The 57671-nt window shown below is 32.6% G+C and carries 39 protein-coding genes, 1 pseudogene and 1 other annotated feature; of the genes and pseudogenes, 25 read left to right on the forward strand and 15 right to left on the reverse strand.

All coding sequences use genetic code 11. The features are described 5' to 3' along the window. From ACE1MS_RS22720 to ACE1MS_RS22795, 16 genes are all read left to right on the forward strand, one after another. Positions 1-1599, forward strand: a complete 1599-nt coding sequence (locus ACE1MS_RS22720) for an HD domain-containing protein (RefSeq protein ID WP_447403046.1) — start codon at positions 1-3, stop codon at positions 1597-1599. Between the two features lie 1366 nt (positions 1600-2965). After that, on the forward strand, positions 2966-3136 hold the full coding sequence (locus tag ACE1MS_RS22725) for a hypothetical protein (RefSeq protein ID WP_447403047.1): 171 nt from the start codon (positions 2966-2968) through the stop codon (positions 3134-3136). A gap of 456 nt (positions 3137-3592) precedes the next feature. Then, positions 3593-5362 (forward strand): DNA/RNA helicase domain-containing protein, encoded by a 1770-nt coding sequence (locus tag ACE1MS_RS22730; protein ID WP_447403048.1) that lies wholly within the window; start codon positions 3593-3595, stop codon positions 5360-5362. 166 nt (positions 5363-5528) lie between these two features. After that, a complete protein-coding gene (locus ACE1MS_RS22735; protein ID WP_447403049.1) occupies positions 5529-6281 on the forward strand; it encodes a DUF6602 domain-containing protein in 753 nt (250 codons plus the stop codon). Positions 6282-6905: 624 nt separating this feature from the next. Continuing rightward, entirely contained in the window at positions 6906-7232 is a 327-nt protein-coding gene (locus ACE1MS_RS22740; RefSeq protein WP_447403050.1) for a pyrophosphohydrolase domain-containing protein, read from the forward strand. A gap of 23 nt (positions 7233-7255) precedes the next feature. Further along, the gene (locus tag ACE1MS_RS22745; protein WP_447403051.1) at positions 7256-8308 is read left to right on the forward strand and encodes an HNH endonuclease domain-containing protein; all 1053 of its coding nucleotides are present in this window, start codon (positions 7256-7258) and stop codon (positions 8306-8308) included. 650 nt (positions 8309-8958) lie between these two features. Further along, on the forward strand, positions 8959-9144 hold the full coding sequence (locus ACE1MS_RS22750; protein ID WP_447403052.1) for a hypothetical protein: 186 nt from the start codon (positions 8959-8961) through the stop codon (positions 9142-9144). Then, positions 9114-10025, forward strand: a complete 912-nt coding sequence (locus tag ACE1MS_RS22755) for a GTP pyrophosphokinase (RefSeq protein ID WP_447403053.1) — start codon at positions 9114-9116, stop codon at positions 10023-10025. The genes ACE1MS_RS22750 and ACE1MS_RS22755 overlap by 31 nt, the downstream gene beginning before the upstream one ends. Positions 10026-10141: 116 nt before the next feature. Continuing rightward, positions 10142-10855 (forward strand): HNH endonuclease, encoded by a 714-nt coding sequence (locus ACE1MS_RS22760; RefSeq protein ID WP_447403054.1) that lies wholly within the window; start codon positions 10142-10144, stop codon positions 10853-10855. 799 nt (positions 10856-11654) lie between these two features. Continuing rightward, complete coding sequence (locus tag ACE1MS_RS22765; RefSeq protein ID WP_447403055.1) at positions 11655-15527, forward strand: nSTAND3 domain-containing NTPase; 3873 nt, start codon at positions 11655-11657, stop codon at positions 15525-15527. Between the two features lie 364 nt (positions 15528-15891). After that, the gene (locus ACE1MS_RS22770) at positions 15892-16620 is read left to right on the forward strand and encodes a Fic family protein (RefSeq protein WP_447403056.1); all 729 of its coding nucleotides are present in this window, start codon (positions 15892-15894) and stop codon (positions 16618-16620) included. Positions 16621-16732: 112 nt separating this feature from the next. After that, the gene (locus ACE1MS_RS22775; protein ID WP_447403057.1) at positions 16733-17149 is read left to right on the forward strand and encodes a hypothetical protein; all 417 of its coding nucleotides are present in this window, start codon (positions 16733-16735) and stop codon (positions 17147-17149) included. A gap of 655 nt (positions 17150-17804) precedes the next feature. Continuing rightward, positions 17805-18788, forward strand: a complete 984-nt coding sequence (locus tag ACE1MS_RS22780) for a helix-turn-helix domain-containing protein (RefSeq protein WP_447403058.1) — start codon at positions 17805-17807, stop codon at positions 18786-18788. 324 nt (positions 18789-19112) lie between these two features. Further along, entirely contained in the window at positions 19113-23966 is a 4854-nt protein-coding gene (locus tag ACE1MS_RS22785; RefSeq protein ID WP_447403059.1) for a DNRLRE domain-containing protein, read from the forward strand. A gap of 8 nt (positions 23967-23974) precedes the next feature. After that, positions 23975-24382: a hypothetical protein gene (locus tag ACE1MS_RS22790; RefSeq protein ID WP_447403060.1), complete on the forward strand. Its 408-nt coding sequence runs from the start codon at positions 23975-23977 to the stop codon at positions 24380-24382. Between the two features lie 345 nt (positions 24383-24727). Further along, positions 24728-25042 carry a hypothetical protein gene (locus ACE1MS_RS22795; RefSeq protein WP_447403061.1) on the forward strand — a complete coding sequence of 105 codons (315 nt, stop codon included), beginning with the start codon at positions 24728-24730 and terminating at the stop codon, positions 25040-25042. Between the two features lie 207 nt (positions 25043-25249). On the opposite strand, the gene ACE1MS_RS22800 is transcribed toward ACE1MS_RS22795, so the two are convergent. Continuing rightward, a complete protein-coding gene (locus ACE1MS_RS22800; RefSeq protein WP_447403062.1) occupies positions 25250-25582 on the reverse strand; it encodes a tyrosine-type recombinase/integrase in 333 nt (110 codons plus the stop codon). Between the two features lie 548 nt (positions 25583-26130). Between ACE1MS_RS22800 and ACE1MS_RS22805 the strand changes: the two genes are divergently transcribed. The 3 genes from ACE1MS_RS22805 (at position 26131) to ACE1MS_RS22815 (ending at position 27807) form a co-directional block, all read left to right on the forward strand. Then, entirely contained in the window at positions 26131-26568 is a 438-nt protein-coding gene (locus ACE1MS_RS22805) for a hypothetical protein (protein ID WP_447403063.1), read from the forward strand. Positions 26569-26658: 90 nt separating this feature from the next. Continuing rightward, entirely contained in the window at positions 26659-27174 is a 516-nt protein-coding gene (locus ACE1MS_RS22810; protein WP_447403064.1) for a matrixin family metalloprotease, read from the forward strand. Positions 27175-27225: 51 nt separating this feature from the next. After that, the gene (locus tag ACE1MS_RS22815; protein ID WP_447403065.1) at positions 27226-27807 is read left to right on the forward strand and encodes a hypothetical protein; all 582 of its coding nucleotides are present in this window, start codon (positions 27226-27228) and stop codon (positions 27805-27807) included. A 94-nt stretch (positions 27808-27901) separates the two neighbouring features. Here the strand turns inward: ACE1MS_RS22815 and xerS are convergent, their stop codons facing one another. From xerS to ACE1MS_RS22840, 5 genes are all read right to left on the reverse strand, one after another. Continuing rightward, positions 27902-29032: a tyrosine recombinase XerS gene (xerS, locus tag ACE1MS_RS22820; protein ID WP_447403066.1), complete on the reverse strand. Its 1131-nt coding sequence runs from the start codon at positions 29030-29032 to the stop codon at positions 27902-27904. Positions 29033-29122: 90 nt separating this feature from the next. Then, positions 29123-29389: a sequence feature (23S ribosomal RNA rRNA prediction is too short), on the forward strand. 674 nt (positions 29390-30063) lie between these two features. Further along, on the reverse strand, positions 30064-30633 hold the full coding sequence (locus ACE1MS_RS22825) for a hypothetical protein (protein WP_447403067.1): 570 nt from the start codon (positions 30631-30633) through the stop codon (positions 30064-30066). Then, positions 30623-31450: a DUF4365 domain-containing protein gene (locus ACE1MS_RS22830; protein ID WP_447403068.1), complete on the reverse strand. Its 828-nt coding sequence runs from the start codon at positions 31448-31450 to the stop codon at positions 30623-30625. Before ACE1MS_RS22830 ends, ACE1MS_RS22825 begins: the two co-directional genes overlap by 11 nt. A gap of 204 nt (positions 31451-31654) precedes the next feature. Beyond that, on the reverse strand, positions 31655-32590 hold the full coding sequence (locus ACE1MS_RS22835; protein ID WP_090002856.1) for a hypothetical protein: 936 nt from the start codon (positions 32588-32590) through the stop codon (positions 31655-31657). Positions 32591-32934: 344 nt separating this feature from the next. After that, entirely contained in the window at positions 32935-34305 is a 1371-nt protein-coding gene (locus ACE1MS_RS22840) for an MrcB family domain-containing protein (RefSeq protein WP_447403069.1), read from the reverse strand. Positions 34306-34885: 580 nt separating this feature from the next. Between ACE1MS_RS22840 and ACE1MS_RS22845 the strand changes: the two genes are divergently transcribed. The 3 genes from ACE1MS_RS22845 (at position 34886) to ACE1MS_RS22855 (ending at position 36230) form a co-directional block, all read left to right on the forward strand. Next, positions 34886-35716 (forward strand): type II toxin-antitoxin system SpoIISA family toxin, encoded by an 831-nt coding sequence (locus ACE1MS_RS22845; RefSeq protein WP_447403070.1) that lies wholly within the window; start codon positions 34886-34888, stop codon positions 35714-35716. Between the two features lie 52 nt (positions 35717-35768). Continuing rightward, complete coding sequence (locus ACE1MS_RS22850; protein ID WP_274997065.1) at positions 35769-35966, forward strand: hypothetical protein; 198 nt, start codon at positions 35769-35771, stop codon at positions 35964-35966. Positions 35967-36044: 78 nt separating this feature from the next. Further along, positions 36045-36230, forward strand: a complete 186-nt coding sequence (locus ACE1MS_RS22855; RefSeq protein ID WP_447403071.1) for a hypothetical protein — start codon at positions 36045-36047, stop codon at positions 36228-36230. A gap of 101 nt (positions 36231-36331) precedes the next feature. Here the strand turns inward: ACE1MS_RS22855 and ACE1MS_RS22860 are convergent, their stop codons facing one another. Further along, complete coding sequence (locus ACE1MS_RS22860) at positions 36332-43564, reverse strand: S-layer homology domain-containing protein (protein ID WP_447403072.1); 7233 nt, start codon at positions 43562-43564, stop codon at positions 36332-36334. 232 nt (positions 43565-43796) lie between these two features. Then, a complete protein-coding gene (locus ACE1MS_RS22865; RefSeq protein WP_447403073.1) occupies positions 43797-47690 on the reverse strand; it encodes a leucine-rich repeat protein in 3894 nt (1297 codons plus the stop codon). A 602-nt stretch (positions 47691-48292) separates the two neighbouring features. On the opposite strand from ACE1MS_RS22865, the gene ACE1MS_RS22870 reads away from it, so the two are divergent. Then, positions 48293-49033 carry a hypothetical protein gene (locus ACE1MS_RS22870; RefSeq protein ID WP_447403074.1) on the forward strand — a complete coding sequence of 247 codons (741 nt, stop codon included), beginning with the start codon at positions 48293-48295 and terminating at the stop codon, positions 49031-49033. A 51-nt stretch (positions 49034-49084) separates the two neighbouring features. On the opposite strand, the gene ACE1MS_RS22875 is transcribed toward ACE1MS_RS22870, so the two are convergent. The 3 genes from ACE1MS_RS22875 to ACE1MS_RS22885 form a co-directional block, all read right to left on the reverse strand. Continuing rightward, positions 49085-49213 (reverse strand): hypothetical protein, encoded by a 129-nt coding sequence (locus ACE1MS_RS22875; RefSeq protein WP_447403075.1) that lies wholly within the window; start codon positions 49211-49213, stop codon positions 49085-49087. A gap of 77 nt (positions 49214-49290) precedes the next feature. Further along, positions 49291-49668 carry a hypothetical protein gene (locus ACE1MS_RS22880; protein WP_447403076.1) on the reverse strand — a complete coding sequence of 126 codons (378 nt, stop codon included), beginning with the start codon at positions 49666-49668 and terminating at the stop codon, positions 49291-49293. After that, positions 49661-50083, reverse strand: a complete 423-nt coding sequence (locus ACE1MS_RS22885) for a hypothetical protein (protein WP_447403077.1) — start codon at positions 50081-50083, stop codon at positions 49661-49663. Before ACE1MS_RS22885 ends, ACE1MS_RS22880 begins: the two co-directional genes overlap by 8 nt. Positions 50084-51006: 923 nt before the next feature. Here ACE1MS_RS22885 and ACE1MS_RS22890 point away from each other — a divergent pair. Continuing rightward, a pseudogene (locus ACE1MS_RS22890) lies at positions 51007-52238 on the forward strand (IS110 family transposase). 441 nt (positions 52239-52679) lie between these two features. Here the strand turns inward: ACE1MS_RS22890 and ACE1MS_RS22895 are convergent. The 4 genes from ACE1MS_RS22895 to ACE1MS_RS22910 form a co-directional block, all read right to left on the reverse strand. Beyond that, positions 52680-53090 (reverse strand): hypothetical protein, encoded by a 411-nt coding sequence (locus ACE1MS_RS22895; protein ID WP_447403078.1) that lies wholly within the window; start codon positions 53088-53090, stop codon positions 52680-52682. 233 nt (positions 53091-53323) lie between these two features. Then, positions 53324-53839, reverse strand: a complete 516-nt coding sequence (locus ACE1MS_RS22900; RefSeq protein ID WP_447403079.1) for a hypothetical protein — start codon at positions 53837-53839, stop codon at positions 53324-53326. 301 nt (positions 53840-54140) lie between these two features. Next, a complete protein-coding gene (locus ACE1MS_RS22905; RefSeq protein WP_447403080.1) occupies positions 54141-54638 on the reverse strand; it encodes a GrpB family protein in 498 nt (165 codons plus the stop codon). A gap of 207 nt (positions 54639-54845) precedes the next feature. Next, on the reverse strand, positions 54846-55568 hold the full coding sequence (locus ACE1MS_RS22910; protein WP_447403081.1) for a DUF4085 family protein: 723 nt from the start codon (positions 55566-55568) through the stop codon (positions 54846-54848). Between the two features lie 341 nt (positions 55569-55909). Here ACE1MS_RS22910 and ACE1MS_RS22915 point away from each other — a divergent pair, with 341 nt between their 5' ends. After that, positions 55910-57148 (forward strand): TolB family protein, encoded by a 1239-nt coding sequence (locus ACE1MS_RS22915; protein WP_447403082.1) that lies wholly within the window; start codon positions 55910-55912, stop codon positions 57146-57148. Positions 57149-57671 lie beyond the last annotated feature (523 nt).

Genomic DNA, 57671 nt, shown 5'->3' on the forward strand with positions numbered 1-57671 from the left:
ATGTATTATTTTAGTGATTTGGAATTAGTTAGGTCTATAAATGACCCTATTCACGGGACTATAAAACTAAATGATTTAGAAATGGATATTATACAGCATCCATTATTTAAAAGATTGCACAATTTAAGACAGAATTCTTTCTTATACAAAGTATTTCCTTCTGCAAAGCATACGCGTTTTGAACACTCAATCGGTGTAATGCATTGTGCTCATAAATTATTAAGTGCTGTTATAGAAAACGGAACTACTGCAAACCAAGGTGAGGATATAGCGACAAAAGGACAATTTGAAGAACATAAAAATGTTGGAGTAGGGGTAGCGTTAGCAGAACATTTGAAAACCGAACAAAAAATAAGAATTTTCACTCATCTGAGAATCGCCGCTTTATTACATGATATTGGACATGGGCCATTGTCACACCTATTTGACTCATACGCTCCAAGCATTGAAGAATTTGAGAAAATTTTAGAATCAGACAGAATGTTAAAGAGCGATAATGAATATAGAAAGCAATTTAGTAAAATGTTAATTAGGTATAAAGAAAAAATGTTTGATAAGGGAGTTACTGATATAAGAATTGAACATGAACATGTTTCATCGTACTTTACTTATAAAATTTTAAAAGAATTGGAATTTGGTATAGAAGATATCTACAGCATCTTAACTATTCTCAAACCTGAGTTAGAACTTAATAATATTAAAGTAAATATATTTGAAAATGAATATAACATCTCGAAATTACTAACTGATATTGTAGCAAGTGCACCTATTGATTGTGATAGAATGGATTATTTAAAAAGAGATAGTTTTTTCGCAGGAGTTCCTTATGGTAACTATAGTGAGGACAGAATACTAAAAACGGTTTTATCTTATGCACATAATAATGAAATAAGAATGGGTTTAAAGATTAGTGGATTACATGCAATAGAAGGCTTTTTACTTTCAAGATATCAAATGTTCGTTCAAGTTTATGGACATAAAACTAATGAAGCATGCAATGCGATGTTGGATTATATTGGTAAGGGAGATAAATTGTCATTTCAGGCTTGGTCTGACAAGGAATTAAATTCGGAGGATTTTATTTCACTATATAAAGAACTTTCAGATGATAGTTTTTTATCCACTTTAAGTGAAAAATTAAAAAGTAATGATTTAAAAGGTAAAGATAAGACTATTCTGAATTTGAAAAATCGAGATTTATGGAAGAGAGTATATGAAGTTGAAGAGTATGTCCCTAGTAAGGATTATCAAACAAATGTAAAAACTACATTTAAACAATGCTTTGATGAGATGCAAGAACTTTATAATAATGATGTTCAGATTTATACTGGAGATCGTTTTCCACTAAAAGATATTGCATCAGTAGGAGCAAAGCTCCTTTCAAAAAACGAGCATTCTTACTATACTGTTTCTAATAAAGAATTAAAGAATAGTTCTCAAATTATTAAATCATTAAATCAAGGTTTACGTATCCACCGAATTTATGCATTGGATAAAAAAATTGTCAGTGATTGTAAGGAATATGCTGGAACGAACATTCATGCTTTAATTATGGATGCAGAAGTAGCTGATGCGGATGCTAAAGTGGAAAATTCATAAAATTTCAAAACAATTGGGCATGATTAGGATTCGTGCAGAGTTTACAAAGGTACTTACACATTTAAATGGAATTAAATTCTAATCATAATTGTTATAGGAAATGTATTAAACGCTAAATGTAATTTTAGAAAAGTTGGGAGTACCACTTTCGCATAGCGAAGGTGGTTTTTTGTTCCCATAAGCTTTCAAGAAAATTCTCTAAACAAAGGTAGATTTGTTCCCAAATAGTTTACCTTATTCGTGATGAATATTTATACTATATTTTAATGACTTGGGGTATTGATCGGATTCGATTAGGCTTCTGGAAAATGAAGCTCTTAAAGAATAAATGGCGAAAGTATTTAAAATTATATAGTAACGAATACTTTGAAAGTTAAATAATTACATAAGGTACGAATTATAAATATGGAATATTTTCCATATTTATACGCATCATAATTTAAGGGGGAGTATGTGTGTGGAAAAAAGTAAAAGAGATTTATTATAAACTTTTTATAATTTCTTTAGCAATATTCTTGTTTCTCTTTATGATATTCACGATATTCACAATAATATATAGAAGTATTAATGGTAATCTCGATTCAATTACTTGGATATCTATTGTAGCTGTTGCTTTATCAATCCCTGGTATAATGAATACGTTCGCCGATGAATTTAATCCAAAAAAGAAAACTTACAAATTATCTTGTCATTGTCCAAAATGTAAACATTTAATTCAAATGGATATGAAAGAAGAATAATACATAATTTAAGCATCTCAAAGGGAGATGCTTTTAGTTTGCGTCAAATTTTCTTAAATCTCCATTCTATACCATTTAAAGGTTGATGTGAGCTGTTCAAAGGCGAGTTCAGACTTACAAATTTCCCATTAGGTTTTGAACGTTCGTTTTACATTTGAAGCACTTTGTTGATCAAATAGTAATTGTTAATGATTAGTTTACTAATAGGGAGAAATTAGTGGAGAACTCTTTCTTTGCGAACCGTCAGTTTCTATAATTTGTTATATTTTAACGAAATAACAATATTTTTGTCTTATCACTAAATAATAGGTATAATATACTATCAGAGAATATATTTTATTAAGGTGGTAGATTTAATTGAAGTTTCTTTTCTCTATTGGTGCTGAATATAGCAGAAAAGATATAAAAAAATAATAGGTCATCCCGAACAAGATAGGGGGAATATGGGGTACAGGATATGCCCCTTTTAATGATTGTTACTTTATTTTTGCAAATATAGGGACAGCAGGTCGCACAGGTAATATTTACCCAAATCTATTGGTAAATAAAAATTTATATTGGTTTAGTAAAGGGACTGACTCTCTCCATACCCAACCATAAAAGCAATGAAGAGTGGTCAAAACAAAGTGTATATTATCACAAGAGAAAATAGTAATAATGTAAGTTTCGTATTTCAAGGACTTGGTTATGTAAGAGAATTTGATGATTCCAAACCTGCACATAAGGTATGGGGGTTAATTGATAATTTGGCGATTGTTTCTGACAAATATAAAGCTGACAAAGAAAAAATTCGTTGAAGGTACAAAAAAGAACACTTACTACTACTCGTTATGAAAGAAATCACAAAGCAAGATAAGCCTGTTTAAATCACTTTGGTTATAATTGCATGGTATGTAACTTCAATTTTGAGCGATTCTTCGGTGAAATTGGGAAAAAATTTATACAAGTTCATCATGAAATAGAAATTAGTACAATAGGAGAAGAATATGAAATAAATCCAATAACGGACTTGAAGCCGTTTTGTTCAAATTGCCCTGCAAAGCTACATAAACGCAAGCCAGCTTATTCAATTGATGAGTTGAGAGAAATTGCAGTTTTTTCAGTGTGGGAAAGAGTTTTATAATATTCCCTTGTTTTAAGTAACTTACAATTTAATACTTGTAGTCAAAGTTTCGATTGATTTATTTATAAAGGAATTAGTGTAATAATGATAAAAAAAGTAAATTTATGTATGATTTATGGAGGTTGGAAAATTGAAAAATAAAAGATATGTAAAAGATAAATTTTCAGCATATGATTTTTCGATTGAAGATTTGAAAGACAAAAATGTTGATGAAGATTTTATGGATGAAGTAGCAAACAAAACATGTGTATACATACAATATACAAATGATTTAAGGAAGTTTTATGTTGGTGAATCAAACAGATATATAACAAATGGTAGTAGAGGAAGGTTTATAGAGCATCTTGTTGAGGGTGCAACTGTATCAGGAAATATAGTACATAATGAATTTGACAGGGTGCTAATCATTATTAGCAAATATTTAAAAGGTAATGGTGATATTTTAGAAACAAAGTTACTGAAATATATGGATACAGAATTCCTGTTGATAAAAGACAAAGTGTTGGTTAACAGTAGAAAAAATCAAGAACATGCAGAAGAGATCTCTAATGAAATTGAGTCAGAATTATTCCCTGAACTTTGGGCTTTTATAAAAGAATTAAAATTTGTAAAAAGCGATTTAAAAAATGTAGAAAGAAATCCAATCAAGTACTACTCACCGTTTGGGAAAGTTTTAGATGACGTACAATCTGTCGCTATTTCTAGAATTGTTGAAACTGGGCTTTCAGAAGAAAATGATAGAAAAATTTTAATTCAAGGAGAGCCAGGCACAGGAAAAACTTTTATCGCTGCTTCTGCCATTTTTGAATTAATTAGATTGGGAAGAAAAGTAGCATTAATAGTAAACCAAACTTCAATGGTTAAGATTTATAATGATTTATTTAGACTTGTCACAAAATCAAATAAACCTTTCGTTGGATCATTGGCTACATTTAAAAATGCTCTTGTAAGAAAAGATTTTTCAATTAGTGATTTCTCATTATTAATTGTTGATGAAGCTCACCGATTAAAGCAACCTCAGGGGAAACACAATTATTTACCAAGTACCTATACATTAGATAGAAATAATATGGAACTAACAGAAATTGATATTATTGAGGGCTATGGTAAGAATCTTGTTTTTTTGTATGATGAATTTCAAGTAATTCGAGATAGCGATATTGACATAGAAAAATTTAAAGCAAGAGTAAACACTTCAACTGGATATGAAAAATTAATTCTTGATGTACAATATCGAATTAAATCAACATCAAGTATTGAATCGAGTAATTATACAAGCGGTATAAGAGACATTCTACAATTAGAGACAATTGAGTACGATAATCAAATATTTAATAATGGATATAAATTTAAAATTGTCGACACTTTAGAAAATCTAGTAGAAGAAGTAAAGGCTAAAACAAACGCAAGTTACAATAATGCTAGAATCTTAAGTGGCTTTTATAAAGAATGGATATCTAACGATGATTTAACTAATTATGAATGGAAAGCCTCTGAATACGGTGTTAATTTAAGGTGGAATACTCCAAATGATAAACTAGGTAGGAAAAATTGGTTGAAATACACTTCTGATAAGGGATTAGAATTTACTGAAGTGGGATGTATCCATGTAACTCAAGGGATGGATTTAGATTATGCAGGGGTCATTATTGGGAACGATTTGGATGTTACGGAAGATGAAGAGGGTAATGTAGTTTTAATTGGGAATTCAGATGATTACCATGATACAAATGGGATTCCTATTAAAGGAACTGATGATGGAAGTAGATTAACCGAATATATTAAGAAAGTATACTATATTTTATTAACAAGAGGCATTCATGGTACTTTTGTATATATTGAAAATCCTAAAGTAAAGAATTATTTTAAACAATTAATCGAGAAAAAAACTTTAGTCTAATACTGTATAAAAATCTTATTTAACAAACGAATTATCTATAAATTAACCATTATTACTTATTTATGGGATAATCCGTATGCTAGTAACTATTACTAGGTATCTGCCTACTTAATACTTATACAATGATAACATGACTGGTAAATAACTTGAGAATGAGGAATGCACTGTGGAACCCAATTCTTTAGAATATCAAAAAACAATTGCTCTTGAATTCAATGCTACAAAAAATAGAATAAGATATTTAATAGGCTCAGCTCATTGGGGCGAAGACGGTAGACATAAGGAAGTAATTTTAATGAATTTCTTAAAAAGATTTCTCCCAAATAATATTAAGGTAGGAACTGGTTTTATAAAAGAAGGAGCTAATATATCTAATCAAATTGATATAATTATCTATCACCCATCATTACCATTATATTACAAAGAAAATGATTTTATTATTGTACAACCTAAAAGTGTATTAGGAATAATTGAGGTAAAATCAAATCCTGATAAAAATAGACTTGCAAAAGCTATCTTTAAAGCAAGTCAGGTAGGAAATCTCATCAAAGATAATTTAATTTTTAACGGTTTATTTATATTTGGTGAGGTTAACAATAGTCAAAATTATTCACCAAAATTATTAAGAAGACCTCGAAATGGTGAATTTAAGAACGCGTTATTCGATGCATTATCAAAAAAAAATGGTATAAATCATATTGTCTCAATTGATGGTGCCTTTATAAAAAAGTGGAATGAAGATGCAAAGTTTAGTTGCTACGCTATTAAGGATCTAGCAGCAAGTTATTTTTTCTCTAATTTACTAGATACTATAAACAAAAGAACTAAATTATTAGGTATCCCAGAGTGTATGAATAACCATCTTTATCCTATACCAGAGGGTAAAGAAAATTATATAAAATGGGACGTAGAAAAATAACTGTTAATTAGCCTCATCCAGGTAAGTGTAATTTTCCCCAACGCTAATTTTAGTTATATGGCATTGAGTTTTTTACAATAAGGATAAAATCCCTTATAAATATGGATAACAATAGATTCTCCAATGTTAGGTTCTACTGCGCCTTCTTCATTTTTGAAAATCATAGAGTTAAATTGAGTGTCATAATCCTTGATAAATAAGGGTCCTGACACTTTTTTAATTTCAAAGAGTATCCTATACTCAATATAACTCCTCCTATAAAAATTTGTATATAAGATATACGAGTCATTTAGCAGATGGTTTAAATTTGATGCAATGAATATAATTATATCCATTTAATGGTATAATTTAAGAATTTTATGATTTAACTTTATTTTTTTTAATTAGCTACTAGAACATAGCAAATAGTAAATAATTAATATTTATCAATTTCTTAGTTGAAAATTGGATTAATTAAGAGAGACAACAAATTTGACCATCTAAAAGCGTAGGGTACTTGCTACGAGAGTGTTAGTAGGTATTTATCTCTCGTTTGTGGGTAATTATAGTTTTATAACAAGAGTAGTTTTCGAGTATAATAGAAGAAGTTTGGTTTTAATTTACATGTTAAAGGAGCTAAAGATTATGCCTGTGTATAATAAATTAGTAAGAGATAAGATTTTAGAGATTATCGAAGCAGATGGGTTAGCTTACAACGCTCGAATATTGGATTCTAGTGAACTATTAAAAGAAGTTAAGGCGAAGATGATTGAAGAAGCTAAAGAGTTTCATGCTGCAGATACTGTTCATGAGAGCATTGAAGAATTAGCAGATATATTAGAGTTAGTACATACAGCACTTAGTACATTAGGTGTAAGTTCTGAAGAACTAGAAGCGATTCGTGAGCAGAAGAAGGCTAAACGTGGTGGATTTGAAAAGGCGATTTATTTAATTGATGTAGAGGATAAGTAACCTATTTCCAATGGAGTGTTTAGATGAATAATTACTTAGAAAATGACAATACCTTGGAATCGAATTTTCGCTCGATTTACTTGTTTGGAAGAAACGTTGCAACTTATAAATTTGCGTTCGCTAAAACAATATTAAAGATAGGTGAACAAAATAAAAGTTTTGTGAGCTTAGAAGAATTATCCCCTATATTTGCAAAGTATATGTTGGAGCATATTAGGAATGGGAAACGACAAATAACAAGTCATTCATCTAAGTTTATTAGTGCATTAGATTTATTTCATCAAAACCAAATTACGTGGGAGCAGTTACTTGAGGTTACTGAAAAAGTAGGATTTAACAATGTTATAGATGCCTTTCATAACATTCCTAATGGTGAGCTTGATAAAAGATTTTATGAGAAGTCCATACGAGGAAAGACTTTAGGAATTACATTGACCGATAGCATCTATTTGTTGAATGAAAGCTCCCAAAAAGAAAATATATTCAGTGAAATTGAAGGTAGATGGAACTTAGTTGAAAACGCATGGACTGAACGAAATCCCAAACTAGAAGTTCAGTTTGATACAGACCTTGAGCAGTTTTTCTTTATAAAGCCTATGACACCACAGCAGTTCATGTTGTCACATGAAAGAATTAATCTAACTTCTGCTAGAAAGCCATTAAACGGGTATCAAAAGGGCAAATGCTTCTATTGCTATAGACCAATTTCAATTGAAAGTAACCAATTGAAGACTTGTGACATAGATCATTTCGTGCCACTTTCAAAACAGTTCAACAGTACACATGATTTAGACCTAAATGGTGTTTGGAATCTAGTTCTAAGCTGTCAGGATTGTAATAGAGGAGAAACTAATGGGAAGTTTGGGAGACTACCTGAAGACCACCTTTTACAACGGTTGTATAAACGTAATGAGTATCTAATCGAAAGCAATCACCCGTTAAAAGAAACAATAATTATGCGAACAGGGAAAAACTTGCAGCAAAGAGCAAACTTTTTAAATACGATTTATGGATTTGCGAAGTCCCTAAGTAGAGCTAGGTGGCAACCTAAACTTGAGTACGATATTGGATTTTAAGTATGTAATTTTTTGTATGGTGAGTGGATTAACAATAGGGGGCATGGTTTCCGATATTTAGGTAGTGAGTTTTCCTATATAAAGATGACCTCTGACAGCCACACGAATTGAAGTTGCTAACGAAACGATTCCATTTGATAATCAATTGATATACATCTTCCAAGCTCTTTACATCTACCAAATATTAAAGCTAGTGTTATAGAAGCTTCTAGGACGTTCAACCTTCTTTAGTTTACTTCTACTAACCGTTATGCCGCACTAGTAGTAAAATACATGTTGAGCCCGTTTAAAACACGGCTTACTTGTTCAACTGTGTAACTTATACTCATTTATCCTCTTTTTTAACGTGTGCAATGATTCCATCGTAGTTAAACCTTATTACTCCTCCGACAGTATAGCTAGGTAGCTTGCCGTTCTTAGCCCATTTTTATGCTATGAACTATGATACTCCGAATAATTCACCGACTTGTCTTGCGCTCCTAAACATGAACAATTTGCCTCCTTTATTCTTACTATAGTAATTATAAGATATAGCAAGGATTGAATAAACATAGCAATGAAACACGGGCTAGGGTAATAAAATACTTTTGTTCCCTTCATTACCTATATGTTAAAATGTGTTTATATACCTATTTTTTGGAGGGTTATTTGTGACTATATTAACAAAAAACAATTTATATGAAGAATTAGAAAAGTGGTACACAACAGAAAGACCACTGTATGAAAACTTAGCAAATAAAGTAAGGCTTTTAATTGAAGATATTCTGGAATTGAGTATCATTCAATTACTTCAAGAGCTAAAGATGTGGAAAGTGTGGTTAATAAAGCAAAATTGAAAAAGTATAAAAATCCTCAATCAGATATACAGGATTTTGCGGGTATAAGAGTTATAACATTTGTCAAATCGGATGTTATTAAAGCATGTGAGTTAATAAAGCCACAATTTGAAATTGATGAAGTAAATAGCGCTGATAAAGGGGAAGAATTAGGAGAGGATAGAGTAGGATACCGTTCGGTTCATTATGTAGCGACGTTTAAAGACGATAGATTAAGTTTACCTGAATATAAGAAGTTTGCAGGGCTAAACTTTGAAATTCAAATTCGGACTATTTTAGAACATGCATGGGCAGACATTTCTCATGATAGAACGTATAAGTTTAATAATAATTTAACAAATGTTAATGATATTAGAAGGAGGTTCGCGTTAGCTGCAGCTAGTCTAGAAATGGTAGATAGAGAATTTGACAGATTAGCTAACGAAATTGAACAGTTGTCAATTCAAGTAGCTGATGGGAATTTGAATTATGCTATAGACGGTACATCACTTTTTGCATATTTAGAAAGTAAATTTGGTGAAAAAGCTGTGTCTAGAGTGGTAAGTCCGGAAAGCATGGAAATGGTCTTAGAAGAGTTATCTATTATGAATGTAATTACTTTAACAGAGTTAGATAAAATTATAAATGAACTAGTAGGTGAAGATGTAAATAAATTGATTTCAGAAGAAATTGTAACTTATGTTGGTTTAGTTCGAAATATATTGATATTAAAATATAAAGAAGAATATTTTAAAAATGCATGGAGACATAATTGGATAGGAATTACAGATGAGGAATTGGAATTTTTCGGTAAATTTGGATTGGATTATTTTACTGTTGCTACTAAATTTGGTTTACAAATGGAGGAAGAGGAATACGATTTTGAAGAGTATAGAAATTAATATGAATTTTTATATATCAAAATATAATGGATTATAAAAGGTTTTTGAACCAAATTCGTAAATATCTAAGAGCCTTTTAATAAAGTTCTACATAAAAAAGATAGTGAGGAAATTTTATGCATTACATTGATAGTAAGGATAAGTATTTTACGAAAAAGCTCTTAATAGAGGCAAATAATGCTGCTATTAGGGAAGATAGAAACCGTCAGCTAAACGAAGAATATTTAAAATGTTTAGCTGATGATAAAGTTTATCCAATTGTCCTCTCTTTAGATGAACATAATAGGGGGGAAATTAGAGTGCAAATTTTGTTCGATGAGAAAGGTACAAGGGGATTTTTAGATTTAACAAAAGATAGATATAATCGCTTACCAACCGCGATTGTTAAAAAAGATGGAACAGTCGAACTTGAGTCAGAAGAATCAATTAATTCAAAAAGGTTATATCCCGAAGGTAGGGAATACTCAGAAAAAGTGAGTAAAAAAATGATCAGAGAAAGTAATTTTAGAACTAAGATACTTTCTGCATATAATAACCAATGTGCCATGTGTGAGGAGGATGATATCTCAATTTTAGTGGCTGCTCATATAAATCCTGCACATTTATGTTCGGATGATACAGTAAATAATGGTATTTGTCTTTGTAAAAATCATGACAAATTATATGAGGATGGGAGTATTTGTGTTAAACCTAATGGTGAGATATTTATTCAAGACGGAAAAACTAAATTAGAAAAAGATAAAATTCGTTTACCTAATAATAAAAGTTACCACCCATCTCCTGAGTGGTTGAACAAAAGGTTAGAATTGTCAATGAAACTAGGTGACTAAGAGCCACTTAGGGTTCAAATACTTCGAATGTTCTATTTTTATTCTGCCTGTATTGTTCACTACGCTCACCGAGCTCGAGGTTCGCTAGTTTATTATCTTTAATTTTTATTCTATTTTATTGGAACTATTAAGGAGCGGGCCCGCGTACGTATGAGCACGAAAAAACTGACGCAAAGTTCTTGTTGTTCGTCTGGTAAAGGAAGAAAAGTTTCTATCAGCATACGTAACCCATTACGTTGGGAGTACCTCGGTAAATTCCTCTTCTGTAGCTCCTAGTGCAAGTAATAACTCCGAAGTTAGGTAAACCCTATTCTCTATCTACGAATAGCGAAGCGGCAAGTTCAAAAAGCCTTTGTTTACTTACCCCGATGCTTTCCCCGCGACTTACTTATGGTATCTCTATCTCCTATTGGGTTTTGTCTTACAATCTACTGATCAAAAACTAACTCCTGGGTGTAAAGATACATAGAAACCTTTAATGATGAACTAAAGAAGCGTTAGAATTTATCAATAAGGCCATAAATAAAAGAGTTATGATTTTAAAAGCTAATCTACTCCGAAAGTTTAAACAAATGGAGGAATCTAGGAGTTTGTTGAGGACCTGCATAATACTAACCCTGAAAATTTGGAATACAAAAAATTAAAAGATTCTTTTATGAAAATCTTAAGGGATTCTTTATTGCTGAATAGGGTGATAGGCCTAACGGCTACTTATAATTATCATCAAGGCTATTAACAAAATCTTACCGACAAAGATTAGGGCATGAAGTTCTTTTTATAAATGTAAGAGGTGAATAGGATGTCTATTGAATTAATTGGTCCACAAGGGTATGAATATCAATATATAGTGACGGCGTTAGTCGGATTATCAAAGCTTAATGTAGTAGATGATTTGAGCCTTGTAATTGAAAAATCAGGCGGCGAGGATGCTGAGTTAACGCTTGTAGAGAATGGCGAACGAAGAGTAGTAGAGATACAGGTGAAGAGTACGAGCGTGGACTTGGGGTTACAGGGATTTACGGAATGGCTGGCACACTTTGAGGATCATAAGGCACAACCGAATTTGCTTTCAAGAGTAGAAAATGACCACGACCGCTATGCGTTGTTTGTCACAAGAGCGAGATGTACAGATGATATGAGGAATTTTTGTACGGATAAGCAAATATCGAAGCATGAACTCTCCCCTTTAGCTTCCAATAAAGTAAAGGATATGGTTGGATATTTACAAGGCTTGTATACCGGGAGATTGTCTCCCTTAAAGGGACGTAGGAAATTATATTGCGAGCAGCAGTCTCAGCATTTTAATGCCAATAAAACTGCATTAAGAGAAGTTATGGAACGTGTTATTGTTTGGGAGCAGCTTCAACTGGGAGAGTTGGAAAATCTTATTTATAGCATTTTAAATAAGGACTTTCTTATTCCACAAAGTAATACATATACCGTTTTACTTTATATCTTAGATGCGATAAAGAAATCGCGGGATAAACGGGGTGATGTGATTCCCCTGATTAGGGAGATTTTAAAGAAAAATGCAGCTAATAGAATTTTTCTAAATCCGGTCAACGTTTTCAGAGAGGAGACGACTCGATTAATAGAACAGCTAAAACAGGATAATGTTCTGTTACTGACAGGTGTTTCGTATTGCGGTAAGACACATACCGCTGAGTATATTGCGACCTATTTTCAAGATATGGGTTTTTACTGTAAACAGGAAAAAGACATTAGTGAAGCATACCGCTTTTTAATTAATGAAGAAAACGAGGACAGACTTTGTATTTTGGAGGATCCGTTTGGACATTTGAACTTTAAGCAGAATACACCCGATAAAATGGAAATGATCAGTAAAGTCATTAGTAAACTGAGAACAAACAGGAAGTTGATAGTTACCTCCCGAAAGGATTTACTGAAGCAGAATTATGGATTACCTGAGTTGAATAATTGGAAAATAGACAAATTTCAATGGAATGACCTATCTGTAGAAGATAAGAGTTTAATGTTTAAGGTTTGGGAGGAGTACTCGAAGCATAAAGCTCTACCTAAGGATATTATCCAAGTACTGAAATCAGGTATAGAACGGAGTACTTATGATCAGCTATTGCAGCCAGGTCAATTACGATATCTAGCCTATAAAGAGTTAGACGAACTGAAAGGAAAGAGCTTTGAGGAACTATATAGTTTGGCAAATGAGGATGCCAGAAATATTAGTGCATTTTTTAGTCAGCAAAGTACAGATTTTCTGAAAGTAATTTTGGTGTTAGGGTGTGGAGCTACAACCATTTCCCCAATTTTTTTAGATGTAATCAGGTACATACTCTCGAAGCCTCAGGGAAGATTAAGCATCAGAGAGGGCGGGTGGGATAGTGACTTTGATAGGGAACATTCATTTCCTGTCTACCCTGAATTAAGAGAGCTCACAGATGGGGAGTCCGAAGCGTTAGATCTTTTAGAAACAAGGGGATTTATTCAATTTGATTCTAACCATTATAGGTTTACACATCCTACATATTTAGAAGCAGTTAAACAGACAATCAAGTTTATGCATACGGGTATAAAGCAAAGAATCATGATTGAATTACTTGATCAAGGTATGTTCTGTTTGCATCCGAAAACAGCCTTTTTATTTACCAGAAATATTGAGTCTATTTACATAATGTTTGAGCATAATACTCACATTCAACAGCAGTTAGTTGACCTAGCCTATTCAGCTGGGACTAAGAGTATTTTTCCTGCGGTTCGTGATATCGCGATTACCTTTTTAATTAAAATTATTGAGCAATTAGATCATGAAAAGCAAAGGGATATCATCGATGTAATTCAACAACATACTCCAGGAATTATGCAGTTGAAATGGGAGGTGGATATTCCTTGGTTGGGTGGCCAAATCGGCTATAACATGAGCGATTATTGGAAAGCTGAAATGGATAATTTTGTAGATGTGACTGTATTAAGCACTTATTTAGATAAGGTAACTAAGGGAAAGTCATTATCAATAAGGGAAGCTTGGTTACTAGTAAACAACTTTTATTATAATTTTTCTGATTCCGATAATATTCGAATCTTACGCTATTTATTGACATTTGACGAAGCTTTTATCAGAGAAAAGGCAGCTTATCTTTTACTAAAAGTGTATGGAGGTTACTACCCAGAGGTCATTCCAACTGTCTTTTTGGATAATCATCCGAGTGTTATGTTTGCGGCTATTAAGGGTAGCTTCCATTTATGGTATAAGGTTGATTTTACAACAAAAGCAATCCTCCTACGCTATTTAAAACAGGCGTTGGAAAATAAATTTGTAGCTGCGGTTGCTCATGATTTTATGATTCACTTTAGTGAGTATTTAAAGTATAAAGAAGAAGGCTGGAAGGAATTAAAATCGGAACAAAAGGCAGAGTTGTGGAATCTGTGGGCGTACCTATTTCCATCATTCTTCAAAAGTATCCCTGAGAAGATGATTCAAATTCATGAGGCTCGTTTCTTTGATACTATCACTAAAGCAACATACTTTATTTGTCCGGAGCAAATTATTATTTTAGTTGAATCTTGGTTAGGTTGGGTCGATAGAAGATTAACGTTCTCTTTACCGGATGAGTTTGGCATGGCACTGGGGGAAATTTTAATTAAAGGAACGAAGTCTAATCCAGCAATCCGTGAACGACTTTCTTTACAATTACTTTCTCATCCAGATACAAACTTTTTGTTTGTTATTATAAACGACTTTATAAACGGATGGCATGACTTAACAGCGGTAGAACAAAATGAAGTACTGAAGCTAATACAATCGGAAGATAAAGTGGATGCAAGATGGTTGAAGGCACTGGCATTAACTAGAACAGATGTACCAGAAGAAATAGTAGGCGTTATTTTAGGAACTAACAATAAGTCTACATTTAAACAGGGACCGGACGATATTGTTCGGAACATGCCTGAAGAACTACTTACAGATTGCCTCCATGTCTATTCTGGATATCCACAACCTCTTTGGTGGTTAGGAACGCATCATGCTTATGATACTCAATGGGATGAGGTGATTCTGACACTGTTAGATCAAGAGAATCATAGGTCCTTTGAATTAGCATTAAGACTGTTTATTGGTAATGTAACTAGCCTCCATTTTTTTAAGAGAGATGAAGCATCTGTGCTTTCGCTCTGGAAGAGGCTTTGCCAAAGCTCAAATAACCAAACGAAAGTTAGTGCATTTAGATATCTGTTAAAAAATTCTTTACAAAAGGTTGGAGTGTACAGTAAGGATTTGTGGAGTATCTTCTTTTCAGAACTAAATAGTGATGAACAAAAGTTTTATTTAAATCAAATTGTTGAAGTGGTAGAAGGTTTGTCTTATAACGAAAAGCTGACCTATATTTTTCCCGAAACCATTGTTAATAAGGTACTTGAATATTTACCAATTGATCATATATCCTGGTTCATATTGTCTAACAGCGTAATGCCAGGTAATGAAAAGCTCGAATTTTTTGAGAAGATGTTGCAAACAGAAATCACGTCGCCGAGATTATTTGAAACCTATACGTATATTCGTAATTATTTTATAAATAATTTGGGATTATTGGAAGATTTAATAATTATCATGAAAGATAGTTTGAGAAAAAAAGCAGCTGCTCAAAAACTACAATTTGAAGATGAATTTGAGTTGGATGATTGGAATTCGGTGAGGTAGAGTATATCTTTTTAAGATGGTAAGATTCTTATAGAAAAAATTTTGGGTATTATAGAGAATTGGAAGGATTAATAATTGTTAGCTTAGTGGCACATGAGTGATTTGGAGGTTACTATAGACTTTTATAAAAACCTAAGTTGCACAATCATGTTTCTTGTTGCCACTATACACTCCACATATATGGTATATGGCAAAGTCTTCACCTAAAATTGTAGATGCTACTTCTAGTTTGGTCTTTACAGCTGAACAATTCATAGCAATTTAATAAGAGCTACCAGCAAATCATTTAAATAGTTACAGTGTAATTTTTTTATTGAATCGGTATAATCATAAATAAGATAAAAAGTTGGAAGGAGGAAGAATTGTGTTAGATCAAATCAATGAAAAAAAAGCACGTTTAGATAGGCTTCGACCACTTCCTAAATATACATTGAAAAGCTTACGGGAAAAGTTATTACTAGAATGGACGTATAATTCTAATGCAATTGAAGGCAATACACTAACAATTAACGAAACAAAAGTTGTTCTTGAGGGAATTACAGTCGGCGGAAAAACAATGCGAGAACATTTAGAAGTAATTAATCACCGTGATGCTATATCGTATGTAGAAGAAATTGTTCAAAAAAAAGAATCTTTATCTGAATGGCAAATCAAAAATCTTCATCGTCTTGTGTTGAAGGGGATAGATGACGAGTATGCGGGTGTTTACCGTGATCAACAAGTGTTTATTTCAGGTGCAAAGCATACACCCCCAGCTCCCCTCCTTATTCGTGAAAAGATGGACCAGCTAATGGGTTGGTATAATACCGAGGGGATTAAATTAAATCCTGTTGTCAGAGGTGCTATGCTACATGCGATTTTCGTTGGCATTCATCCATTTATCGACGGTAATGGCCGTACATCAAGATTATTATTGAACCTCGAGTTGATGAAAGATGGTTATCCACCAGTAGTTATTAAAGTGGAAAATCGTCTAGCTTATTATGAAGCGTTGGATAAAGCACACACGACGCTAGATTACAATGACTTTATTCAATTGGTGGTAGCAGAAGTAAATGATTCGTTAGATCTTTATTTAAGTGCGATGAATTAATAAAAATTTACTTGTAGCATTTATTGCACCAGGCATTATGGAAAATTGATGCAGAAAAAATGCAATTTAAATCTAAGGTGTACTAAGAATGTTGAAAAGGATGAATGCCAGGATGCCAAAAGTTTATCTTGTGAATACAAATAAAACTCATAATGCCCAAAATGAGAATGAGATGATAAATGAAAAAAAAGTAGCTGCTTACTATTCACCATGGAAATATTTTATCGATGAGATTGAAGCGGGTGATATTATTTATTTATATAGTAATAGCAGAGGAATAATAGCACGAGGTATAGCAACAGGTATAGTTGAAATATGTGATGTTTCTAATAGCATTAACGAAGAGCACTATATGAAACTTGAACGTTTTGAATTACTTAAAAGCCCGTTATCATCTTCAAAGATAACAGAGATTGCACAGTCAATTACTGATGAAAAGTATACAATTAAATGGAATCAGACCATGATTCATATACCATATTTTATTGGATTAAAGGTATGGCAATATATCACCAAAAACTGCTTCTGAAAAATTTCCATCTATCTATAGATTAGTTCCTAGAGTAATGTTCACACATTATATTATTAACATTATGGTGACTTATTCCAAATGCAAAAATGAAGCTCTATTCTATACTACAAACAAATGGAATAGATGGATTCTTTTAATATTTTGGCTCTTGTTCTAGTAAATTTCTCAGCTTTAAAATTGGGCTTTTATCGTTACACTAGTTTAATTGTAATGTGATAAATTTAAAGTCGTTTAATAATCCAATCTTTATGCCACAACTACGCTACTTGCCAGAATAATTACTCTTTTAACAGTCGATGGACATAGAAGATCAACGCAGCATACAATTGTATGCTGCGTTTTGGGTTAAGTATATGACTAAACAAAAACCTTAGTTTAATACTGTAGTGACGGTTGTTTTCCATATTTCATCGTTAACATTTTCATACTACTTACTTTCATAAGTACCTATTGTGATGTTATTTCAAAACACCTGTTAAAATAAGAAAAGAAGTCAGAAAAAATCAGCTTTCACTATGAAGATATCTGAAAAGTTAATGGTATTGTTCGAGATATAGATGGTACATTTATAACCAGAAAGCTAAATACACAAGGCTAATATAATAGCAAATAAGGGTAAATAAATAGTTCGATCTGAAAGGAAAGATATGTGATGCACAACAATGAGCAAAAATCAGAAGAGAGTCTAACTATAAAGGAGATATCCGAGTCTCTAAACGTTGCTGAAATTACTGTTTATAAATACATTGAAAAAGAACTTCTAGAAGAGATTGAACAACCTAATTTAAAATATGCAATTAATGGCCAACGATTATTTACTACTCAAAGTGTTTTAAATTTAAAGAAGCGGATGACGGATACTAAGAATCATATTAGTCTAAATGCGTACGCAAAAGAGAAGAAAGTAAGTCCTGAGTTATTAAAGAGAATTATTGCAAATAACGGCATAGTAATACCTAAAGGTTCTCATGGACTACGACAAACTTATTTAATTTCACCTGAAATAAGAGAAACTTTAGATCGACTTATATTGGAGAATAATTTTGCTCACTTCCGGACTAAAAAGAACTATTATAATAGCCACCATAACATAGCTTTATTACAATCGTTTCTTATTGATGATGGAAGAACCTATCGTGTTATGACAAATGGCCAAAGATGGGGATTCTATACAGAAACGGGCTTTACCGATTTTGAAAGCTTCACAAATGCGAAACCACTTTATGATATCCATAAACCCACTGTCAAATCCTCTTCGTATGTAAACTTTTCAATCCCTAAAAATGAGAAGAATGCATACCCCTATGTAGATGCTATATATAAAACGTTTGGTATTGAGAATGCTCAGATAATTTTAACGGAAGAGTATATAAATGTACGCATAAAAATGAATAGTTGGACAGTGGCTGATGATAGCGAACATATCCAAAGATTATCAGAATTAAATAATTTTACTATTAACGGTGAGATACGGCTTATTAATCAGGAGCTACACGTAATTTGCTTTGACAAACGTGTTGTAGTTGTTCTAGAAAAAGAATATCATCATCAACTATCTGAGTTAGCGAAAAAACTGAACATAACCGATAGTAGGCTCGCACAAAAGATCATTGAGGAATATATAGATAAGCATTAGAAAAAAGTATTTATTTTGAACAAAAACCTAGTGTATCTAAAATTTAGTCTTATATTGGAACAACCCTTCATCTACACTCAGTCTATTTCGTGTGAATGAAGGGATTTTTAGTTAGAAGCGAACCACACATGATATTTAATGTAAATCTTTTGACGGTATAGGATTTATGGTTTAATCATTTTTATGCATATACATATAGTCCTTTATATATATTAATTCCCATAATGTACTACCTAAAACGGTTAGTTTAGCACCATCTTAATAGTGATTGTCTGTCTATAATAGATAATGTTTCAAAAATCACAATTATTAGGAGGAAACTAATTGCTAAAGAAAATTTTCATTCAATTGATTGTTTTGGCAATGTTCATTGCCTTTATTCCTTTTGGGAATTTTGCAAGTGTGGCTGCCAAAGAATCTCCCAAAACAAATACGAAAGGAAACGAAAAAACTGAAGTAGTAGGAGAACGTACGCAAACTTCTAAAACGTTTAACAATTCTGATGGTACTTATACAACTGAAATATATGAAGCACCTATTCATTTTAAAGATAATAAAGGTAACTGGAAAGATATTGATAACGATCTACAAAAAAAGAAAAATAATGGCAAAGGACAATTTGAAAATAAAGCCAATAACTTTGCTGTGACATTTGATGAAAAACTTGAAGAGGAAACGAACAACGTACAAGTAGCGGATAACCAATACAACCTTAATATTGGATTAAAAGAAATTGAACAAAAAGGTGAAATAATTCCTGCTAAAGAGGTTATCGGGGTTGCTACAGATAATCAAATTGAGTACCAAAATGTTTTTGATAATATTTCCACTACATATTCTGTTGGAGAAAACTTTGTAAAAGAAGATATTATAATTAACAAAAAGCCCGAAAAAGGGTTACCACAAACCTTCTCATATCAACTATCCCTTGAAAATTTAACATATGAACAAATTAATAATCAAATACATTTAAAGGACGCCAAATCAGGTGAGTTGATTTATGTTATAGAAGCACCGTTTATGTATGATGCTTATAAATCTGTAGGCTTTCAATCTATTGACGGTACAAATTCTATACCAGAGGAAGCAAAATCTTATAATATCACGTTAAAAACACGAAAAGAAAACAATACTTTATGGATTGATTTAACACCAGATACAGCTTGGCTACAGGATACTAAAAGACAATACCCTATTGTCATTGACCCAACAATTGTACGTATCCAAGGAAACTCTAAAATGGTTGATACAACAATACGTAAAAAATTCCCAACCCAAACTGGAGGAAATGATACAGAGTTAGGTACAGGTACAGCCACAGACGGGAATATTGTTAGAACTTTATTGAAGTTTGATGTAACGCCTATTCCAGAAAAAAGCATTATTATGTCTGCGGATGTAAGTCTTTATCTATCTTCAACTAATGATCCAACTCCTATTAATTTAAGTATGCATGCTATGAAACGTTCATGGGATGAAAATACAGCAACATGGAATAACTATTCAACAGCAGGGGGTTGGACAACAGTAGGGGGAGATTATAATACCACGCCTCTTTCAACTGTTACAGGAGTCTCTTCAGTACCGAGTAATGTAGAAGAAGGTATTAAACGATGGTCTATTCCAACGAGTATGGTGAGTGGATGGCTATATAATCCAGAATCAAATCTTGGTTTATTATTAAAAAGCACTTCAGAAAGTACAATGATTTACAAAAAATTCATCAGTAGTGAAAGCACAACAAACCCACTCGCCTATAAACCAAAACTTGTCGTTACTTATAAAACACCTAACCGTTTAGGGTTGGAAGACTATTGGGATTATGCCACACATGATATTTCAAATGGAACGAACTATGTAAATTTAGGCACTAATAATAATGTTATTCAATACACAGATTTTAGCTTATTCAACTATGGAGGATTTGGTTTAGATTTTACTAGAACTTATAATAGTAAAGATTTTGAAAAATCTGCATTTGGCTATGGTTGGAGTTTTACAGGTTCAGAGAAATTATTTTATAATGATAAATATTTTAATGTTGAATATAAAGATGCAGATGGTACGGTCCATGTTTACTCATGGGATGGAGATAAGTATATTGCACCAGCAGGTAATTATGATAGTTTAGTTATGGTGGATAAGTACACTTTTAAACTGACTAGCAAAACTGGTATCACAACAACATTTAAAGTTAGAGAAAGCACTAGTGATACAGATATTGAAGTAGCATATATTACAGAGCAAAAAGATTTAAATAGCAATACAATCACTTATAATTATGATACATCAAATCAGCTTACTTCTATCAGTACTAATCTAGGCACAAAATTACTGTTAACTTATACTGATGGGCTTATTACAAATGCAAAATATAATAAACAAGATATAACGTATACGTATACTGATGGTTATTTAACACGAGTACTGGTTAAGAAAGATGACACTACAACAACACCTACTTCGTTCTACTACACAACTAATGGACAGTTAACAAAAATCATTGATAGTAAACAGAAGATTATGCTTTATGGATATAATAGTGAATTGGATTTAGCATCTGTAACAGAACCTTCATTAGACGGTCAAGTAGATTCAATCACCAACTACTCTTTAGATCGAACAAACAATATAGTATCTGTTACTAGCCCAGAAGGTATAGTTACACGCTATGGTTTAAATAACAACTTTAGCGTAACAAAAATATTTGAACCTTCAGGGGATACAACAACCTATAAACTAGATGAGAAAAGCTATAATGTTCTTTCACAAAATGTAATCTACTCAGATGGATCTACTTATACTAAAAATTTTAAGTATGATACAAAAGGAAATTTATTAAGCACTAATGATTCAAAAACTGTAACAGAATCCTATACGTATGATGAATATAGTAATGTTTTAACGCAAACAGATTCCAATCAGCAAACATCTACAAACACATATGAGCATGGAAATCTAAAGTCCTCTACAACACCTAAAGGGGACACAACTTCCTATACGTATAATGGTCATGGGGATTTGACACAAGTAAAATATCCTGATGGGAAAATTGAAACGTATAGTACAAGCTATGACAATAATCAAAAAACAATAAATTATCAAGACATTGAATTAGGTATCACAACTGAAACTGTAACTGATTTTAGTGGTAATATTCTCTCTTATGAAGACGGAAAAAAAGGGAAAACTCATTATCGCTACAATTTTAAAAATGAATTAGTAGAGGTAGAAGATGCTGCAAATAAAATAACGACTTATACTTATGATGCCAACAGTAATTTAACATCAGTGACAAATGCTGATGGTAAAAAACAAATGACTCTAAGCTATAATGCACAAAATGCCATAGAAAAAGAAACAAATGCCGAGGGAAAAGTAACAACTTATAATTATAATGCTGATGGCGCATTAAACGAGGTTATTAAAGCAACAGGTGAAAAAATCGCCTATACAACGTCAACTGACACCAATACACAGATTGTGAAAGTAAATGGGGTTAATCAGTTTTCAACACAAGTAGATGGTTTATCCACTACTGTCACAAATCATACTCTAAACAATCAAAAAGTTACGTATACACACTCAGAAAATGAACTATTACAAAGAGTAGACATTAACGCACCTGTAAATCGCTCGATTATGTATACTTATAAAAATGAAAAAGACTTAGCAAAAATTCAATATGGCCCAAATACAATTGAGTATGCTTCAGATGAAAATGGTCAAACTACCGAAGTCACGCTTGATGGACAATTATCAGCGAACTTCATATGGAACAAAAACAACTTATTGGAGAGCACAACTTTTGGAAATGCTGCAATTATTTTAAATAAGTACAAGGCGAATCAGTTACAAACTGAAACTTTAAAAACAAATAGTGAAACAACTTGGCGTACAAATTCATATGAATATGATAAAAATCAGCAAATTACTAAAGTGACGAATAATGATGGAACAGTCACTTATATGTACGACCCTTTAAATCAGCTAATTAAAGAACAATACAGTAATGGTTTATCCATATCATACACATATGATTCAGTAGGGAACCGTACTTCTAAAACTATTTTGCAAAACGGTATTTCAACTACAACCAGCTATAGTTATAATAATGCGAATCAAATGAAGACTGCTGGTGATAAGACTTATAATGTAAGTGACAACGGAAATGTAGAAAACGATGGTGTATTCCAATATGTTTGGAATGCCTTTGATCAATTAACAGAAATCAAGTCTCTAACAGGTGCAACAATTGCATCTTATCGTTATGATGAAAACGGACGTCGTGTATTTAGTAAAGATAGTAATGGTGAAACGTATTATCGTTATAATGGTCTGACAAATCAAGTCTTGTTTGAAGAAGATGCAAGTGGAGTTATTACCAAATCCTATACCTATGACGATAATGGTTCCCCTTTAACAATGACATATATGGGCTTAACTTATTACTACTTAACGAATTATCGAGGAGATGTATTAGCATTAACAGATAAAAAGGGTGACATTGTTGCAGAATACACGTATGATGCATGGGGAAATATTATGAGCCAAAAAGGTAATATGGCAAGTATTAATCCCTATCGTTATGCAAGTTATCGATATGATGAAGATACTAAACAATACTATTTAATGGCCCGCTACTATAATCCAAATACGGGTGTGTTCTTATCATTAGATCCGATTCGTGGAGATACTATAGATCCTTTAACACTGAATGGTTATGCTTATGCAAACAATAATCCTGTGATGAATATAGATCCAAATGGTGAATGGGCTCAAATTTTAATAGGAGGAGCCATTGGGGCCATTTTAGAAGTTATAAGTTATTATGCATCTCTAATTGCAAAATACGGGAAGAAGAAATATAGATCTCATGTTAATAAATGGACTCTAGTGGGGAAATTAGGGAAAGGCTTTGCACTAGGCGCAATTGGGATTGGTCTTCCTAACCATCTAATGAAGGCTGCAAATGTTACATCTAAAATTACTTCTGCATTTTTTGCAGGTCACTTTGCAGGAATAACTTATATGCTGGCAAACATACGGAATCTAAAAAAATTAAGTGTGAGGGGGTTCACAGAAAATCAAATTTTATCACTTTTTAGAGCTGAGGCTAGCGCCGTTTGGTATATGGTGAGTAGTGAAGTAACTAGATTATATAGAAAGTATAGATGAGGTATATAATGGATGAACTTTTAAATGTAGTAATATTTTCAATTATAGGCGCGATTGTCTCATTAAGTATAGTAGTTCTATTTTTAAAAAAGAAAAAAAATCATAAAGATTTTAAAGCAGTGGTTTTTACTTTTAGTCTTTTTTTATTGATTTGTTTATATCTAAGTGTCACAGGTTTGATAGATATAATAAATATAAAAAACGGCAATGTTCAATCAAGTGGAATGTGTAAAATAGTAGAATTCAATAACGTGGGAGGGAGATTTGGAAGTGAATCTTTTTTTCAAATTATAGTTAACGATATTACAGTAGAGGCAGATCACGAGGAGTTTTCTTATCTAAAAGAAGGCAATTATGAATGTACAATTCAATATGGGGAAAATACACTTAAATTAATAAATATAGAGTTCAAATAGTGTTCTAGTCTTCTTCATAAATAACCTCTCCTGATTTAATTTTCAACAAGCAGGGTTTTAAATATCCCTGTTTGTTTTTTATGGTCTAACATACATTACAAAGGATGAAAACCTTGAATTTAACAGTATAGTAATGAAAGACGTGATGACAGTAGCAAACGCTATTAAAAACACCTGGGTATCGACCTACAGAAATTTGGTCTATAAGCAACATTCATAGATATAGGCCCAGAATCAAAGGCAATATCTTAAGTAAGAATTCTATTCTCACATAGCAGATATAGGAATTATTATTGGATATTATACTATTGTTAGATATTTTAACAGATATGGGTGAAGTAGAGCGTGGAAATAAAAAAGCAGGAAAAGACATTAACACATCTATTTTTCGGTAGCTACACAATTGGATTTGTATTGGGGGGAGTTGCCTTTATTCTTTCTGAAAGAAATAGAGATTTTCAATTTACGTTTTCAAAAGAATACATTTTATGTTTTTTCATCTTTCTTCCAATTATATACTGGGTGTATCGTTACTCAGGAATAGTGTTAAATGATCAAAGTTTGAAAGTTAAATTATTATACTTTGTTTTATGGATATTAGGTATGTTTTTTGGCATAGTATTTTTTGAAATAATTTTAAATAATTTAGTAATAGGATGAGAAATAAAAGAAATTAAATAACTCCATATATTGATTTTCACAACAAGCAGGGTACCCTTGCTTGTTTTTTTAGACGAAAATTTAGTATACATTATATACAGTGTGAGAAATAGTAAGTTAAAGTTTTAAAACTGTATGACGATTAAACTTTACGATTATTACAAAAAGCCCAGCCACTGATAGTTCAGAGGTTTGGGCTCTTGTACTTTATCTTCTTTTATCCATCTCATTTAGCACCTTTTCACCATCTTTAGAAGACATGTTCGTGTACAATGAAGTTGTTTTAATATCTGAGTAACCTAATTGATCCCTTAATAAAATTATGTCTCCACCGCTCCGGATAAAATCTACTGCGAATGAATGTCTAAGTTTGTGGGGACTTTTCCCGTTTCTAAAGAAAGCAGATGTATATTTATTTACGATGTTTTGAATGGCTCTTCTAGATAAGGGTCTTACAACACCATAAACGCTAACAAAACAGAAAAGGGAGTTTTTAGCTCCTAGGTAACTAGAATCTCTAACTTCCATCTGCCTTTCCAAATTTTTCTCTTAACGGAAGAAAGTTAGTTTAGTTATTTTTGAAGAAGGAATTTAATTTTCCAATACTCCCTATTTTGATGGACATTAAAAGTTCAATAGAATCTTATTATAAGGGGAGGAAAAGAGACAAGTAAAAACCACTCATACGGAAACAAGTGGCGGGTACCTCATCGTATTTTGTTTCCACGTAGTTAATTAAAAATACTAATATAAAGTAATTTACATTCCACATAGTTAAGACCTTATAAATATAACATAAATATCGACTGTTCGATCCACAATGTATGTGAATTCCTTTTATCCGCATTAATTGTAATTTTTTCTATATATTATCAAAAATACAATTACCTTCTCTTATCCTTCTCGCATACCTGTACCTAAAATTAACAAGTTAAATTACCAAATCACAAACTTTATCTCTTTCAATCGGCTCCTGGCTTCTTTATATGTATTTAAATTACAAAAAAATAATTATATGGTAAAATAAGTTGATAAACGGAATAACAAGACTTTTTCTTAATTTTAGAATACTAGTTTGGAGGGTTTATATGAAAGGCATAAAGATAAGTATAATTACTTTATTTATTTTGGTATTTGTGTTGATTATCATGTTACTTAATGCTGGTCCCCCTAAGCCAATTGTATTGTCAGCAAATAATAAGATAACAATAGTACAAGGTTCTTATTGTTGGAAAAAAATAATTGGCACTGAATGTGTTGATAAAATTTCACCACCAGAAATTCTTGATAATAATAAAATTGTCCCTTTTTCAGTATCCCCTCAAAGTAAAATAAAAATCAATTTTAAGAAACAACCTGAAAAAGTAGAAGTTGAGAAATGGATGAATAACGGTGAAAGCGAAAAAGTAATAGTGGAAGATAATAGTATTTCTGTACCGAACGAAAAAGGCAAGTATTTATATATTATCTCTGGAAGATGGGATAAAGGGAGTTCTTCTTATATCTTTAGCGTAAAAGTAAAATAATTACAAATTAACCTTTATATTGTATTTTATTATGTTTATAATATATGTGTGTGAGTTCCGTAAGTGTATAAATAAAGGGGAGTTGGTAAAATGAAGTGGAAATTTAAAGGCTTTTTAATTATGCTATTACTTTGTGTAGTATCTCTACCAATTACAGCTGATGCTTATCAATTACTAGGATTTAAAAAGAAAGATAATTTAGATTTGTATTACAACATTAGTCAAGAGCTAATTGATATGGGTTATAAGCAAGATATTCTAAGAGGATTTACTGCGTGGCATTCAACTAATAAAGTTAAGTTTACTAAAGAGGTCTCGGTTAGTGGAAATGTTAATGTTGATTATGTAAATAGTAATTATGGTGATGCATATGCTACTCATCGTAATGGTTCCTCTACTTTATCAAACATAACAATGTATAAATCATGGAAAGGATTAGATCAAACTCGTAGAAGGGAAACTGCAGTTCATGAAGTAGGGCATGCTTTAGGTCTTGATCACACTCAAACAAAGAATAATTCCATATCCGTTATGAGGACAAAGGATTTTAATGATAAAGACTGGCCTTTACAAGACGACATTGATGGTATAAAAGCTTTGTATTAATTACATACGGCTATTACTCACACAAAAATTGTCGACAAAGGGGCAGGTAGTATGATAAATAGAAAGTTTCAAGTGTTTAGCTTTTTTTTAGTGTGTCTTTGTTTAATATTCTTTATAACCATTAAAGATAATAAAAAAATAGAGACTATTAATTTTGAAGGTAAAACTCTAGGTTTTGATAATTTAGAAGAGATGGAAGAAGCATCACCTGTAATTGTTCTTGGTACAAAAACAAAAGAAAATGATACTGAAGTTTTTAGATCAGACATTAATAACGATGTAATTGGTGGATATACAAAATCAAGTTTTTTAATTTCAGAAGTTTATAAAAATAACGATAACAAAGAAGATATAAAAACAAATTCTCAAATTACTGTGTCAGAAATGGCTTTTTATGATAAAGAAACAAATGCTATGTATACTGTGAATGATTATGAGAACATGGAGTTTGATAAAGAATATTTACTGTTTTTGGTTCCAGTAGATGATGGTATGTATGCCCCTAGAGGTGTAACTACTGGTAAAGTGCCAATGTTTGGATCTAACTCCTCTCTTAATTCTTTAAATGCTGTAGATAGTGATAATTCCGATCTAGCCATTATGAAAGATGCACAGCTTAAGTATAAAAAATAATAAAATTTCGTGGTCTACTAAAATGTAGCGTATTTATATCATTTAAAATAAGCAGCCTATGAGTAGGCTGCTTTTATATTTCTTATAAATAAAATTATCTTCTCTTATCCATTTCATTCAAAACTTTTTCGCCATCTCTTGACGACATATTAGTATACAATGAAGTCGTCTTTATATCTGAGTGACCTAATTGATCTCGTAATAAAATTATATCTCCACCGCTACGGATATAATCTACAGCAAACGAGTGTCTTAATTTATGGGGACTTTTACTACTTTTAAAGAAAGCCGAAGTATATTTATTAACGATGTTTTGAATTGCTCTTCTGGAAAGGGGCCTTACTACGCCACCGTACACACTCACGAAAAGGAAGGGGGATTGCTTAGCTCCAGGATACTTAGATTCTCTAATGTTCATATACCGTTCTAAGTCCTCAATGGCGCTTTCTAGAACTGAAACGGAATCAGGCTTATTACCTTTTCGTACAACATCTATGTACCGACTGTGCAAATGTATATTGTTCATCTCAATACTGGCAATTTCTCCAACGCGCATACCGGTACCTAAAATTAACGAGTTAATTGTCAAATCACGAATCTTATCTCGTTCATATCGACTTCTGGCTTCTGCAGAAGTTAATGTCTCGGTATAACCATTCTCAATAAATTTTAGATATGCTGAAATATCATCGTCATTTAATATAACTGCGTTAAGATCACGGGCTCTACGGCTGGCCGTTTCTCCTTTTTTATGTGTTACAATCTTAGACATTACATTTCGATAGAAATAACATTCGCCATCCTCATCCTCGGTTTCTTTGGTTAGATAATTGAAAAGGGATTTTAAAGCTTGAATTGATAAGGCAACAACCGCTTCTCCGCGATACGAAGGTAATTTTAAAGCTTTTGGTTTTTCATCAGTATCATTTTCATTTTTTGAAATATCTTCGTTACGCAAAAACTGAATATACATTTCTATTGTATCTTTCCGCATTCTATCTAACTCAGAGTAGGGGATAGCAGCCACATCCTCAGCTTCCACAAGCCCCTCTGAGAGCAACCAATTAAAGAAGTGTTTATATCTATAGAGATACTGCAAAAGGGTGTCAGGAGACAATCCAGCAGTTAATTTTGATTGTATATATTCCTTAACATAGAAGGGCATAGTATCACTATGTTTTTCTATTAGTTTACGGATATTTAATTTCTCAGGTGTAATAGCCATTTATAAAAACACTCCATTCCTTTCCGATTCTTCACAAAATACAATTTTAACGAACATTTGTTCGTATTTCAACTATTTTGCATTAGTTTTATAAAGTCATTTATACACGGGAGTCAGGCTGCGAGTGATAAGATCCGTAATCAAAAGGGAAACAGCCCAGACCACCAGCTTAGGTCCCAAAGTAATCGTTAAGTGGATAAGGATATGGCGTTGCACAGACACCCAGGATGTTGGCTTAGAAGCAGCCATTTAAAGAGTGCGTAATAGCTCATTGGTCGAGTGACGCTGCGCCGAAAATGTATATGCTAAGTGAAATCTAAGAGTTATGTAAAGATTAAATAAACAAAATAAATCTATTTATTTAAAACTACTGTCTATTTTTAAAGCATTTTTCATATAAATGAGTATCGCACCTTTGAAATTCTTCTTACTTAATTATAAATTTTAGTTCACTACTTAAATTGATTGTAATGCTCAACTATTTATACTAAGGGTGCGAATAAGTTAAGCAGATTAATTTAAGTAGTGTTTACTTGTATTGGTTTTCTAAGCTATCAAAAAACCTTCTTTTAATAATTGCGTTTCAAGGTTTATTTACATACTCTAATCCACTTTTTCAACGATTTATTCGTATACAATCATTTTACCACAAAGACCCATATGAATGTTCGTTAAATTTATATTTTGTGAACATTCGTAATTGAAAGTAAAAAATAAAGCTTGATTTACATGGTTAAGATTCCTTTGAAATTTCAAAAAAGTTTAATTTAACGTGTAATAAACGCTTATCGTACGATAAATCAACCTTTTTGTGATTCGCGTTATTGGATAATAATTATCTCTCGTTTTGAATTAAAAAAATAAGCCTCTTAACTCGCTGTTTACAGATCTTTTGACCCGTTTTAAACATACGAATTATAAAACTTATCAACATACAAAAAGTAATATTATCTCGTGTAGAAATATGTCTCCCAAATGATTCAATTGAAAAATTAGTTCACAAAATATTCTCTCTTCATTGATATATTTAATTATTTTTTAATTATTTCTTTCATTCTACATAAATTATGATAATTTTTTATAAATTCTGTAATTACATTTTCCATATGAGTTAAATATGTTTTTGCTTCTTCATTTTCTATATCATTTTCAATATCTTGTTTAGCAGAACAAATTTCTGAAATTAGAAGATAAAAACTATATAAGTCTAATTCATAAATTTTTGAAGCTCGATCCTTTGAATCTACTTTATTAAAATCCAACAAAAAGTATCTTCTACACATTTCCCCACTACTAATATCTAAAATTAAATTATCCTGGAATCTATAATTTCCGACTTGAGTAACAACTTTTATGTTAGAGCCAGTACGTGTAGATAAGTCAATATCATTTAACTTACCATATTCTTCAGGATTCAATAGATTTACTACATTAAGTTTTGATATGAAATAGGTCATCATACTTTTATTTGTTATATCTTGCAATTCTTCGATTCCCACCCATTCAATCCCTGCTTTTCTAAATATACTATTTACATCTGATTCTCCTTTTATTATTTTAGAATACTCATCTCCAGTTATATAAGTAATTTTATTCTTCATAACTATCCTCCAAACTAAATATAAAAACTTCATCAATTTTAGTAGTGCCATTTAAATATTGTAAATCTATATCAAAAATTCTTTTGATACCTTGTGCTAATCTGGTAGTCATTATTCCATTTTCTAATGCATATAGTAATTCATCAATACCATATAAAGTTAGTACTGCTAGCATTCCTAATTGTTTTTTGTTAATAAGATAATCATATATTATCCTTAAATTATATTTTGTTACGATTGAATCTACACTTATATTTAAATCAGAAGAATTTTGTTTAATATTTTTTAATTTACTATTTTTATCTACACTTAAGATTTTTTCATATTTTGTTTTAACTTCATTGAAAATTTTTTGTAGTTCATGTTCATTTAAGGTCTTAATAAATCTATAGGAAATTGATTTTTGGGTGTCAATATTAACATTGTTATCTTCTATGTATTTTCTTATAGTGTAACACCATTCCCATAAAAATATATCTCTGTCTTCAAGATAAATTATAAATAATGAATTTATACTATTTAATAAATAATTTAAAGTAGAAATTTTTATTTGATAAGAGTATGAACCATCATTATTGAATCTTTTTGCCTTTTTAACATTCTTCATTTGTACATCAATTTTAAAATTTGATGCATTGTTTTCTTCTAAAAGTAACTCTAATCTTAAATCAACTCCAAAGTCCATTTTGAATTCTTTTCTAACTAAAAACAATCTACCTTGGGATATTATTCTTTCTAATTCTTGTATACTCTTTATTTCTTGATGAAAACTCTCCAAAATCTTTGGTAATATATTCCTTCCTGTATAACTATCCATATATCAAACTCCAAACTATAAATAAAATAATCCCTTATACTTTCCTCCTACAAGGTCATATAATTGAACTCCAAACTTTCCGCATTCTCTATAAAATCTATAAATATTTTCGTGGGTATGTAAATCATAGAAGTTCTCTTAGATTGTCTGTTACTTCCTCAACAAAAAAAGAGTATTAAGCGAATACTTTTAAACAAATAAGGTCTAATATTCTCCTTTCTCACCTTTTACGTTTCTTCTAATACTACCAACAGTCCAATAAATTAGATAAGCAGCAACACCTACAATAGTACTGAGTATAGAAAATTGACTATGTTTAATAATTTTATCTGTAAATAGCTTTGCTTCTTTAATACTCTTAATATTATCATTTGTAAAATAACAAATTAATTCGTATTTAGCTTTTTTACAATCTTTAGTTTGTTTATTTGATGCAGCAACATTGGTTACCTTTTGTGTTTCTTCTGTTTCATTTAATTTGACATCAGATTTACTTGAATCATAAATAGTATCTGTAAATAGAATTACTGTGAAAATAATTGATAAAAGAGTAGCTGCTTGAGCATATCCCTTTTGATTAGATTCTATGTATTCTTTAGTTTTTTCAGGAAAACGATTGAAAAGTAGACTTGTTAAAGAGAGTGTTAAGAAAACACTATAAACAATTATTATGTTGAATACAGTTTTAGTTAATTCATCAGACCACCAAACTAATAAGATAAATGAAATATTAAAGAGATTGAAAACTAATATTAGTTCCGTCTTAAATGATTTTTTATTAACTGCAAAATAAAGGCAAATAAGATATATAAAAATAATTAGAAAAACTACCCAAGTACCTATAGATGAAAATATTATTAGTAACATTGTTAAGAAATAAACAGTCAACTCACTCAAAAAACCAATTATCACAAATATGTATAATGAAAAAATTGAAGAAATAAATATATTTAGCTTACTATCTGTTTCTAATTCTATGCTTTTTGTTGTTGCTAATAGTATTGAACCTACTAAACAAAATAATCCAGTAATAATAGATAATATTGTTACATAGTTATTTGGAGAAATTAGAAATATTATTAAACTTGTAATTAAACCTCCTACAAATAAATGAAATTTATTTGACATTATTTTCTTCATTTCTTTCTCCATTTCAATGATAATTTAAATAAACACCTACATTATAACCATTTATTAACTTTTTATAAAGTTATTTTCACCATACGACATGCCCCTCTTAATATCGGAGCCCATAAAAGTTCTATGCGCAAAAATTTCTAATTATTCTTTCAAAACTCTCCTTTGCTTTTTAATAACAAAGAATTCATTATAGTACTCATCTTTATTCTTATATACTATTGAGTACGAACGCCCCTTTACTTTACCTGACTTTAATACTTAAATGATATTTCACATTAAATATCGACGTTAATTTCAAACTAAAGAGTCACCCGACAAAGCGGTCACAATCTACTAACATCTGGTTACCTCTTTTTATAGCTGCACTTAAATAGGACAGGTCTTTTATTTAAAATATCATCATTTGTGGGTTCACTAAATGGAGTTATAACATCAAAAATTCTTTGCTTTTCAAAGCCAACATATTCAACAAATTCTAGATAATATTTTTGTCCTTTCTCCATTCCGACATTCATTTCACGTTCAGTTAAAAAGAAATCGAATGACTTTCTTCCACCTAAAGAACTCCCTTTAACCTCAATAAACTTTTCTACGATATCGCCACTCGGGTTAATGTCTATACTTTCTATGTCATACCCTAATCCATCTTTCTCTTTCGAAACATGTTTAACTCTATCTACTAGATCTTCTCTTCCCATATCTTTCAATCTTTCGATTTCAGAGTTAAATACAAATTCTTCTGCTAATTTACCAATCTTACTATTGTGTTCAGCTTTTGCAGCTAATAATTTCAAATGAGTTTCGGGGTCGATCGTAGAGTATTTATTTACTGCTTTTTTCTTCTGCGTTTTCTTCTTATCATCAGTTGACGTTTCATCAGAAGTTTCCATCATTTGCTTTTCTAAGACCTCAAAATACTCTTCAAAAACAAAATCGTAAAATAGGTCCAATAATAAACCTACATCACTTTCAAGTATAGTTTTATCAATATCTGTAATTAGATATTTTTTAGAAACAATTACTGACTTCTCATAATCCGCCGCAACCGTACCAGTAGTTTCTCCTAAATCGATTGAACCAGGCTGAATTCCAGCATACCTTTCGTCCCCTTCAATTGCCTCCATGATTTTTTTTGCAGGTATTTCAGCCATTGATTCTAATTTGCTTACATCTTTATCCGATACTGCATACGCTATCGATAAATAAGCAAATTCACCTTTTGAATCAAATAAGAGTACAACATAAACGCCTGCACTAAAACCAAATTTTGATATTCTGTCATCTCGAATACCAACCCACACGCTTCTCGCAGCATTACCCTGCCCAACTGAACCCTGCACAATTAAGTTACTTTTAAATGAATGTTCTTCAATTACATTCTCAAAAATATCTACAAGTCCCACAGTTATTGCTTGGCCAACTACTCCTTTTACTACCCCTTTACCTTTTTCTATAAAAGCTGGGATTGCTATTGGGAATAGCTTAAGATTATTTAAACACATTCCTTTTGGAGTTAATTCGTTAATCGCCTCCAAAAAACTTTCAAGAGTTTCTTTCGGCCATTCCTCTTTTAAAAATAAACTTGTTAATGTATTTCTGGAAATACTCATCTTCGCAGCAACTTCACCTTTTTTTATATTGCTGCTTTTAAAAAACTCTTCAATAAAATTCCCCATATGTATATTTAGACCTTTAATATCTTTTAATCCCACCATTCAAATTCCACCTTCGTTCTAATTAACTGAATAATACATCAAGGTAACACACTAGTCAACAGATCGTTTAATCCATGTCGCATTATATTCACATTTATTTATAAACAAAACCTTTAATATCAACAATTTATATAATTTCAGCCAGTTAATAATTTGATATTTTTTTGCACAAAAACCAACATCATCTAACATGAATTCTAGATTTGTATATCAAACATTCCTTTCTTTTTGTTAATGAAAAAAGCACTCCACCTACGATTCTTTAGTTCCGAAACTCAACTGACCGAGTACTGTAAAATTGAATCATAATACAAAGTGCTTATTTCTCTAAGATAACGTTATAAAACTGTACGTCCCAGGAGGGATTTGAAATCGCGTCCTAATACTTAGCTTATCACTATATTAGTTATCTCGTGCTTATGGAAGCACCAAAGTTTAAGACTATTTTTAAGAAGATATTATAATTACCGTTGCTCACTGACTTTCAGAGCTAAGGGAAGTCAGTCACGCTGTTTTTATGATATTGTAAATAAAAGAAATTTTACAAAAAAATAGTAAAGATTAAAGGGGGGATAAACATATGAGTATATTTTTTACTGTCAGTATGATTATAATGTTATGTTTCTTAGCGGGAATTATCGTATTCATCTTGCTTAAACCAGACAAATATGCTGAAGAACAGCAATTTATAAGAAGATTTTTTTATTTTATCTTTGTTGTATTCTTAATTGCAGGGGTATTAACAGAAGAAATAGATATCACAGACTGGAAAATACTAACTGTATTCATTATCTTTTCTGTTTTCGTTGATTTAACTATTTTGCAAACGCCAGATATAACTAAGTTTTGGAATGCTGAGTTTCAGCAAAGTAGCTATATAAAGAGAACAATACAAAAGAATAAAGAGGTTTTACGTAATACCGAGATGAAGGTACAAAGCTTCACAGATATAATTTCTAATACTCCTTCATATTTCGAAAATAAAGTGAGCGTGACAAATTGGAGAAAGTATAAAAAGGAATTGATTGATTATTTAAATCAATATGCAGATACATCCCAGTTCAACATTGCAATCTTTGCTGTTGAAACCGTAGGGTCTCCTGAAGAACTTCATACTGAGATTGCAAGGGTTTTAAATAATGTAATTAGGTGTTACAACAAATCTATTGAAGACTCTGATTGGCGAAATGAATTAATTCAAAAGTTAAGTTCTGGACAATCCATAGAATTCATTAATAAAGATGAAGACATAGGTGAAGATTTTAAGAAAGGTATTTGGATAGTAGCTTATTATGGTCAAGCATACAATATGTTAATAGGTATACGTTCGAATGGGATAGAAGTAAATGGGATAGATGCGTCACATATACTAAACCTTGCAGAGATATTTGATTGGCACATGATTGAATAATCTATATATAAACTATATAATTAATATATAGAATCCAAAGGAGGAAGAAGTTATGAAAACAATTGATAGACAAGCTCCTTCTAAGATTCAGAAGGAGAACGGAAATAGAAAAGCAGGTATTCAGAAGTCTGCAAGTTCACAAGCAAAAAGTAAAAAGTCGTACAAACCAAAAATGACAGTTCCAGTGAATTTTGAAGAAATTATAGAAATGAATGAAAAGGCTTTACAGATTATCGCGAAGAGAGCATAACATATATTATGTAGGATACAGAAGTTAAAACTTCTGTATCCTTTTTTGTATTATGATTCCCTTTTTCGGAGATAGTGTATGTATATTGTACAAAGAAAGGGAATTAATGTGGGAATAAAAAGAAATAAGTCTTCAAAAAATCCAAATCGTATGAAAATGAGTGTACCTAAAATGGGCTTTTCTGTTTCAAAAGATAACCAGAGAATTTTAGATGCTTTTGAAGAAAAAGAAAAGAAAAAACATAAGAAAAGAAAAGATAGATAAGCCTGATAATCAAACCCCATTATAGAATGGGGTTTGTTAAAAGGAAGTACCGATTTGCTAGGTACTTCCTTACTTACATTAAGATAAATTGTTCTACTAATTTAAAATTGGCCAACAATTTCTAAGGTTCTTTGTAAAACTTTGGCCATCTCAGCACGCGTTAAATTAGCGTGAGGATCGAAATAATTACCTGGCTTACCACTAAAAATTCCAAGTGCATTCATTACTGCTACGGCAGGTTTTGCCTCTTCAGAAATTTTAGCAACATCACTAAAATCAAGTTTTTCTGATTCATCTTTTTCAACCTTTAAATACTCAAAAGCTCTATCTAACATAACAGCAGCTTGTTGTCGCGTTAATGGACTATTTGGATTAAATTTCGTTGTAGTTATACCTTTGATAATGCCTGTTGAATATAGAGCTTGTATATCTTTAGCAAACCAATCTTTTTCTTTTACATCCTTAAAGACCCCATCGTAATCCTCTGATATATCTATCCCTAACCCTCTTACCAACATAGCACTGAATTCGGCTCTAGTTAGAGAATCATTAGGCTTGTAGTAATCTGGTGTTTTTCCATTAACGATATAACGGCTTGCTAATTCTTCAATTGCTGCCTTACTAAATACACCTTCAATATCCTTAAATGTAATTCGGTTTGTGGAGAACTTAAATTCCCCTGTTTTTTTCACTTTAAATTGCAATTGATCTGGTGCAGTAAATGTAAACGGTACAGCTATATACTGACCATTTTCAAAACGTAAAACATACACTTTCTTGGATTCTTTAGTAATTTGAATTGGCTTCGAAAAAGTTGTTACTTCTTTACCATCAGCCGTAATTTTTAATTGATAATGTTGATTCGCTTTTAGGATCCATTGAACTTCCCATTTTTTTGCTTTAAATTCAATTGGAATTTTAATTTTAATATCCCCATGTTCTAATGTGAGCATATCATTAGCAGGATTTGTAATAATCCATTTGCCATTTTCGTCGTAATCGATTGTTTCTGCAACTGTACCACTAGGTAATTCAGGTTTAACTACTGGTGGTTTTGGTTTTATTGGCTGTGGGTCGACAACTACAGGTGGAGATGTTGGTGTAACTACCGTTAAATCAGTCTTTCCTTCATCTCCAATTTCCTCAAAACTATAGCCCAACTCTGCTAAAAGCATTGCCTTATATGAACCTTTGTGTAACTTTTCCAGTATATAATCCTTCACTTCCAATTTATATTTTTCAGAAGGAGAGGCCTTATAGGATTTAACACTTGCTAAAGCGTAAAAAGTTTTAAATACATATTCCGCGTGATTTTCATTTTCAGTTCCCCACTCTCCATAAGGGGTAGATGAGACACGTAAATAACTATCATTTAAAGAAGCTACCGTCATTTTAGAGCGAACTAGAGAAGCCTCTGAACCGATTGTAGACTTTGGTTCGATTAAAGCTAATAGAGTATCTTTAACTCTTCCATCCACTAATTTAGAAATCTTGTCTTCCGCTCCTATTTCTTGTCCATAAGCAGCTTGAATTGCCTCTAACAAAACGCTAAGCTCTTCCAATGTGTATTCAGACACATCTTTTTCTGCAGCGTAGTCATGAATATGCTGAACATACAACTCTAAAACCTCATCTTCTATAAATGAAAGATTTAGTGTTTCAAGTAATGAAGCTTGAATAAAATCTACGGTTAATTTATCCACTCGAATCTTATCTATTTCAACATTTTCATCTACTGGTTGTGTCAAATTGGTATCAGCATTTTCTGTTGTATTGTGTTCAGCTGGAACTTCTATTTCTTCCTGAAGGCTTCCATCAGTTTCTGTATCGTCAGTGTCATCGTCTTCGGTGTTTTTATCACTTTCTAAACCATTATTTGGTTGTTTAACTTCGTCTGTATCCTGTGTGTCAGGTAGAGTTTCATTATCCTTATTCTCTTCTTTGTCACTAGTTTCCACGTTTTCTTCTTGTTTGGGTTTGATAACAAATGAAATAACGTGTTCTGTCGTTTCATCAGACAGAGTAAATGATTGAATAGGTTCTCCGACTATTATGTAGCCTTCAGGTGCATGGCCAACTACTTCAATCTCTCCATACGGAACTTCTGTCATCCAGTTCTCAGCAATAACTTCTCCATTTTCTTCTGAAAGATATTGAACAAGGTATTTGCCAGTAGTAGCATCATTAGATAAGTCTTTCAGAATTTTTTCGATTTCCGTTCTAATTTCATCTTCTGTTACCTTTAGAGCAATAGCAATTTCTTTAATTACTTGATTTAGGGCCTTATCATCGTGCAGATAATCTACAACACTACTTAGCGCAGCTGGCTGAGGATAGCTATCTAAAGTTGGGAGCACAGATGCATCAGCATATTCCTTTTGGTAAGCAATAATAAATTCTAGCTTCATCTCTCGCTTTGCTAGCTCTAAGGCATTAATTAATTTCAGAACCTGGATGACTTGCTCTTTAGTCACAGTATCCCCTAAATTGTCAATTCCCTCACGGTAATCAGGCATAAGTTCTTCATATACCTTTTCCCCTGTATAATCGGCCAATTCGTCAGATGTTACCGACTCTAAGTCGTTTATAATTTTATCCAGCAAATCTTCTTTCTTGTTATCGATTTCTATTTGCAGGACATCTAAGCGATTCTGTAAAGCTGCTTTTTCCTCACTAATAGGAAGGGCGTCTACAAGCTTTTGGGCCTCATTTTTGTGTTTTTGAAGTAGTGAAACTTCTGCCTTTGATACACCCTGCTCAGCTTGTATGAACTGACTGACTATATCTAAACGTTCTTGTAGTCCTATCTTAGCTTTGCTATCTGGTAATACATCTACTAACTGCTGGGCATATTCATTATCTGTTTGTTCTTTGGATATTTCTGCTTTCTCAACAGCTTGGGATGCTTCCTTGTATGATTTAACATGTGTTTGAATCTCAACTAAACGTTCTTGCAACTCGTCTTTTAAGGAGCCATCTTCTAATGAGTCGACTTTTTCTTGTGCCTTATCTTGGTCTTCTTGGAGTAAAGAATCCTCAACTTTGCTAACCGCATCTTTTGATTGGTCTTCTTTCGATTTGTTTTCGATTGTATCCTGTAGATTAGCTACTCGGTCAAGAAGTTCTTCCTTTTTAGGGCTTTCAGGTAGAGCTTCAACTAATTCTTTTGCTACATCCAATTCTGTTTGTGTTTTGGATGTTTCAGCTTGTTCTAATGCTGCAATTGCCTCTTTGAGCTTAAATAATGCATCCAAGCGCTTTTGTAGTTCAGCTTTTTTCGTATTGCCAGTATCAATTTCATCTACTAACGTTTGTGCTGTTACTTGGTCAGCTTCCTCTAAAGTAGTTTCAGCATTTCCAACTGCTGCAGTTGCATCAATTACAGTCTGAACAGCATCCAGACGTTGTAGCAAATTATCTTTTGGTGTACCATCAGGCAATTGTTCAACTAATGCTAGTGCTGCATCTTTATCTGCTTGTTGATACGTTGTTTCAGATTTTATGACACTTTCTATCACATTTGAATACGCAATAACTACATCTAACTGTTTTCTTAAATCATTTTTAACGGTTAACCAATCAGGAACATTAACTAACTTTTCTTCAGCAGTTGAAATGGCTTTAGCTAATTCTTCTTTTGTATGAAGTTCTTCAGCAATCTTAATAGCTGTTCTTGCTTCTTCAATGATTGTGCTGAGGTTTATCCAACTCTGATAATTTTCTACACTTGGAGTTTTAACTGTTCCACCTTCAAATGAAGCAACATAATTATCAATAATCGATTTCAATGCGCTAATATTATCTGGTGTTACACCAACTACCCCTGCCCATGTAAAGTCATCTTCGGTAGCAGTTTTGTAGTTATTAATTAGCCATTCTAGACGATTGTTTTGTACAAATAATTTTACTAAACTTTCAAGCTGGCCGTTCTTTCCACCCAGTTTAGTAGCGGTGTTTTCTACTTCTCGTATTTCCCGCTCAGAGGATACATTCACTTTAATTGCTAATGTCTTATCATACAGCTCCTTTAATGATGTAATTGTTGTTTTATCCATTTCATCAAAAGGTGAGCCTGAATCCGCTTCTAATGCCTGTAGAAAGCGTTTAAACATTTCCACATCTGATACTGTTACCACAGGCTTGCTGGAGATTGTTAATTTGCGTTCTGTTAACTTATCCTTAGCGTAAATCTCCACAAATTCATCGTATACACCATCAGCCAAGTCATATGTAACGGCAACTTTACCATCCGTCGTTCTAACAGTCTTAGACTCACCGTTAAATGTTACAGTTACATCATGTTCTGTATCATCTGAGTCATTAATTGTTGCGACTACCTGAAGCTGACCATTATTGATATATTCATATCGATCGTCTAACACGATGATATCTGGGATACCATTATCTAGATATGCCTGCATATCCTTATGTAATTGACCTTCCCATAATACATCTGTAGCAGTACGTGCTTCTGACTTCTCATTTTCATCATGAAGATCATTGTATTCAATGACTTCCTGCATAGCTATAACGATAGTTTTCATATAATCTTTAGTTTGCTGGAAGTCTACAGAATTGACCTTGTCAGATAGAACTTGGTCTTTACTTGCTTCTCTTTTAAAAGTTTGTCGGTATAGTACTAGTTCATCTACAGTGATGACAACAGGGTTTAAACGTTCTTGAGCATATGTTGGCACCTTACTATGCAATGTATCTACCGCACTTTGTGTCACATCACTAAGGGCAATCTTTAACGCATTCACAAAATCTACTAAATCCTGTGCATTTGTATTATCCCCCAGAGGTTTAAAGACATCTTTAAATTCATCGTAAAAGTCGCTATTCTCAGAAATCACATCAATTACACCAAATTTATCCAGATCATCTGGGGTAATAGTTTCTAGGTTAGACATGTAATCCTTAATAACTTGTGTTAGGCGATCTTCTAAACCCTTCTTATTATCAGCATTCTCAACTGCTTTCACTTTATCTTGAGCATCCTTTATCGCATCCCATGAAATTCTACCATTCTCAGCTTCCATAACTGATATAGCGTTGTCAGCATCATGATAACGTTGCAATTCGTTTATACGGTCCACAAGAGCTTCTTTTTCAGTTGAAGGAACTAATGTTTCAACAAGATTTTTTGCTAGCTCAAAATCGGCTTTAACAAGGGCATTTTCAGCATTTTCAGTAGCAACAGTTGCAGTCACTAAATCTAAACGGTTTTCCCAGCTTGTAATCGTTTCACTAGCTTCCACCGTTTTCGACTGTAATTCTGAGATCGCTTCCTTTGCTTCCGAAAGTACCTCCTCTGAACGTGTAGTCTCATACTTAAAGATAGATTCATAGGCATTATAAAAGGATTCATGCTGTTCTGGTGTCCATGTATTATATCCATCACTATGACCGGTCATTTCATTCGTATAGCTTTCAGCATCATCTACTTTAATGATAGGTAAAGAAGCAGTATACGCTTCACTATCCTCTAGACCATCTGAAGCCGTCACTTGCATGTCTTCATGATGATATCCTTTAGGTACTTGTTTGCCCTGATAATCGACACTAAACTTTCCTTCAATCACAGGAGCAGTTACCACATGGTTAAGGTGTTTGACTTTTGCTGTTAATGCATCATGATCCTCATCTGCCGCTGTCCCCTCAATCGTAAGATGTGTCTGGTCATCTAGTACGACATGGTTAGGTAATTCATTGACCATTAAGGTTGGTTTGGTATTTGACACGGTTACATCCACTTGAACCGTTGTCGCTTCATACCCATCGGTTGCAGTAATAGTTAACTTCGATTCACCTTTGCCTACACCTGTTACTTTGAGTTGGCTACCATTTTCAATCACTGCTTGTACATTTGCTTCTGAAGATGATACAACTTCAAATTTCAGTTGATGGCCATCAGGATCATTAAAGTGGTCCGTTAAGTCAATCACCTGTTCTTTGCCTATTCCTTTGATAGCAAGAGCTTCAAAGACTTTCGACACCACTGGTTTTTGATTTACTTTAGTAACTTCTATAGTTCGAACTGTACTATTGCCTTTGTTATCTATTGCAAACACTGTATATATTCCGTTTTCTGAAACTGTAAAACTTGAAGGAGTAGACTGACCTGTAGCTATTTCAGTACCACCATTAACAAAATATAACGTTGACTGATTTCCTTTAGCCCACTTAACTGTTTGTACTGTACCTGAATCGTATGTGCGAACACTTATAGTAGGAGTTAACGAATAATCTTTTTGCACCTCTAACTCGATAATAGGAGGTGTAGTATCTCCTGCTAATACTCGTTGCCCGCGCTCATACCAATACCCGTCTGTATGTGTAGCATTGTTCGGAAATGCATTATATCCTGCCTGTAGGCTTTGTATAAAAGTTTTAACAGGATCACCTTTATTAATTTGCTTTTCTTCATAAAAAATGCTGTATCCAGTTGATACCGAATGTCTCTCTATATTTCTATAATTAGGATTAGCAAGCATCTCATAAACCTTTGCTGAGTATTGTTCAGAAGTCATTTCGGAGTTCGGGTAAAAAACTTGTTTAGATTCCCAAGTTTCGTAAGTTTCCTCCACAAGCTTAAACTTATTCCAGTAGTACATAACTGGTTGTATAGATTTAATAGAGCTCTCAGTATCTGAAGTAGCTTTACCGTCACTAACCATTAATCTGAATTTTACACTCGATTTGTCCATTGGTACTGTATATTCAAAATTTTTGGTAAAACTGGAATAAACTTGAATCCAGTTATTAGTACCATTATAAGCTGCGTATAGTGTATAAGTTAAAGGGTCTCCATTAGGATCTGTGGCACTCCATGAAATAATATGTTTATCATTGTGCTCAAATTGCACGTTCGGAATATCTAAAGTGGGTGTGGATGGGGGAGAATTTGTTTCCTCAGAACCGACATATTCATAATAATAGCCTCCCTCTCCGTATCCTCCGAAAGGATATGCATTACTAACTGTAGATGTGACTTGCCCTACATATATCTTTTCTCCGCCTCCTGTAGTTTCTTGCCACGTAACAATAATATACATACCTTCGTATCTCATTGACCCATTTACTTGTGTAGCAAAATAATTAGCTTCTGAAGCATTTGATACATCAAACTGTTTTTCCATCGGTACTGTTGTTCCAGTACTTATTGCATATTTATTCCATTTATATATTGTTGCAGCTTCAACTGTTTGTACGTTTAAATTTCCTACTATACCTGGGACAGCTATACCAGTCACTAACATTAAGTTAGTCACTTTTTTCAGTGTTGAATTTCTTCTATTCCTCGTTTTGTTACTCTTTTTATCTTTTGACAAAGATATTCCGCCCCTTTTTATTATATTTTGAAACATACGTTTTACATAAAAGGTTATTAACAAGAAAAGGAAGTACCAAATAAACACACATGAGTGCATTTATTCGGTACTTCCGAATTTTTTTAATTACGCTATACTTTTATATTTGACTCTACAACTAATACAAAATAATTAATTATAAATTTAGTATAATTTTATTTATAAAACTTGTTCCTTACTTAATTGGTATTAGTTAATACCATTCACTTAATCTCAGAGATCGCATTAAAATTTTGGCCATTTGAGCGCGTGTTAGATTATCAGTTGGATTGAACTTTATTTCTTGACCACTTACTAAGACATCTTGACTTGCAAGATACAGAACTGAGCCTTTTGCGTAATCACTCACTCGGTCCATGTCTTCTAAAGAAATTTTTTCAATTGTCCTAGTGTTAACACCCATATAGTTTAGCATACGGCCAATCATAGCAGCTGCTTCTTGACGTGTTAGCGTCTTACTTTCTCCAAACGAACCATCTGGGAATCCTGTGATAATACCCGCTTCATGTAAAGCTTGTACTTCTTTCTTGTATACATTAACATCCTTAAATTGGTAATTTTCATTCTTTGGACTTAACTCCAATGCACGTGCAAGCATTGCACTGAATTCACCACGTTTAAGGTCCTTATTCGGACTATATGTTGAAGCGGTTGTGCCATTTACAATCAGGTAGTTATATAGGTCTTCCACTTCATCATAACTAAATAACCCTTTAATATCCTTAAATGGAACGGTCACTCGGTCAGTAATCACTAATCCATATGGTTTTTTAGTTGTAATTTTTAGCTTTTGATCATCCGTATTATAGTGTGGAACTGTCGAATAAACCCCTTTACCTTCGTCACGAATAACACGTTTTTTATCATAGCTAGAAAGACCATTGCTAATTGTGGAGCCATATTGCTTTCCATCAATCATCATTTGAATCGAATTTTTATCTACAACAATATCGACAGTGTCATTGATAGATGGTTTACTTGGTTTTATATCCAGAACAAGGTCTCCATTGTCATTTTCCTCTAATTCACCGCTAGGATTTGTCTCTGAACCATTGTCTGAGTTGCTTCCTCCATTAGTATTACCACCATTACCTGGATTTGTTCCTCCACCGGTATTGCCTCCATCACCTGGGTTTGTTCCTCCACCTGTGTTGCCTCCATCACCTGGGTCTGTTCCTCCACCTGTGTTGCCTCCATCACCTGGGTTTGTTCCTCCACCTGTGTTGCCTCCATCACCTGGGTTTGTTCCTCCACCTGTGTTGCCTCCATCACCTGGGTTTGTTCCTCCACCTGTGTTATTAGGTGGTAATACTGCTAAGGCAAAATTTACAGGAGATGGAATTGTTCCTCCTGCTGTTTCTGCTTGGACCGAAACATTGTACATGCCTACTTGTTTTCCTTCAACGACTAACTTGCCATTTACTAAACGAATGTTTAAGTTCTCATCATTATGTAGTGTTGTGGAAGTAACACCTGAAGGTACTTCAAATACAAATGTATCCGTTGTATCGTTACTCGCTACATGTATTAATGGCATCCAATTTAAAGATGCTACATAACCTGTACGGTTTAACAAATTTCCAATAGCTATTGGGTTCTCGGTTTCTTCTACAAACGGTACATCACCACCTTGACTTGTTGAGTTGTTTGTAGGTGATGCTGCGCTATCATCTGTAGTAAGTGTTTCTGTTTCCGTTGTGTTTTCATCTTTTTCTGAAACTCCTGGCAGCTTCTCTTCTTTAACCGAGACACCTTTTTCGGTTTCTTTTTCTTCAGCCCCATCTTTTGTAACGGATACCGTGTATGTCACACTCTCTCCTTTGGAAGCTTCCGCATAAACTTCATCTAACTTAACCACATAAGCTTCGGTCCCTAATTGAATCGATCCATTTGCAATATAGTTTGGAGCGGTATTGGGCTTTTCAAAGACATCTACCATGAATAGCAACGCTGACTTATTACCCTTATCATCTTGGATAGTTAATTGAACGTTACTGAAACCAGCTTTCAAACTCTCAAAATTGATTGTTTTGTTAACAGGGTCATATATTGAATTGACAACATCTATATCTGTTGACTTGAATGTAGGTACAATCTTATCTAGGTCGAAGTCATTTAATAACCCGTCGATAAAGATGGTCTTACTTGTTCCAATACCCAATAAACCAACGTTGATTACCTCTTTATAGTTTGTAACTGGATTTAAACTACCACCCTCAGCAGGTATTTCCATTGGTGGGTCTACTGGCGGTGTTACTGTTGTATCCTTTACATCTACATTAAAAATAATTGGGTCAGAGTAATTATAACCGTCTGTTGCTTTTATAGTTATTTCATACGTATCTGAGATGTCAGATGTGAATTTTAACTCACCTTTTGTATTTACCCAAACCTCTGATGCATGCTCATCTGATGTTGTTGCTTCATACGTTAACTTATCGTTTTCAGGATCAGAGAAAAATGGTTTTAAATCCACTGTTAATAGCTTGCCAATTTCAATAGTCTGGTTGGGTACAGCACTTACAATTTCAGGCGCTTTATTCTCAATGATAGAAAACGTATATGTTTTTTTAGTTGTTAAAAAATCATTAGTCGCAGTGACTACAAGTGTATGTTGTCCGCCACCAGTGATTTTTGAAACTCCATCGTAGGACTTCCCGTCCAGTGTATAAGTAACTTTGTCAGCGTACTGTGTTGTGAATGACGGTGATACCTCACCTTTATAAGATTGGCCACTTACTAAGCTAGATGCTATTATCGGTTCTTTTTGATTTTCATCTAAAGGCATGAACCCTTTACCCATGTAAGCAGATTCAGTTGTAGAACCCACATAACCCAAAGCTATACCAGTTGTTGTTAAACCAAACGGTAAGCTACCAGTAGGATACTTTAAGTACTTATTCATTACTACAACTTTATCAAACCATGTACCGTTGTTGAATGCATTAACACCTACTGAAACCATATTCTTGGGAATAACTAATTGACTGAATGTCCCCATGTTTGAGAACGCATTATCTCCCACAGATGTTACGCTTTTTGGAATAACAAGTTCTGTAAGACCCTTTATACCATTAAAGGCATTAGCATTAATTGTTGTAACAGTGTTTGGAATAGATAACCCTTTTAGCCCTTTGATACCTTTAAATGCTGATGTACCAATAGTTTCTAATCCCTCGTTTAATTCTAGGTTCTTAACAGTAGTTCCACCCTCAAATAAAGAAAGCTTTGCATTTGTTACCTCTTCTGCCAATTTAACTTTATCGATTATCCCTGTATATACAGATTGAGTAGTAGAGTAGAAATACTTTGACTCAAGTGCCTTTTGTCCTAGTATTAACTCACTACCTTCACCACCAAAATTAACAAAGTTCATACGAACGCTTAATAAGTTTGTAAGATTTGTTGTATCAAGTTTATTTACAATAGTGTTTTTAGCAAAAGCATTCTCAACAGTATTTGTAACAGTAGACGGTAAGATTAATTCTCCTATAGTCATTCCCTTGAACTCTGCTAGTGTTGTTGTTGGTAAACCAAAAATTGTTTCTGGTACCTCAAATTTATCCAAAGTAATAGGGTTTGCTGAGTAGTCAGCCCAAAGAGCCATAGTATTTAAACTGTTTGACATTACGTTGTTGTATTGAAATGCGTAATAAACGTCTACCCCTGAGTCAAGAGTTGTTTTATACCTGATTGGTGTGTGGTTTCTAGAGTAGTAAATAAAACCGCCTAACTTAATATCCTGATTTGGAACTATTACCTCAGCTAAGTAATTTGTAGGGTAAGTACCATACTGGTCATAATACTTTTGATTACTGAAATTCTCAAATGCATTCGCATCAAATTCCACTACTTTATAACCATCTATTGTTTCAGGAAGTTTAATAGAATAAGCACCTGTTAAACCCTCTAATCTCATAGCTATGATTTTAACTTCTGTATCATTGATGACTTGATAAGTCAGTGAGAAACCCTCTCCTTGATATTTACCATTCGCTGCATGAGCTGTTGGTACTACTGATGTTATTACTAATGCAGGAATTGCTATTCCTGTGAGTAACTTTTTTGCTGTAAATTTTTTTACCATATTAAACACCCTTCTTTTTTAATTGCAAAGCTTCAAACATTTTCCTTGGAATTTTATGTATCCCCCCTAAAAACAAAAAGAAGCACCAAATAAACGCACATGAGTGCATTTATTCGGTACTTCCGAATTTTGTTTTTAGTATTTTTTATATTTGTTTCTACTTCTAAAATAAGAGAACCAAATATCAATATATTACTTAGTATATTTTAATAACCCTTGGTGTTCAAGTTTTATTATTATAAACTTTACAGATCTGAATACCCAGACTAGACCGGAATTTTACAAACTAAGATCATTGTTTTGTTACCTTTGGCTAATTATTTTATTATGGTACATGCTATTGAAAGATTGTAGTGAAAAAATAATAAACAATTCAATTAAAGTCCGCTCCGTTCTTCCCTTAGACACAGTAAATTAGAGTTAAATAAATTCATGCACTTTAATGATGGAGTAGCTAACTTCACATTTAACTTTGTGGAGGAAATGAAAGACTTATCGCTATCTGAAAATGCATTGGCTGCTTTTTAAGCAAAATATCCATCTTGTGGCAAGCCTCTAAATGAAAATAAAAAGGTCTATTACTGCACTTCAGATGATACAGATTGTACTTTTTATATCCGGAAGAATCTGAACAACTAGAGTATTACAAAAAAATGCTTGATGATCTTATTGCTGGTTGTACTAATCAACAAGCTACAAATAAGTTAAACGGAAATGAAGAGATACATAATACAAAGAAAATGAAAGAATTATCAGCTGAAGATCAAAAACGCCAAGAAAAAGCTGAAACCATTGAGAAAAGAATAATTGAACTTATTGAAGAGGAAAACTATTTAGATACAATCACCCATTATAAAAATTCATTTATTGAAAATGTCGATAAAAAATTAAAACCAACAGAAAAAACGATTGAACTTTATAATATTGCTTTAGAAAAATATATAGAAAAAGCTGAAACCTTCAATTACTATGATTACAATCTTTTATCTTTAGATATGGAAAACTTAAATGAAAATGTTCTATCTCTTATAAATAAAAAATTCCCATCAAACATTGAAGAAATTGAAGCATTTATAAAAAATAACGAAGAAGAAGCTCGTGAAAGTTATGCAAATATGAAAGCAGAAAATGAAGCAAAGGAAAAAGCTAGAATAATAGAGGAAACCAAAAATCGAGTTTACATAGGAATGACAAAAGAACAAGTTCTCGCTACTAATTGGGGCAAACCTAATGATATTAACCGAACGATTACTCCAGATCATATATCAGAACAATGGGTGTATTCCTTATACGATAAATATCTTTATTTTGAAGATGGAATATTGGTAGCAATACAAGATTAATGCCCAAAAGTATCTCTATAGCGAAACAGTCTTCTGCTATATCACGATTAATTAACGAATAAGCAGGTGATGCGACAAAAGCCGAGGAAAGGGTGATACACCCAAAAGCGTAGCATTATCTATAACTTCAACAGCTTCTTCAAAATCGAAAAGTAGTAATTGTCCTGTGTTTTCTGACATCACTCTCTCTCCTATTATTGTGCTTTTTAAAATAAAAAGAGATTGTCTATTAAATAGGCAATCTCTTTAGACGAATATTAAACTCGTGATTTAAAACGTTGATAAAAATCAGTTGGGATATATCTGTGTCCAAACGCTAAAATAATTGTGTTTTTATAAGCTGGGTACACCACTCTCATATCCTCATCACCTTTTATTTCAGGGTAAGGACTTGAAAAATGGTACGATTTAAAACCTTCTAGTCTATATTTTAAATCATCACCGGTGTTCCCATCTTTAAAAACATCTTTTATAGCCAAAATTACTGACACAATTACGTCCTTGAATTCTTTTTCATCACTAAACACTTGTGCTAAGGCATATACATCCAAAGCTAAATGTGTAGGATCCATCTCTAATCCTTTAATGGCTGCAATTTGATTAATTGCAGCCTTCATCACGTCACGACTAACCATCTATATCTGAGCCCCTCATTTCTATGAGCTCATCTAATATATCCGTAGCCTTTGCTGCAAGTTCAGTTCCACTCGTTGGTTCCATTTCTTTTACACGTTGGCCGTAAAGATGATCCATTTTTAATTTTTCATTTTCACGTAATAATTCTTCATACTGCTCTTGTAAGGAGTTGTATTCTTCAAGTAATGAAGGTATTATCTCTGGTCGATTTAATTGTGCTACAGTGTCTTCTCCGGAAATAACTTCTACTGTGTAATATTGTTCAATTAAAGGTAGCCATTTCTTTGTATTTCGTAAATTAGAAATAGCAATTCTATTTCCTTTTGGAAGCTCTTCTTTCAATTCAGTAATATCAATACTAGTTTTTTTCTCCAATAGCTCTAACACTTTTTTCACCTTCTTTTCTTCTGCCATTGTGTATTCCTCCTTATCATACAACAGCGGATATTTTTGTACAAATAAATGGTTAAAAATATCCCTTTACGTATAATATGCACCCTGACAGAAAACTTAAACCACTTTTTTAAGAAAAAAATTACTCTTTACCTTTTATTTAAATAGTAATTCGCTATTGGTCGATTGTTTTCACAAATGAAAAATACATATAGTTCCTCCTTTACTTTTTCTCTTGAACGAAACCTCTAAAAATTGCTTGTTGATTAATGATTAATCTCTAAAAATCAAGAAGCGGTAGCTTTTAGTAGAACGTTCAAGGATGAATAGTGTAAACATCCGTTTATTTAATATTTGAGAACGACAAAAAACACTTTCCCAAATAAAAGTTCACACGAATCCCTATAAGGATCGTTAGAACACTCATTAAGAAAGTGTTTAAAAAATTGCTCTACCGTGTGGCTGAGCATCATAAAAGTCATAAATCAAATATGAAACTAATGTATCATATATGAAAATAAGCGTCAATTGCCACTGTTACTCAACAATATCGTTCGATATCCTAGAGAGCCACTTAAATATTCTTGAACACCATTAATTTAAATTCTTCATTATATTTAGTCATCAAAAATCACCCCAAATGTTATTTTCTCACTCTAACTTTTGGGGTGCAGTACCGAAAATCGCGCCCGTTCGTATTATAAGGTCAGCCAGAAAATATTTCTGGTTGACCATTTTTTATATCGATATATGATAGCGGTAGCCGGGGTAGAACGTTCGCGCCCGTGGGGCTAAGACCCCGTCCGCAAAACAGTTCGCCCCCTACTTGTAGAAACATGTTTGAGGCTGGTTGGGACAATGATCTCGTATAACAAGCGAAGCTATGACACTACAAAGAGGATTTAGGGGTTACCGGCAATTATCATTTTGAAGGAGGAATTATAATGAATCCAGTCATTGGTCTGGATGTAGCAAAAGGTGAAAGTCAGGTTCAAGCTTACTTGGAAAGAAAGAAGCCCTACAAGAAAAGTTTCAAAGTAAAACATGATCTTGATGGGTTAGCTAGTTTATTAGATTTTATTAAAGAATTAGAAGATATTTCAGGAGAACGTCCCCCTCTTGTTATGGAATCAACAGGCCATTATCACACACCAATTGTTCAATATTTTGAGGACAGAGGCTATTTAATAATTATCGTAAACCCACTCATCTCTTATAAAGCAAAAAGTTCTAGTTTACGAAAGGTAAAAACAGATATCATTGATGCTAATCATCTCTGCGAGCTGTATTATAAGGAGGATTTAGAGCCTTATAAAAAGCGTGGTATCAAACTTGCGAACTTACGTAATCTTACGAGACAGCACGATAATTTTATATGTTTGTACAAACTAAACTACAATTTCAGGCCGTTTTAGATCAAGTTTTTCCTGAATATAGTCATGTTTTTGGAGACTTATATTCGGATGTTTCTTTGAAAATACTACATGCATTTCCTACTTCAGAGGATATATTGAAAGCCAATAATGAAGTATTAGCAAATAAAATAAAAGAATTCTGTAATTCTCGTTCTTTACAATGGGCAAACAAACAGGCTGAAAAGCTAATGACTGCAGCAGCTCAAAACCCTTTTCAGAAGGCTTTATATTCTAGTCTAGCCCTAAGCTTAGATATGTATATTAATATGCTCTTTGAATATAAAAAACATCTATCCATGCTTGAAAATGAGATAGATGCTTTATCAAAAAGTATTGAAGAATCTAAGATAATCCGATCAATTCCCGGTATCGGAGAAAAAATCGCTGCCACGATTGTATCTGAAATTGGGGAAATTGAAAGGTTTAATCATCCTAAGAAACTAGTCGCATTTGCCGGTCTTGATCCAAGTGTCTTTAAATCTGGTACATTCAAAGGTACTTACAACCGAATAACCAAAAGAGGCTCAAGCAGACTACGGCAAGCTTTGTATATGGCTGTTAAATGTGCTATTCGTGACTGTCGAAAACAGAAAACAACGGATGAAATCCTTCCTCGTAATAAGAAATTACGGGCGTTTTATGATAAAAAACGGGAAGAAGGAAAACCATTTAGAGTAGCTGTAATAGCTTGTGCAAACAAACTCTTACATTGGATTTATGCACTCTTAAAAAGCAGAACTTCTTTCCAAGACTTAGCTTGATTTAACAATTTAACTAAGTAGACCTGAACTTTCCAAATCAAGTATTTGGACGGTTATTTGGTATACACAAATTTAGTATAACATGATGTTTTTATTATTTTTAATGAAAATTATTGACAACTATTAGCTGGTTTTGTTGAAGATCGTTTCACCTAAACCACCAGCAATTGTAATATAGGATTGAGAAGAATACAGATTTAGAAAGTCTCCATATACAGGTTTTTATTCATATAACACCCCTACAATGTTTTCTGCAAAATTTTGAAAAGTCTTATTGTAAACTCTCTTTATATACCTTTGTATAAAAAATGTATAAACAATATCCAATGAAAAAGCCAAGTAACGTTTGTTTTACAGCGTTTCTTGGCTTTTGTGTCTACCCAAACTTTTATTTGGGAACGTTATTTCGTTATTGGATGTACAGATATACAGCTCAACTTCTTAACATTCATCTTGATAAATTTGAACTGTTTTAGGTTTTAAATTAACTATATTTTTAAATATTTTAAGATTTTCTATATGTCTAAAAAATTCATCTGAGCTTTCAAAATCCATTGACCATTCTGTAACTTGTAATTTTTTAAATTCATCAATAGGAGTAAATAATAGTTTGCAATGAAGCTGGCTCATTCCTAAATATTCATCATCTTCGTATTCAGTAAACTGGCGCACAAACGAAAAATGAAACATTTCTTTACGGTAAGTACCACATTCGAATAAAATTTCCTTTTCATCTTCTCCTACAATATCTTCCTCACAAAATTCTTTAAATGTTGTCCAAATAGACGCTACTGAATCTGTATCAACATTTATTTTTCCTTTCAAATAACCTTCTACTTCTTGAATCCTCACTATTTATCGCCCCTCTTGTTACTTGTTCAACCTTTAGAAAGAATAAAGAGCCAAGTCTAATTAAGCAAATAAAGTTTCAAAGCGTCGTTTGGTAATATATCTTTAAAAATTGTTATTCAATAATATGGCCCTTTTTAAAAAAAGACGGGCTCTTAAATTAACGCGCCCGATTATTGAAAATCGTTATTGAACTAAAGCCCGTTAGTTCAATCAGAAAAAATTATCTAAGATTATTAAAGTGGCCCACCTTCAAAACCAATAGGCCATCCATCCTCTTTAAATTTTACTTTATATTGAAACTCAAAGTGACCATCAAAAATAAAAGCTAAACTAAACCCAGAAAATATATAATCGTCAAAATTAACCATTTTTCCAAAATATATTATGGATAGATAGTAGTTCTCTATTTCTTGATTAGGGAAAAATTTCTGTAAATATTTTAATGCTCGGCTTATATGTAGATGGAGTTCATCGAATATTTTTTCTGCCATTTCGATAATTTCCACATCGGGATTTTCATTATTCCCTTGAATAAAAATCTCCACATCTTCCCATTCTCCGATATTAATACTATAAAACCACCGTTCTTGAATGAGATACTTCTCATTTTCGTATACAGTGGGATTAACTAGGTTTATTTTTTTTACCTCATCTTTAGTTAACGGTTTATCAAGTATAAGCTTTTTATGCAGAATGTTTTTGATATTAGAGACAATATATTTAGATTTGTTTAATTCTAAAGAGTCCATTTTCCACCTCATAAATTATAAAATAAAGTAAATTCCCCCTTAATTATATCATCATCCTTATTCAACTATCCTGCCCCGTTAGCTTAAGTACACTGTTTCACAAACTCAAATCAAGATTAACATAAAATCGTATTTTTAATTTAGAAGCGTTATTCAATTAAGTGGCCCATTCATGGATAAAGACGCTTTCCTTATTACGGAAAAGCGCCCGATTGTTGAATATCAAGATAGTGTTCACTGTTTTTACTTGTTAAACTAAAGCACTCAATAGTTCAACGAGAGGTTCTTTTTAAACTCCAGTTTATAGCTTTTTTACTAATTCGTTAACAAAAAATTCTTTACCTTCTTGATACTTATGAATATCATTTGGAAACTGTTTTGCTAATTTTATTTTTAAATCCCCGTAACTTCTTGCGTCCTCTGGATTATTAATTAAGTATCCCTTGAAATCTAAATGTATCCTAATATTTTCATTTCCCTCTTGATAGATATGTACGTGGTGGGTTCTTCTTTCCTTATTCTTCGGAAAATACCTTCTACCTGGTATGCCATTTTCACCTCTAGGGTCATACCCTATTGAAGACATTTTTTCGTTGTATAAATCAACTTTCTCAATATCCTTCACAATAACTAAGATGTCTACAATTGGTTTAGCAAAACCAATTGTCGGTATAGATGTACTCCCTATATGATGAATTCCAAGCAATTCATCTTTAAAAATATCTTTAAGTAAAATTTCTTCTTTATAAAATTGTGTTACCCAATGCTCTGTCCAAGGACGTATTTCAGTTTTTCTCATCGGCACCCCTCATTAACTTAAAATTTGATTTTATTTTGGTGAATCCTTCTTTCACTAAACTGCTTCTTTAGTTTAAGTGAAAATCTTCACAATTTCTTTGCTCCATAACAATTTTCTTTAAATGTGTTACTCAAGAAAGTGGCCCTTTAAAAGAAAAAGACGCGTTCCCTTAATAAACGCGCCCGATTGTTGAAGTACTTTGTTCGACTAAAAGTCCTTACGTGTAAAGGAAACTCGTTCAGCTGAAATAATAAAGTCAATTAACTCGTTCTCTCCATTTTCTAATAATGCATGAAATTCGTATTGATTATTAACTTTATACACTTCCTCATACAACCACCATGTATTTTCTAATAAACCATCTTGTTTTATTAGTTGAAAATTTTCAAAGGTTACTTCATCTACATCTGTAAAACCACCTGAATTATTTAAGGTTAATGTTAAATTTGTGTCTTTTTGAATTAAATTTATTACCTTACAGTCATGGAATCGAAAATCCTCTACAATTTCTTTATCAAATGAAGTGGAGGCTTCTTTATAATAGCTTCTGTAATTCTCACCAATAGCATTTACTGACCTTTCATTTTCCTCACAAAATTTAGTTACAGCATTTATGACCTTACGAGATGCTGTATATAAAGCGAAAACTCTTAAATCAGCTATCTGTTCTAAAATCATTTGTGGTAATTGCCTTTTTAAAATCATCTGATTTACGATGAAGGCGTTATCGAATTCTTCTGTTGCCTCTTCTTTATTAAAATCAATTGTATACATTTCTTCTCGTAAAGTAAGCCAATCCATTAATTCGCTATTGTAAAGCTGTTGAAAGTATTCTTCTGAAAATAATTCAGCCTCTTGATCTTCCACTAAATTAAGATGGAAACTTGTTTTTTGACTCAACTCGAACCATTCTTTAGTAAAATATTTCATTATAAACCTCATCCTTCGTATACACTAAGAAATTTAGGGAAATTGTTCAACTACTTTTCTCGTATATTTATCTATTTATAACATAAATAACTAAATAATTTAAATACAAGTTATTGATTAATATGGCCCTTAAATGAAAAAAGACACATTCCGTACGCTTCCTCTTCTACATTTTTTTAGTTATTGGTTCAAAATATAGGCATGCCCCGTTACTTTATTCTGGGATTCTAACTTAATAGTCCAATTTTTCTTTACTCTTAGTTAATAAAAGCGGCATTGTCTACATAAAAAAGCTGTCTAGAAAGATAATAAGAACATAATCCATGAAAGGAGAAATGTACATGAAACAAGCTTTCTTCTTAATAATAATCCTTGCTATTCTGTTTCCTTCAGCCCCATCAGCAGCTGTAGAAAATCAGGTGAAAGCTGCGTTTATTAGGGGAGGTAATTTGTGGACCTTAATAGGTGATCAAGAAAAGCAAGTGACAAATTCGGGCAAGGTATTCTCTAAACCGCAATGGTCGACAGATGGTAACCTGCTGGTTTATCAAGTTGAAGCACCTTCTGAAATCTACAAAGGGGAAACACAGTCAGAGTTATGGACCTATAATATTAAAACGGAGGAAAAGAAGAAAATTTTTTATGATGGCTCTTCGCCTAAATGGGCACCTCATAAGAACGTTATAGCTTATAAAAACAAAGGAATATTGGACATCTCAAACCTTCAGCGGTTCTATAATATCGCAACCGGAGTCAACGATTTTACGTGGCTTCCGGACGGTACAGGTTTCCTTCTTTCTTCATCCGGCACTCTTCGCCCCGATGGGTGGTCAAGCGCTTCTTTGTTTACAAAAAAAGTGGACGATAATTATGAGAACGTTATTCTTTTTGGGGGAGTGGAACCTTTTTTTACATTGCCAAGAGAAATTGGGACAACTGATAAGAACAAACTGATTGCCGAATATGCCGAGCAGCTAACCTATTCCCCGAATGGCAAATGGATTTCCTTTGTTGTGACCCCAACTGCCTCCTGGTCTATGGATAGCGATATGGTTTGCGTCATCGATAAGGAAGGAAAAAACTTCGAAGTATTAGACGAAATGATTTTACAGGTAGGCCAGCCTAAGTGGGCACCCTCAACTGATACGTTGGCGTATATCGCAGGGGGCGGAAGAATTGTTTTTGGTTTTAGAGATAAGGATTTAAAGGTAAAGGAGATGCCTGTTTCAGGGTCATATACGCCTGACAATTACGCAGATCTTGATTTCAATTGGATTACTGATAAATTACTCGTAGCCTCGAGAATAAAAGAACAAGATTGGACAAACGACTTCAGCAAGCACCCGCTTCCTGTGCTTTATTCTATTGATATTGACACGAATAAACAAACGAAAATAAGCAATCCTCCTAAAGGGTATGGAGATTATGCCCCTCAGTTTGTCCCAACCATACAGAAGCTCATTTGGCTAAGAGGTTACTCAATTATTGACACAAAAAGAAACCTCTGGAAGGCCAATTCGGATGGCACAGAAGCAACGGAATGGCTTCTCGATGTAGAAGAGATTGTATTTTATAAATAGCTGGGAAGACTCTCCTTATAGTAGAAGAGGAGGAAATCAGGATATTTTACTTTGACTACTACAAAGAAGCTTTACAATATATTTCACCTTTGAACATTAAGTACATCTTTTTTAAAATGAAACCTCTGTTTTAAGTCACTAAGCGTTATTTAAGGATCTGGCTCTATTACTGAAAAAGGCAAAATTTCAATTCAAAAATTGCGCCCTTTTAATGAAATAAGAAGCTTTCCTGACTACGGAAAAGCGCCCGATTGTTGAATATCGTTTATCAATTAAAGGGCCAGTAATTGAAGTATAGGAACAATAGAAAATGTAGTTTGAAAGCGTCAAATATACAAGTTTTTATTCAGATAACACACTCTACATAATCTTGAAAAGTCCTATCGTAGCGTTGTTTATATATTATTTGCATAAAAAGCTATATAAACAATATTCAAAGGAAAATCCAAGAAATGTTAGTTTAACAGCATTCCTTGGATTTCAGTCTCTCTCCAAACTTGCATTTGGGAACGTTTTGGGTATG

The organism is Lysinibacillus sp. fkY74-1 (assembly GCF_053165895.1).

What these genes read in the sequence shown, in the direction of transcription:
- ACE1MS_RS22720 (WP_447403046.1), top strand. Translation starts at nt 1, where the DNA reads ATGTATTATTTTAGTGATTTGGAATTAGTTAGGTCTATAAATGACCCT.
- ACE1MS_RS22740 (WP_447403050.1), top strand. Translation starts at nt 6,906, where the DNA reads ATGCCTGTGTATAATAAATTAGTAAGAGATAAGATTTTAGAGATTATC.
- ACE1MS_RS22745 (WP_447403051.1), top strand. Translation starts at nt 7,256, where the DNA reads ATGAATAATTACTTAGAAAATGACAATACCTTGGAATCGAATTTTCGC.
- ACE1MS_RS22760 (WP_447403054.1), top strand. Translation starts at nt 10,142, where the DNA reads ATGCATTACATTGATAGTAAGGATAAGTATTTTACGAAAAAGCTCTTA.
- ACE1MS_RS22765 (WP_447403055.1), top strand. Translation starts at nt 11,655, where the DNA reads ATGTCTATTGAATTAATTGGTCCACAAGGGTATGAATATCAATATATA.
- ACE1MS_RS22775 (WP_447403057.1), top strand. Translation starts at nt 16,733, where the DNA reads ATGCCAAAAGTTTATCTTGTGAATACAAATAAAACTCATAATGCCCAA.
- ACE1MS_RS22780 (WP_447403058.1), top strand. Translation starts at nt 17,805, where the DNA reads ATGCACAACAATGAGCAAAAATCAGAAGAGAGTCTAACTATAAAGGAG.
- ACE1MS_RS22790 (WP_447403060.1), top strand. Translation starts at nt 23,975, where the DNA reads ATGGATGAACTTTTAAATGTAGTAATATTTTCAATTATAGGCGCGATT.
- ACE1MS_RS22805 (WP_447403063.1), top strand. Translation starts at nt 26,131, where the DNA reads ATGAAAGGCATAAAGATAAGTATAATTACTTTATTTATTTTGGTATTT.
- ACE1MS_RS22810 (WP_447403064.1), top strand. Translation starts at nt 26,659, where the DNA reads ATGAAGTGGAAATTTAAAGGCTTTTTAATTATGCTATTACTTTGTGTA.
- ACE1MS_RS22815 (WP_447403065.1), top strand. Translation starts at nt 27,226, where the DNA reads ATGATAAATAGAAAGTTTCAAGTGTTTAGCTTTTTTTTAGTGTGTCTT.
- xerS (WP_447403066.1), bottom strand. Translation starts at nt 29,032, where the DNA reads ATGGCTATTACACCTGAGAAATTAAATATCCGTAAACTAATAGAAAAA.
- ACE1MS_RS22825 (WP_447403067.1), bottom strand. Translation starts at nt 30,633, where the DNA reads ATGAAGAATAAAATTACTTATATAACTGGAGATGAGTATTCTAAAATA.
- ACE1MS_RS22830 (WP_447403068.1), bottom strand. Translation starts at nt 31,450, where the DNA reads ATGGATAGTTATACAGGAAGGAATATATTACCAAAGATTTTGGAGAGT.
- ACE1MS_RS22835 (WP_090002856.1), bottom strand. Translation starts at nt 32,590, where the DNA reads ATGAAGAAAATAATGTCAAATAAATTTCATTTATTTGTAGGAGGTTTA.
- ACE1MS_RS22840 (WP_447403069.1), bottom strand. Translation starts at nt 34,305, where the DNA reads ATGGTGGGATTAAAAGATATTAAAGGTCTAAATATACATATGGGGAAT.
- ACE1MS_RS22845 (WP_447403070.1), top strand. Translation starts at nt 34,886, where the DNA reads ATGAGTATATTTTTTACTGTCAGTATGATTATAATGTTATGTTTCTTA.
- ACE1MS_RS22850 (WP_274997065.1), top strand. Translation starts at nt 35,769, where the DNA reads ATGAAAACAATTGATAGACAAGCTCCTTCTAAGATTCAGAAGGAGAAC.
- ACE1MS_RS22855 (WP_447403071.1), top strand. Translation starts at nt 36,045, where the DNA reads ATGTATATTGTACAAAGAAAGGGAATTAATGTGGGAATAAAAAGAAAT.
- ACE1MS_RS22865 (WP_447403073.1), bottom strand. Translation starts at nt 47,690, where the DNA reads ATGGTAAAAAAATTTACAGCAAAAAAGTTACTCACAGGAATAGCAATT.
- ACE1MS_RS22875 (WP_447403075.1), bottom strand. Translation starts at nt 49,213, where the DNA reads ATGTCAGAAAACACAGGACAATTACTACTTTTCGATTTTGAAGAAGCT.
- ACE1MS_RS22880 (WP_447403076.1), bottom strand. Translation starts at nt 49,668, where the DNA reads ATGGTTAGTCGTGACGTGATGAAGGCTGCAATTAATCAAATTGCAGCC.
- ACE1MS_RS22885 (WP_447403077.1), bottom strand. Translation starts at nt 50,083, where the DNA reads ATGGCAGAAGAAAAGAAGGTGAAAAAAGTGTTAGAGCTATTGGAGAAA.
- ACE1MS_RS22900 (WP_447403079.1), bottom strand. Translation starts at nt 53,839, where the DNA reads ATGGACTCTTTAGAATTAAACAAATCTAAATATATTGTCTCTAATATC.
- ACE1MS_RS22905 (WP_447403080.1), bottom strand. Translation starts at nt 54,638, where the DNA reads ATGAGAAAAACTGAAATACGTCCTTGGACAGAGCATTGGGTAACACAA.
- ACE1MS_RS22910 (WP_447403081.1), bottom strand. Translation starts at nt 55,568, where the DNA reads ATGAAATATTTTACTAAAGAATGGTTCGAGTTGAGTCAAAAAACAAGT.
- ACE1MS_RS22915 (WP_447403082.1), top strand. Translation starts at nt 55,910, where the DNA reads ATGAAACAAGCTTTCTTCTTAATAATAATCCTTGCTATTCTGTTTCCT.